The sequence below is a fragment of the Cupriavidus sp. MPR-AND1C genome (assembly GCF_058809705.1).
The window spans coordinates 54691-109746 of the sequence record NZ_JBXASU010000011.1; the positions used below are offsets into that span (position 1 = coordinate 54691).

A 55056-nucleotide genomic window follows, 5' to 3' on the forward strand; every position below is an offset into this window, starting at 1 on the left:
CATCTTGAGGAAATTGCGTCTGCTGTGAAGGCTCATCTTGGTTTTTTTGCTGGACTGTTCGGTTCGTGCGGTGCGCAGGGCTGGCGCCCCGCGGTGCGCTGCAGTTAGGGACGGGTCGTCGCTATTCGCGGCTGCTCGTTAAGGCGCGCAGCGCAGCTGCGGCGTGGCTGCGGGCGGCTGCCCGGGCTGCCCGGGCTGCGCCGGATCGGCGGGCTTGTCATTGGAGTCGCCGCCGCAAGCCGTCAGCGTGGCGCACAGCACCAGTGCCGCCAGCCAGCCCGGCTGCGCGAAGAAAGAGATTGAAGGCTTCATGATCACGTTTGCTCTCGGGGAATAGGTATCAGGGGTTGAGCGTGGACAGCGGCTGGCGCGAGCCGGTGATGGTCTGCAGCTCGGCCAGGCTGAGCTGGCGCGTCCACATGGCCAGGTCGTTGAACTCCATCACGCCCTTGAGTGCGCCGCCGTTGTTCGGCACATAGGCATGCGTGGCATCGTCATTGAGGCCCCAGGCCTTGGTGGCCAGGCCGTTGAGCTTGGTCACGTCGGTGTTGGCGATGGCCCTGTTTTCAGCCTTTTGCAGCCCGAGCACCGGGTCGATGACGTAGGCGCTGAAGGTCTTGGCCGTGGCGTTGATCGACAAGGCCAGATAGGTCCACTGGTTGGCGCTGAACGTCATGCCCGTGATGTCGTCGCGCTTGCCGCCGCTGCCGATGTTGAAGCTCACCGAGCAGCTGCCCCACAGGCCGATCGCGATGCCCGCGTTGCTGCCCGAGGTCCAGTTCTTGTTGGCCAGGATCGGCTCGCCGGTGCCGTTGCCCTGGGTGCAGTCGGACTTGAACCAGAAGCCGATGGTGAATTGCGGGGCGAGCGCGATATCGGCGCCGCTCTGCGTGAGCTGATAGGCGTCGATTCTCGAATCGACCTTCAGCGCCTTGCCGCCGAAGTTGTCGCTGCTCAGCGAGCCGCCATCGGTGCCGGGAACCCAGGGGCCGATGGCGGTAGTGCCCTTGCTGTCGGTTGCCGGCAGCGTCTCGAAACTGTAGTAAGCAGCCAGGTTGTTGCGCAGCGTGTCGGCCAGCACGACCGGCTTGACGTAGTTGATCTGCGCCAGCAGCGCGGTGGGCATACCGTTGCGCACCAGCGTGTAGTTGAAACGGTACACGCCGCTGGCCGGCGCGGTGATGGCTTTGTCCTCATAGGTGGACGTGCCGGCCGGCAGCGTGGCGATCTGCACCCCGTCGCGCAGCAGCGTCATGTCGCCGGTGGCGGTGGTGGGGTTCTGCCATGACAGCACCAGCGAGGTGTTGGTGCTGCCCACCACGGACTGCAAGCCCCGCACGCCCGCAGTGCCGGCCAACGCCGAGCCGTCGATCTGGTACGAGGCGGCGGGCAGGGCCACGCCGACGTGCGCGAGCATGGTGGGCAGCAGGTCCGCCTCGGTTGGCAGTGCCGCCAGCGCGTCCGCATTGGCGGGCGCAGCCGGCAGGTTGCTGGCCACCGCCGTGTTGAAGGGCTTGTTGAGCGCGATGAAGGTGGTGCGGTTTTGCACCGTCGGCAGGGTGGTGGTGGAACCCGTCGCGTCCAGGCCGTGACTGGTGGTCACGGCGACCAGCCAGTCTTCGTTGGCATTGGCCGCGCGGCGAGCCTGCACGGCGGCCAGCAGCTTGCCCAGCGCCTGGTCAAAGCTGGACAGCGCGGTGGCGTAGCCGCCGTTCTGGAAGCCCTGGGCGGCCGCGGCCAGGTCGGGCGCGCTGAACTGGGTGAAGACTACGTCGTAGCCAGACTGCACCAGCTTCACACCCTCTTGCGCCACGCAGTTGTCGTCGGCGGTGCAGTCGCGCATGGAGTCGAGATTGCCTGCGGCCACGTCGGCCTTGAGCAACGCCGGCAACACGGGCGCGCTGGTAGCGGCGCCGCGGCGCAGTGCGCTCGAGCCGGCGTTGGCACGCAAGTACTGGAACAGGCTCGGCGTGCGCAGGCCGGTGGCCACGGCAACGTCGTCGCCCACGCCGTGGCGGTTCGCCCAGTTGCCGGCGAGGACCGTGGCCCAGCTCGGGCCGGCAAGCGGAACCTGCTCGGTGGTGGTGCCGAGCCGGCCGCCGGTCGATGCTGGCGTGACCGACAGCGTGGCCAGGTTGGGCAATGTGCGCTGGGCGATGCCGTTTTGCAGCTGGCTATAGGTGGCGCCGTCCACGCCGACCAGCAGCACTTTCTTGCTGGCAACGCCACTGCCGCCCGTGTTGTTCTGATCGGGGGCCACCACTGCCGGCGAGTCGCTGCCGCCGCCGCCGCATGCCGCTACCGTGCCCGCCAGGGCCAGGCCACATGCCATGCGTGCCCGCTGTTTCCATGCCATATCCGGTTCCTCTTTTCTGTTATCCAACGCGGCGCGCCGCTCCGGCGGCGCGTCCGATCACGCTCCCCGTGACGCGTTGGCAGAGTAAGAAAAGGGGTTGTCATGCGGGTGACAGGGAGGCAAAGAATGCTGATGCGCTCATTTGCATTCTTGATGGGACAGGCACGCAGAGGCACAGGCCCTGCCTGGATGGCGGGCTGGGGGACGAAAAAAAACGAGGAAAGCGCGGCGTCAGGAATGACCGCGGAGCACGACGATGGGAGAGAAAGCGAGGGGTACGGCGGGGGAGTATTGCGAGGATCAAAGGTGCCGCGTTGCCCTCGTTGCCCTTGTCATGGCGACCAAGGGCAACGCAGCGGCGGCGAGCGCCGCGAATGTCAGGCCTTGGCTGCTTGCGGGGCCGCGCCGCTAGCCTGCGTGCCGGGGCGGCGGACCATCAACGCCAGCAGCGCGGCCACCATGCACGCCGCGCCCGCGGCGTACAGCGCTGGTGTGTAGGTCAGCAGCAAGGTACGGGTAAGGCCCGCGCCAAACGCAGCCGTGGCGGCGCCGACCTGGTGGGCGGCAAAGATCCAGCCGAACACCATCGGCGCGCGCTCCTTGCCGAACACCGAGCCTGCCAGCCTGACCGTGGGCGGCACCGTGGCGATCCAGTCCAGGCCGTAGAACATGGCAAAGATGGACAAGCCGTATAGCGTGAACGTGGAGTGGGGCAGCCAGAACAGCGACAGGCCGCGCAGGCCGTAGTACCAGAACAGGAGCTTGCGGCAGTCATAGCGATCCGACAGCCATCCCGAGACAATGGTGCCGACAAAGTCGAACGCGCCCATCATCGCCAGCGCGCCGGCGGCCGGCACGGCGGCCATGCCGAAGTCCGCGCACAGCGAGATGAAGTGCGTCTGGATCAGGCCGTTGGTGCTCAGCCCGCAGATGAAGAAGGTGCCGGCCAGGATCCAGAAGGTCTGGCTGCGGGCGGCGTCGCGCAGCACCACGAAGGGCCCGCGCAAGGTCAGCGGCGCGGGCGCGCTGGGCGGCGCCGGCGCGGCTTGGGCGTGCATGGGCACTTCACCGAACGCAGCCAGGCCCACGTCGGCCGGACGATTGCGCATGAAGCAGAACACCAGCACGGCCAGCACCGCGCAGGCGCCCAGCACCGGCAGCACCGCGATGCGCCAGCCCATATGCTCGATCAGCCAGGCGGCCACGGGCAGGAACGCCAGCTGGCCGGTGGCCGAACTGGCGGTCAGGATGCCGATCACCAGCCCGCGGCGCGCGCTGAACCAGCGGCTGGCGATCACGGCCGCGAGCACCAGCGCGGTCAGGCCGGAGCCAACGCCGAGCATCAGGCCCCAGGCAATGAACAACTGCCACAGCTCGGTGGCCACGGTGGCCAGCGCCATGCCGCCGGCAATCAGCGCCAGCGCGGCCCACACCACGTTGCGCACGCCGAAACGCTCCATCAGGATCGCCGAGAACGGGGCCATCAGGCCGAACAGCGCAAAGCGAAACGCGAGGATGGATGAGATCTGATCCGTGTCCCAGCCCATTTCGCGCGTCAGCGGCTTGAGAAAGGCGCCGGGCAGGCCGAGCGCGGCCGAGGTGGTCAGCATCACGCAGAAGGTGATGGCGGCGATCAGCCACGCGTAGTGGATGCCGCGCCGGTCGAGCCGGCTGGAAAGTGCTTGAGCGAACATGGGTCGGGTTCCGGGGGCGGGGCGTTGGTTTGTCGTGGGGTGTTGGCCGTTGCTGCTACTGGGAATTCGGACCCAGCAGCATGTCGCGCGCCGCGCCCAGGATGTCTTCGGAAATGGCATCGCCCTCGGTGGCACGTGCCAGCGTCATGGCGCCCACCAGCATGGCCAGCTGTCCCAGCGCCAGCTTGCGGCGCTCGGCCGGGTCGGCGTGCTCGACCGTCTTCATCCAGTCCTCGACCATGACCTTGAGGCCGTCGATATAGACCTGGCGCACTGGCTTGTCCGCCGGCTCGCGGGCAATGTCGCCAGCGAGTGCCACCGCCGCGCAGCCATCGCCGCGGCTTGTGCAATGCGCCGTGGTGAGGTAGGCCTCCACCAGGTTGGCGCGCATCGCTTGCTTGTCGCCTTTGGCGCGCTCGATGCGGCGCGACCAGCGCCGCGCGGATTCCTCGAAGGCGCGCTTGCTCGCCAGCGCGGCCAGCGCGTCCTTGGACGAGAAGTGCCCATAGAAGCCACCGTGCGTGAGGCCGGCCCCGGCCATCAGCTCGGCCACGCTCACGCCGTTCAGGCCGCGCTCGCGGAATAGCCTGGAGGAGGCCTGCTCGATGGCTTCCCTGTGCTTGTCGGCCTGCTCTCGTGATGCGCGCGCCATACCTGGCTCTCCTGTTGAAACTTTGCTTGATTTGCTTGACCGGATTTTATATGACACCCATAATTTATTCAATAAATGTTGGTCATCATTTAAACAGGCGTCGCCGCGCAGCATCGCAGATGCGGGCAGCGTCGCTTTTCTTTTCCTCTGTATCAGGAGAATCCGTCATGCAGAACCTGTTCGATCTCAGTGGCCGCGTTGCCGTCATCACCGGCTCCACCAAGGGCATGGGCCTGGAAATGGCCCGCGCGCTGGGCGCGTGCGGCGCCGCGCTCGTGGTGTCCGGCCGTGACCAGGCCACTTCCGAGGCGGTGGCGGCCGCACTGGACGGCGAGGGCTTCAAGGCCAAGGGCATCGCTTGCGATATCGGCAACGTTGAGAGCGTCCAGGCGTTTGCCAGGCAAGCGCTGGACGCCTACGGCCGCGTGGATGCGCTGGTGCTGAACGCGGCCGGCAGCGGCGCGGCGGGCGCGCTGCTGAGCCAGGGCCCGGACGTGCTCGAGCAGGCCATGGCGGGCAATGTGCGAGGCAACCTGGTGCTGGTCAATGCGTTGGCGCCGCAGATGATCGAGCGTGGTGACGGTGCCGTCATCTTCATGTCGAGCATCGCGGCCAAGCGCGGCTCGGCCATGCTCGGCATGTACAGCATCACCAAGGCCGCAACGGACGGTGCGGTGCGCAGCCTGGCGCTGGAACTCGGGCCGAAGGGGATCAACGTGAATGCGATCAACCCCGGGCCGGTGCGCACCGAGTTCTCGCGCGAGGCGCTATGGGGCAACCCGGAACAGGAGGCGCGCCTGGCCGCCGCGATCCCGATGCGGCGGATCGGCGAGGCGAAGGATGTAGCGGGGCTGGCGGTGCTGCTGGCATCGCCCGCGGGGCGCTTTATCCACGGCCAGAGCATCGGCGTGGATGGTGGACTTTCAGCGTGAGCCGCTGAGGGTCAAAGATCAAGGATCTAAGGTCAACGGATCGCGCCCCGCAGGTGCCGGGGCGCCGGGCCACGGACGCCCCTCAGCTATGCATGCCTGCCAGCCGCATCAGCAGGCGCAGCAGCAAAGCCGCCACGCCCAGCGCGGCCACGCTGGCCACCCAGATCAGCACCATCCAGCCGACCCGCTTGAGCCACGGCCTGGGCGCATCGTCCGGCGATCGCCGGCGGTGCTGCGTCGCTGGCATCAGTGATACCCCTCGCCGTGTTTCACCTTGCCTCGGAACACGTAATAGGCCCACACCGTGTACATCAGGATGAAAGGAATGATGAACAGCGCGCCCACCAGCGCAAAGCCCTGGCTTTGCGGTGGCGAGGAGGCGGCCCAGATCGAGATATCCGGCGGCACGATATTCGGCCATACGCTGATCGCCAGCCCGCTATAGCCCAGGAAGACCAGCGCCAGCGTGTACATGAACGGCGCCAGGTGCGCATGCTGCTGCAACGAGCGGATCAGCCGGTACATGGCAAACGCCACCAGCAGCGGCACCGGCGAGAACCAGAACAGGTTGGGCAGGCTGAACCAGCGCTCGGCAATGCGCGGCTGCGACAGCGGCGTCCAGATACTGATGACGGCGATGACGGCCAGCAACACCCAGGCCAGCTTGCCGGTGAGTTCCAGCATGCGCTCGTGCAGCTTGCCTTCGGTTTTCATGATCAGCCAGGTGCTGCCCAGCACGGTGTACGCCACCACCACGCCAACGCCGCAGAACAGCGGGAAGGGCTGCAGCCAGTCCAGCGGGCCGCCCGAGAAGGTGCGCCCGGTTACCTTGATGCCGTCGATATACGCGCCCAGCGAAACGCCCTGGAAAAACGCCGCCACCAGCGAGCCGCAGATAAACGCCTTGTCCCAGACGTGGCGCTCGCGGTCATTGGCCTTGAAGCGAAACTCGAACGCCACGCCGCGAAAGATCAGCCCCAGCAGCATGAAGATCAGCGGCAGGTAGAGCGCGCTGAGCACCACGGAGTAGGCCAGCGGAAACGCGGCCAGCAGGCCCGCGCCGCCCAGCACCAGCCAGGTCTCGTTGCCGTCCCACACAGGTGCCACCGTGTTCATCATGACGTCGCGGTCATGGCGGTCCGGCACGAAGGGATACAGCATGCCGATGCCCAGGTCGAAACCGTCCATCACCACATACATCATCACGCCAAAGAAGATGATGACGGCCCAGATCAAAGAGAGGTCGATGCCCATGATGATCAGCTCCTGCTATCGGCCAGGCGGTTGGTAGAAGTGGCCGCGCCAGGGACATCGCCTGGATCGTCCACCGCGGAGAGCGGTCGCGCCGGCGTGCCTTCCACGGCGTGTCCGCCGCCGGGTTCCGGATCGCCCTCATGCTCGACCGGGCCCTTGCGCACGAGCCGCATCATGTAGGCGATGCCCACGCCGAAGACGAAGAAATAAGCCACCACGAACAGCGCGAGCGACAACGCCAGTTCCGGCACGCCGTGCGGCGAGACCGCGTCGGCGGTGCGCATCACGCCGTAGACGATCCACGGCTGGCGCCCGATCTCGGTGGTGAACCAGCCGGCCAGGAGCGCGATCAACCCGGCCGGGCCCATCCATAGCGCCATGCGCAGGAACGCGCGCGTCTGGAACAGCTTGCCGCCCCGGCGCAGCAGCAGGCTCCAGAGGCCGAGCAGGATCATCAGCATGCCCAGCCCCACCATCACGCGGAAGCTCCAGAAGATGATGGTGGAGTTAGGCCGGTCTTGCGGCGCGAATTCTTTCAGGCCCTGGATCTGGCCGTCCAGGCTATGGGTGAGGATAAGGCTGCCCAGGCGCGGGATTTCCACCGCGAAGCGGGTTTCCTCGCGTGCCATGTCGGGCCAGCCGAACACGATCAGCGGCAGCGGCTCGTTGCCGTGGTTTTCCCAGTGGCCTTCGAGCGCGGCGATCTTGGCCGGCTGGTGCTTGAGCGTGTTGATGCCGTGCATGTCGCCAATGACGGCCTGGATTGGCGCCACGATCAGCAGCATCCACATGGCCATCGACAGCATCTTGCGGATGGCCGGGTTATCGCGCCGGCGCAGCAGGTGCCAGGCGGCGGAGGCGCCCACGAACAGCGCGGTGGCGAGGAAGGCCGCCACGCTCATATGCAAGAGGCGGTACGGGAACGACGGGTTGAAGATCACCGCCAGCCAGTCCACCGGCACCACGCGGCCATCGACGATCTCGTAGCCCTGCGGGGTCTGCATCCAGCTATTGGAGGCCAGGATCCACGTCGCCGAGATCAGGGTGCCGAGCGCCACCATCAGCGTGGCGAAGAAATGCAGGCCGGGGCCGACCCGGCTCCAGCCGAACAGCATCACGCCCAGGAAGCCGGCCTCCAGGAAGAACGCGGTCAGCACCTCGTAGGCCAGCAAGGGGCCGGTCACGCTGCCGGCGAAGTCCGAGAAGAAACTCCAGTTGGTGCCGAACTGGTACGCCATCACCAGCCCAGACACCACGCCCATGCCGAAGTTGACGGCAAAGATCTTGGACCAGAAGTGATAGAGGTCGCGGTAGACCGTGTCTTGCGTGCGCAGCCAGCAGCCTTCCAGCACGGCGAGGTAGCTCGCCATGCCGATGGTGATGGCGGGGAAGATGATATGGAAGGAAATCGTGAAGCCGAACTGGATCCGTGCCAGGTCGAGCGCGCTCAAGCCAAACATGTCGTGATCTCCGTGGGACATTGGGAACGGGCTTGGCCGGCCAGTTCGGGTGCGGTCCATTCACGTTGCGTTTCAGGCGCAAGCGTATATAGAGTAGACCACAGGCCGAGCGCATAGAGGTGCTCTTTTTCGTGGGCCGACTGGCGTGGCGCGAGGCCGGGGGATGTTGCTGGCAAAAGGAAACCCGCCGAGGCGGCCGGGTTTGATGCAGGGGTGTCCATGGATGGGGCAGCAGTGAAGCTGGGAGATTGGCGGCATGCCATGGACAACATGCTACCGGTAGCTTGCGGCGGATAACAGAAGCAACGGCTTAGAAAAAGACCGTATCAGATTTGGGGGGGTGTCCTGTTCGGAAGACGGCTCAGCGGCCGAGCCGTCGCCTTGCAGCCAGATGGCCCTTACGGAACTCGCTGACGAGGTCCCCATCCGATGATCGAGCATGGCGACTCGCGTTTCCGTGATCCTGTCGACTTCCGATGAACGGCTTTACTGGGCGTACTCAACGACCAGCAATGCCGTGGCCATGGTTTTTCCAGGGTTCGAAATGGCATGCTGAACATCCGCCGGATAGCGCGCGGACTCGCCGTGCCGGACTTTCTTCTCACTGGGGCCGGATTGAACGGTGACGCAGCCGCTCATGACGGACAGATGTTCTTTCGAGCCACTCTCATGCGGCTCGGATGCGAGTACGCCGCCAGGATGGATCGACAGCTCATACCATTCCACCCGGCTTGCAAGGTCCACCGGGCCGAGAATTTTCAACTCGCATTTGCCATCCGGGCTTCTGATCACCGGGATCGAGTGAGCGGGAATGACCGTCACGGTTGGCGTCGGCTTGTCGGCCTGCTCGCCGGAAAGGAACTCGGCCAGGCCGATGCCCAAAGCGTTCGCCAAGCGCCACAAGACCGCCACCGTGGGATTGGCAAGATTCCGCTCAACCTGCGAAAGCATCGATTTGGATACGCCAGCACGCCTGGAAAGCTCGTCGAGAGAGAGCTTGCGTGCCTGGCGAAGCAATTGCAGCCTGGCGCCAATGACGGGGGGGCCTTCTGCGAACGCCTCCGACGGGGGGACTTGTGTCATGAAATGAAGTCCTGTAAAGTGAACAAAACGTTCGATATACAGAACATGTTCGGTTTATCGATCATCATCAGTTTACAGGAGCACCGCTGTGCCGACAACAGACGCATTCTACGCAGCCATCCGCCAGGAGCTCGAGTCCATTGAACAAGCCGGTCTGTTCAAGACCGAGCGTGTCATCGCTTCTCCGCAGGGCAGCCTTATCAGGACTACCGATGGGAAGGAAGTCATCAACCTGTGCGCTAACAACTACCTGGGCCTCTCGTCCCATCCGGAGGTCGTGGAGGCTGCGCATCGCGCGCTCGGCGAGCGTGGTTTTGGCTTGAGCTCCGTTCGGTTTATTTGCGGTACGCAAGACCTGCACAAGTCGCTCGAGGCGCGTCTCGCGAGCTTTCTCGGCACCGAAGACACGATCCTCTACGGCTCGGCCTTCGATGCAAACGGGGGCCTGTTCGAGACGCTCCTTGGTTCGGACGACGCTGTCATCAGCGACGAACTGAACCACGCATCCATCATCGATGGCATCCGGCTGTGTAAAGCCAAGCGTTTCCGCTACAAGAACAATGATCTTGAGGATCTTCGCGAGCAGTTGAAGGCGGCCGATGCCGCAGGCGCGCGTTTCAAGCTCGTCTTTACCGATGGCGTATTCTCGATGGATGGCACGATTGCCCGGCTTGACGAGATCCGCGAGATCTGCGACGAGTTCGGGGCGCTCCTCGGGATCGACGAGTGCCATGCCACCGGCTTCCTTGGGCAGCGTGGCCGCGGCTCTCACGAACACCGTGGGATCTTCGGAAAGGTCGACATCATCACCGGAACGCTTGGCAAAGCGCTAGGCGGCGCCTCGGGCGGCTTTACGAGCGGGCGAAAGGAAGTCGTGGCATTGCTGCGCCAGCGCTCCCGGCCTTACCTTTTCTCGAACACGGTGGCGCCGTGCATCGTGGGCGCGACACTCAAGGTGCTCGACCTGCTCGAAGCCGATACCACGTTGCGGGACAAGCTCGAGCGCAATGCGCGCTACTTCCGCGGCAAGCTCGGCACGCTGGGTTTCGACGTGAAGCCCGGCGACCACCCCATCATTCCCGTCATGGTGTACGACGCGGAAAAGGCGCAGCGACTGTCCCGGCGTCTGCTGGAGCTGGGCGTCTATGTCATCGGTTTCTTCTATCCCGTGGTCCCCAGGGGGCAGGCACGCATCCGCGTGCAGATCAGCGCTTTGCACGACAGCGCCGAGCTGGACCAGGCGTTGGAGGCGTTCGAGATCGCTGGCAAGGAACTGGGGATCATTCAATGACAAAGCCAGCCAGGGTACTGATCATTGGCGCCAACGGCCAATTGGGAACGGAGTTGGCGTCGGCGCTGGCCGATCGCTATGGCAAGCAGAATGTCGTCACGAGCGACATGGTGCCGCACGGCCGCCATCTGCACCTCACGCATGAAATGCTCGACGTAACCGATCGGGCGCACCTTCGCGATGTCATCGAGCGGCATGGGATCACCCAGATCTATCACTTGGCGGCCGCTTTGTCGGCAACCGGTGAGAAGTCGCCCACATGGGCGTGGCAACTCAACATGAACGGCCTGCTGAACGTGCTGGAGGCTGCGCGTCATCAGAAGCTCGACAAGGTATTCTGGCCCAGTTCGATCGCGGCATTCGGCCCGACAACGCCGCCGGACGGCACGCCCCAAAGCACCATCATGGAGCCAAAGACCGTCTACGGCATCTCCAAGCTGGCGGGCGAAGGATGGTGCCGTTGGTACTTTGAGAACCATGGCGTGGATGTCCGGAGTCTGCGGTATCCGGGATTGATTTCCTACAAGACGCCTCCAGGCGGCGGAACCACGGACTACGCAATTGATATCTTCCATTCGGCGCTCAGGGCGCAACCCTATGCCTGCTTCCTGGAGAAAGATGAAGCCTTGCCAATGATGTACATGCCGGACGCCGTTCGCGCGACCATGGAGCTGATGGAGGCGCCTCGCGCCAGCATCTCCGAGCGGGGAAGTTACAACCTTGCGGGCTTGAGCTTCACGCCTGGCGAAATCGCGAACGAGATCCGGCGGCATTGCCCGGGGTTCGATGTCAGGTACGAGCCTGATTTCCGTCAGGAAATTGCCGCTGGATGGCCTGACTCCATCGACGACTCGGTAGCCAGGCGGGATTGGAACTGGAGACCTGAATTCGGCCTCAAGGAGATGGTGGCCGACATGCTGAAAAACCTGGCAACGCTGAACCAGGGTAGCGCCTTGGAATGCGTGAGCTGAGACCGGGTTGGCGCAGCAGGCAAAGCCAGGAACCCGGCCGCCGGCCCGCCTCGCAGCATGACAGCAGGCCGCGCGAAGGTCGTTGCACGGTAGCGCGGGAAACGCATGGACAGGGTCGAGCCCCTGTGATAGAAGATCGCCTCGATTTCGGACGCTGGGATGCGTTGTCGGGGAATGAGGGCGATCTGGACGATGCGCGATACCGCGCGAGCGATAGACGAGGCGCGAAGCGCCGGCCGCATCGATCCAAATAACGATTACCAGAGGAGACAACTCATGACCACAGCTGCAAATCCAGCAATCCGACTTTCCGGCCGCCAGGGCCGGGTTCGACATCGGAGGGTTCATGCTGGCGCACTATCGGCGCGAAGCCGGGCAACCCGTATCCGAAAGGGCATTGCGCCCCCGAACCAATTCACGGGTGAGAGCCGTGCGGGTGCTGACAAGCGTTCGCGGGTCTGAGTGGAGATCAATATGACTGACGTAAGGAAACTGCTCAACGAAGAGCGGGTCCGCGAGGAGAAGGATCTCCATCGCGGGCTCAAGGACCGGCACATCCAGATGATCGCCATCGGCGGCGCCATCGGTGTCGGATTGTTTCTGGGTGCGGGGCGCGCGATCGCCATCGCCGGCCCGGGGCTGATGCTGAGTTATGCCATCGGCGGCGTGGCGATCTTCTTCATCATGCGGGCGCTGGGCGAGTTGCTGCTGTACCGCCCGGTGAGCGGATCCTTTGCAACCTACGCCGAGGAGTTTGTAGGCCCCTTTGCCGGCTTCGCCACCGGCTGGTCGTACTGGTTCATGTGGGTGGTCACCGGGATGGCCGAGATCACCGCGGTCGCAGTCTACGTGCACTACTGGTTCCCGGACGTGCCGCAGTGGATACCGGCGCTGGCCACCCTGGCGGTGCTGTACCTGGTGAATTGCGTCGCAGTCGCGGTATTCGGCGAGCTGGAATTCTGGTTCGCGCTGATCAAGGTGGTGACCATCGTCGCCATGATCGTGATCGGGTTGGCGATCATCTTCTTCGGCGTGACACCGCTCGGCCCGACCGCCAGCTTCTCGAACCTGTGGACGCATGGCGGCTTCATGCCGTTCGGGACGCTCGGCGTGGTGCTGACCTTGCAGATCGTCATGTTCGCCTATCAGGGCGTGGAACTGATCGGTGTCACCGCGGGGGAAGCGCAGAATCCCGAGAAAGTGTTGCCGCATGCGACCAACGGCGTCGTCTGGCGCATCCTGATCTTCTACGTTGGCGCGCTGATCATCATGATGGCGCTGGTGCCCTGGAATGAACTGAAGCCCGGCGTCAGCCCGTTCGTCTACGTGTTCGAGAGGATCGGCGTCCCGGGGGCGGCCGCGATCGTCAATCTGGTCGTCATCACGGCGGCAGCCTCATCGTGCAACAGCGGCATCTTCAGCACCGGGCGCATGCTGTACACGCTGGCGCAGTTTGGCCAGGCGCCGCGCGCCTTCGGCAGGGTCAGCAGCAAGCATGTGCCCTCCATCGCCATCACGTTCTCTGCCGCGCTGATGGGCATCGGCGTGCTGCTCAACTACATCGTGCCGGAGCAGGTCTTCGTCTGGGTCACCAGCATTTCGCTGGTCGGTTCGCTGTGGACCTGGTCGATCATCATGATTGCCCACCTCGGCTATCGCAAGGCAATCGCCGCCGGCCGGGTCAAGGCGGTGGCGTTTCGCATGCCTGGCGCGCCTTATGCCAACTGGCTGGTGGTCGCTTTCATGATCGCGGTTGCGGTGCTGCTGTCGCTCGATCCGGGTACCCGGGTGGCGCTCTACGTGGCACCCGTGTGGTTCGCGCTGCTCGGCATCGGCTATCGCTTCACCAAATCGCGTGCGCTGCTTGAGGGGCATGTCCAGAAGTCTGCTTGATCACAGTCCCGCGCGCCGCCGGTGTTCCCACGCGGCGGGGCGCGCCGCTGCCGCGGCATCACGGAACCCCGGAATGGCGCGGGTCGATCGGCTTGGGCAGCGGCACGGCTTTATCCGTGGATCAACTTCGGATCCTGGGCAAACACGGTCTGTTTCTGCTCGCCAAGCCGCTCGATGCCCAGGGTGATGACGTCGTCCGGCTTCAGGAACTGGGGCCGCGGCGTCTTGCCCATGCCCACGCCGGGTGGTGTGCCGGTGGTGATCAGGTCACCCGGCTACAGTGTCATGAAACGGCTTAGGTAACTGACCAGCTGGGCCACCGTGAAGATCATGGTGCGGGTGTTGCCGGCCTGCTGGCGCTCACCGTTCACGTCGAGCCACATCGAGAGGTCTTGCGGGTCACCGACCTCGTCGGCGCTCACGAGCCACGGGCCGATGGGACCGAAGGTGTCGCATCCCTTGCCCTTGCCCCAGGTGCCGCCGCGCTCGAGCTGGTACTCGCGCTCCGACACATCGTCGATGGTGCAGTAGCCCGCTACGTGCCTCAGGGCATCGGCCTCGCTGACATAGCGGGCGCGGGTGCCGATCACCACCCCGAGTTCCACCTCCCAGTCGCTCTTGACCGAGCCCTGCGGCAACACGATCGGGTGATTGCATAGCCTCCGCGCGCTCCATCTTGGTACCGTTCATTCAACTTGTCGAGTTGCCGGTACCCTCCGCTGCTCCTGGCGAGTCGCTCGTTGGTATAGCGTACGCGGTAGAACGTGATGTACGGGCGCTCACCGCGCCGGGATTGCCGTGGACGAGCGCATGTGGCGCCTTGTTTCGTTCATAGGGCTGTACGTGGACCTGCGGCACCCATGCCCGATACCCCCATGGGCGGCCATCGGGGGTGTGAGCTCAGTGCTCGACGGACCAAACGCTTTAGTCTGGGGCGATGGGCGACATCCACATATTGACGATTGGAATGCCAACGGTAACATTTGGTATACTTACATGGTGGTACGATCTCTCGAACGCATGAGCCGTGCCGGGCGCCTTGTCTGGTTCGTGCAGTATGAGATCCCTGCAGTTTTCGCTGACCAATATTCTCTATGACGCTACAACCAAAACAGAGCATGGCCGCCGAGATCAAGGCTGCCATTGAGGCCGAGATCGAGAGTGGTACGCTACCGCCGGGGGCGCTGCTGGACGAGCGCACGCTGGCTGAGCGCTTTGGCGTATCCCGTACGCCGGTGCGCGAGGCCTTGCAGCAGCTTGCGGCGCAGAATCTCGTGCGCATCGCGCCCCGTGTCGGCGTCTTCGTGTCGCGGCTGTCCATCACGCAGCTACGTGAAACGCTGGAACTGCTCGGCGAGCTCGAGGCCGTCGCTGCCAAGCTCGCGGCGCGGCGGATGGATGACGAGCAGCGCGCGTCTCTCGAGGCGAGCATGGCGCAGTGCGTCGAGGCGTCCAACGAAAACAATGGGAAGCAATTTGCCGAGGCCAATGCTACATTCCATGACCTGATCTATGCCGGTAGCCACAACGAATACCTTGCCCAGCAGATTCACAGTATCAGGCGCCTGATGCAGCGTTATCGGCCAAAGATCTTCTTGACGCCGGCGCAACGGCAGAAAGCCTTGCAAGACCATCGGAAACTGGCTGACGCGATTCTCCATGGCGATGAGGTGGCTGCGCATGACGCCATGCTCCAGCATGCGCCGGTGGGGACCACCGGATTTTCCGAGTTTCTCTCGACACTGCCTGCGAGTTACCTCGAAGGCGAGTCGGGGCTGGGTAGTTCACCTCCCGCTGCAGCAACCGGTGCCAAGCGGTCAAGGGGCGGCGTTACGGGGGAGGAGGGCGACGCCAAGCCGCGAGCCAGGGGCGGCCTGAGCCGCGCCTCTGCCGGTTGATTCGCTGATTCCGGGCAGCGGCGCCGCCCGGGCGCCGCTGCCGCACTCAGAACTTATGCCGCATGCCGACGGCAACCCCGATCTGATTGTGCTCATTGGCGGCGATCTGATAGGCAGCAATGGCACCGTTGAGGTTCTCGAAGTTCAGCGCGGCGTTTTTCGTGTATGCGGTGCTCAGGTAAACGTCCGTGCGCTTGGACAGCGAATAGTCCGCGACGAGCGTGAGTTGCCACGGATTGCTCGGATTGGTGCTGCCGGTCGCAGTGCGCAAGGCACGCAGGTTGTCGTAGTAGACCACCCCTGTCAATGCCAGCGCCTGAGTTGCCTGGTAGTTCAAGCCCAGCCAAAAGATGTCGTCGCGCGCGACCGTCCCGGAAGCCGGCGCGTCGTTCTTCCCATAGCGGTAGGCGGCCTGGGCGAGCAAACTCGGTGTGATCTGGTAACGCACGCCGAGCGCCGCCTTCTGGGCCCGCGTGTAGTTGCCGCCGGTCGCAGGACCATTCACATTGTCGTACGCGATGGCGATGCCGCCTGATCCGAACGAATAATCAACGCCCGCGCCATAGCCGGCCGAGCCTTGCGTCGAACCGGGTTGCTCGCCGAAGCTCCAGTGCGCTTCTGTCGTCAGGGGGCCGAAACTGCCGTGGTACTTCACCATATTGTTTTCCCGCAGCGACGCGCCGGCAATCTGCGTCACGGGTTCATACAGCGTGGCATATGCGGTGGGCGAGTAGTTCGCCATGATCAGGAAGAGCGACGTGTATTGTCGCCCGAGCGTTAGCTGATGGTTGCCGGATGCAAGCCCCACCCATGCCTGGCGCCCGAACAACAACCCGCCCTGCCCGGATGTGCCGGTGTCGATGTTGAAGCCACTTTCCAGGGCAAAGATCGCCTTGTTCCCTCCGCCGAGATCTTCGGTGCCGCGCATGCCCCAGCGGCTCGGCGACAATCCACCGGAATTCAGCGCGACCTTGGATTGTCCGTTAGGACCGCTCCCCAGGTTGTGGTTGCTGTACTCGATATTGGCATCGACCACCCCATACAGGGTGACCGATGACTGGGCAAACGCCGCGATGCTTGCGATGGCGCATCCAACGCCGACGATACATTTCTTCATGAACAATCTCCTCCGTGTTGATCCACGTTGCGCTTAGGTCGGTTTCCGTATTGGCCTTCCGGATTCCATAATCGCATAGTGGTATGTATATATATGTTAGTGGTATACGTTAATGTTGCTTGGTGAATACACGATGCCGGGCTCATAAGCGCAATGCCAGGCAGAGGCGGTAGGCGCAGCAGTTGGGCCATCGGCACCAAGCCCACGGCCTGCCCGCTTGTTTTCAGGTGCGCACTTGTAGATCGGCAAAGCGCCCGTTATCTCGAGCCAGGCGTTCAAGCAGGGGGGCGGGCTGCCACCAGAAGCCATGCTGTTCGTGGAAGCGCTTGATGTCCGCATAGACCTTGGCAAGCCCGATGCGGTCGGCGTAGTACATCGGCCCGCCGTGGCGAGCCGGGAATCCATAGCCGGTGACGTAGACGATGTCGATATCGCTTGGGCGCAGCGCGATGCCTTGCTCGAGGAGTCTCGCGCCCTCGTTGATCATGCCGTAGAGGCAGCGTTTGATGATCTCCTCCTCGGAAATTGATTGGCGCGCGATCCCGAGCCGGGCCGACTCGCGAACGATGAAGTCTTCGACCGCCGGATCCCGCAGCGGCGTGCGGTTGCCTGTCTCATACCGGTACCAGCCGGCTCCACTCTTTTGCCCTAGCCGTCCCATCTCTGTCAGCTTCATGATCAGGTCGTTCCAGCGCCGATCGTCAGGCCGTGTCGCCATCTGCGCCTTGCGGGTCTGGTAGCCAACATCGTTGCCAGCCATGTCGTGAACGGCGAAGATGCCCATGGCATAGCCAAAGCGCGTCAACGCCTGGTCCACCTGGTGGGGTAATGCGCCTTCTTCGAGCAGGAAGTGGGCTTCGCGCGTGTAATTGCGGAACAGCGCATTGCCGATAAAACCGGGATAGATCCGCGCGAGAACGGAGATCTTGCCCATGCGCCGGCCGAGATCCATCAGCGTGGCGACGACGTCCGGCGCGGTTTGCCGCGCGCGCACGACTTCCAGCAGGCGCATGACGTGCGCCGGGCTGAAGAAATGGGCACCTACCACATCCTGAGGCCTTTGCGTGACTGCTGCGATAGCGTCGACGTCCAGCCCGGAGGTGTTGGTGGCGAGGATTGCCCCCGGCCTGGCGATGGTATCGAGCTGGTGGAATATCTGCTGTTTGAGCGCCAGATCCTCGAAGACGGCCTCGATCACGAGGTCTGCGTGCCTTGCATGTGCCATATCGACCGAGCCGCGGATCAGGGCAATGCGCCGTTCCATTTCAGCCTGTTCCAGCCGTCCGCGCGACACGCTGCCGGCATAGTTGTCGCGCACCCGGCGCAGGCCGCCATCCAGGGCTTCCTGGCCGCTGTCGATCAGGGTCACCGGTATGCCGATATTGGCGAGCGCCATGGCGATGCCGCCGCCCATGGTTCCTGCGCCGATCACGGCCACATTGCCGATCGGGCGCAGCGGCAGGCTGGCCGGGATGTCGGGAATCTTTGCCGCCTCGGCCTCGGCGAAGCGGATATGGGCCGCCGCGGCATCACGCTGCGCCTGTGCGTCGGGCTGTGTGCGGGCGTCGTTGTCGGCAGACGTAGTCGTCATGGTCATTCTCAGTCCAGTTGGGTTCCGGGGGCGACGAGCGGCTTGGCTCGCCCTTCGACGAATTCGCGCAGGCGCTCGGCGGTTTCCGGGGCGCGCGCCACGTTGGAGTTCAGGTACTCCATGAACAGGCCGTCGTCGTGTGACAGGTCGTTGATGCGCGGCAACAGGTTGGTGATCCGCCAGTTGGTGTCAGGCGTGTTTCGCGCGATCTTTGCCGCCAGCTCACGCGCCTTATCGAGTGCATCGCCGGTCGGCACGACGTAGCGCACGATATGCTCGCGCTCCCCTTCGGTTGCCGTAAGCAGCCGGCCGGTCAGCATCATGTCGGCCATGACGGTGTAGCCGACCACCCGCTGCACGCGGACCGTGCCGCCTCCGCCGACGAAGATGCCGCGCTGGCCTTCGGGCAGACCGAAGAACGCCGATTCGTCCGCCACGCGGATGTGCGCCGCGGTGGCCAGTTCGAGGCCGCCGCCCACCACGGCGCCATGCAGCGCAGCAACGAACGGGATGGGGCCGCGGGCGATGATGTCGAACACCTCGTGCCATGAATGGCGCCGGCGTTTGCGCGGGCGCGGGGCCTCGCCGGCCGCACGCGCCAGCGCTTCCTTCAGGTCCAGGCCTGCGCAGAAGTTGCTGCCATGCCCGAACAGCACGCCGACGTCGGCTTCCTCGCCAGCGCGTATCACGGCATCGCGCAGGGCGCACACCACGTCTTCATTGATGGCGTTGCGCTTGTCGGGGCGGTTCAGGCCGATCAGTGCGACCGGGCCATCGAGTTCGTAAGTAACGAGTTCGTCGCTCATATTTGCAATTCCATTGCGTAGGGAAATCGGGGTTTTCGTGGGTTCTGCAGGACTAGAGATCCAGCACAAGCTTGCTGCCCTTTGCGCCTGAACAGCAGATCATCATGCGTTGATTCGACGCCTTTTCCGCTTCGCTGAGCACCAGGTCGCGGTGGTCCGGCAACCCTGCGAGCACGCGTACCTCGCAGGTGCCGCAAATGCCTTCCTGGCACGAGTAGGGCGGCTCGATGCCGGCATTGAGCAGACAGTCGAGAATGGTCTGTCCGCTGGCTACCTCGATGCTGCGGCCACTGCGCACCAGTTCGACGGTGAAGCCGCCTGCGGTGGCGGCACTCTCGCGTGCAGCGAAGTATTCCCTGTGCACTCGCTCGGGCGGCAGGCCAGCGGTGGCTTGCTCGAAGGCGTCCAGCATGGGCAGCGGGCCGCAGCAGTAGACATGGGCGCCGGCCGGCAGCGCGTTGGTGATGGCGGGGATGTCGAGCATGCTGGCACCGGGCTCGCGGTCGAAGCTGAGTTGGAGCGTGGCCCCGGCATCGTCCCGCAGTGCCTGCAGGGTCTCGACGAAGGCGGCATTCTTGCGTGTGCGTGCCGCGTAGAAGAGCTGCCACGGCCGGCCCAGCGCCTGCAGGCGGCGGATCATGCCGAGGACCGGCGTGATGCCGATGCCGCCGGCAATGAAGACGCTCGACGCGGCCGCTTCATCGAGCGGGAAGTTATTGCGCGGTGCACTGACGGTCAGGGTGTCGCCCGGGCGTAGCACTTCGTGCAGATAGCGCGAGCCGCCGCGGCTCTGCGGGTCCTTGTTGACGCCGATCAGGTAGCGGTGCCGTTCTTGCGGCGAGTTGAACAGGGAATAGTTGCGGATCAAGCCGTTGGGCAGATGCACGTCGATGTGCGCCCCGGCTTCGAACGGAGGTAGCTCCTTGTGCGGGGCTACCGGCCAGAGTTCGTAGCTAAGGATGCCTTCCGCTTCCCAGGTAATGGATTTGACCCTGACTTGCAGTGTCTCGGTAATGCTCATGGGTGTCTCCCGGGGTGGGCCTGTGTGGGTTCGTGGCGGATGGCCCTGGCTAGATCTCGACCACGTCAATGTCCTTGAGCTTCACGCCCGTGGCTGCCTCGTAGGCGCGCTTGACCTCGTCTGGCTGGCCGGCGTGAAAAATGAAGTGGAACAACAGCTTGTTCCACTTCGGATGGCTGGCGTACTGCTCCAGCGCCAGGCCCTCCAGGAAGAAGGCGCGCGAGTCGCAGGGCAGCATCACGCGATGGTTGGCCTGCGGATCGCGGATCAGCCCCTTGGGATCCCGGCCCTGCGCCACGGCGTCGATATCGTCGAGCAGGCGGCGGCGGATCATGGCGATGCCGCGGTCGCTGGCCCCGAGGTTCTCCTGGCTGCGGTCGGTGACACGGCCCTGGCCGACCCAGGCGATGATGTCCTGGTTGATGACATGGCTTGAGATCCATCGGCCGGTGCGCGCGTCGCGGATCGGACTGGTCCACGAAGGGATCACGGCTTGCTCGTAGGGCTCGGCCTCGCGCGGCACGCGGATGAAGGACCAGGTCACACTCAGCGTGTTCTCGTCGTCGACGGGAACACGCCATTCGATGTGGTCGCCAAGAAAGAACCCGTTGGGCCACAGGCAGACGCGGCCGATGGTCCAAAGCGGGTGGTGCTCGTCCGTGTCTTCGCTGATGCGTTTGTAGAGAAAGCCGTGCTCGAATTCCTCGAAATCGAGCCGCTGGTGCCGTGGCGCGTAGCCTGCGGAATCGCCGCGCAGCCGCCGTCCCCAGTTGGCGTGCATCCACTCGAAGTGCACGGGATCGATGGAGTTTTCCTGTGCTTGCAGCCAGTTGCAGGGCACCTCGGCAAAAACCACCTGTACGAAGCCGTTGCGCCAGCTGAACGGCTCCCAGTCCGGTAGCAGGGGCGCTGGCTGTGGGCCCATATATGCCCATAGCATGCCAGCCTTGGCCTGGACCTGGTAGGCCTTGAGGCGCACGCGCGCTTTCAGCCTGCAATGCGGGTCGACCATCTGCTCGAAGGGCTGATCTACGCAGCGGCCCTGCTGGTCGTATTGCCAGCCGTGGTAGTTACAGCGCAGTCCGCATTGCTCGACGTAGCCGTAGGCCAGGTCGGCGCGGCGGTGCGCGCAATGCCGGTCAACCAGACCGTAGGTGCCGCTCAGGTCCTTGTAGAGCACCAGGTCCTCACCCATCAGGCGCACCGGTTTGATGGGGTTGCGATCCAGCTCGTCGATGCCGGCGATCGGGTGCCAGTGTCGCCTCAACACTTCGCCCATTGGCGTGTCTGGCCCCACTTGGGTCAGCTGACGATTCTTTTCCTCGCTAAGCATTGGCGTATTCCTGCAAATAAACCAGCTATTCCGGCTTGAAGCCGGAGGCCTTGATGATGGGTTCCCAGGTCGCGAGCTCCGCGCGCTGCCGGCGGGCCATGTCCTGTGCGTCGAGAAAGTCCGGCACTACCGCCAGGCGCTTCATCAGGAACTCGGTGGTTTGCGGCATGGACAGAATCTTGCGCAACGCCTGCTGCATCCGTTCCAGCTCGGTGCCCGGGGTTCCGGCGGGCGCCCACATGGCGGTCCAGCCGTCGCCGGAAGTCACGTTGATGCCTTGCTCGACCATGGTCGGGATATCCGGAGCCAGAGGCGAGCGCTTCGCGCTGAAAATTCCGATCATCCGCACCTTGCCGGCGCGGTGGTACTTGAGCATGTCGTCGAGCAACGTCACGGCCGCGGGCACGTGGCCGCCGACCAGGTCGTTGATCAGCGGCGGCGTGCCCTTGTAGGGCGCCACCGACAGCGCGATGCCGGCCGCCCTGGCGAACTGCATCCCGAGGAAGTGGTTCATGCCACCCAGTCCCGGCGTGCCAAAGACGGCGTTCTCGGGATGCTTCCTGACCCACTGTACGAATTCGCGCGCATTGCTGATGCCTGTATCCGTCCGTACCGCCATCCCCAATGGATAGGAGACCAGGCCGGCCACTGGCGCAAAGTCGCGCCAGAGGTTCCACTTGAGTTGCGGCCCGAAGACCAGTGTCTGGAAGGTCGGCGTTGCATTGGGGGCAATCATGTAGGTGAGGCCATCCGGCTTCGCCGCCATCAGCGCGTCCGCGGCGAGACGGCCGCCGACGCCGACATGGCTTTCGATGATGACCGGCTGCTCCAGGACCTGCGGCAGCCAGTCGGCGAAGTAACGGGCGATCGCGTCGGTGCCGCCACCCGGCGGAAGCCCCAGCAGGATGCGGATCACGGGCTTTCCCTGCATGCCGGCGTACGTCGCGGCAGGCGCGGCGAGGCCCGCGCACGCCGCCAGCAGCAGCCGGCGTCGGCGGTAGCTTGTCATGCTTGTCTCCGTATTTTTCTTGTAACGGGGCGGATGGCTCAGGGCGTTAGCGTCAGCGTGCGCCAGTCGCTGCCTGCCGGCAGCACGCCACCGACGGAGGTCGCCTTGGCGTAGTCGAGATCGGGGTTGTCAGCCAGCGTCGGCGTCTTGCCCGCCGTGAACTCGCGCACGGACTTGAGCAGAGCCTGCCGCACGCGCAGCACCGCACCATCGGCCGAGCAGAGCTGTTCGGTGGTGCGATCCACGATGGGCCCCTGGCCGATAAACATGGCAAAGTCTTCGGTGCCCAGGTGCTGCGGGAAACCGGTGGCATGGCCGCGTTTCATCAGGTCACGGTTCTGGCCCCAATTGTTCTCCGGCCCGCCCGGCGGGAGCGGCGGGAAGCCCCACACGTCGGGGGTGGCCGACATCACCGTCATACCCAATGGCCGGTGTGGGTTGAAATGCACGAACCACGCGCGGTGCGTGACGTCGTCCACCGGCGTCGAGAAGAACACCGTGCCAGGACCCTTGGCATCGGGGGCGCAGATGATGCCGTACCACGGCATGACGAAGTTGTTGACGCGGGCATACACCTTGTCGTCAGGCAGGGCACGAACGGCTGCGTAACGGTAGCCGTAAGGCATGTCCTCGAACTCCAGCCGCGGCGCTAGCGCCTGCGTCATGTGCAGGCGTTCGTTACCCGCGCCGGCGGTAATCTGCGTGGTGGATTCGTGCAGTACGCCGACGTGCGAAGAATCCATCGAGGCTTCCACGCCCTGCACCCAGTTGGTGGGCACTTCCTGGCTGGTGACCGAGCGCTGGTCTTCCGGCAGGCGGGTGAACGGCAGGTCGGGAAATCTGGGCGGGTGCTCGCCTTTGCCCAGCCAGACCCAGACAATGCCGCCGCGTTCTTCCACGCGATAGCGGTTGACGCGCACATGCTTGCAGAACTGCGACTGATCGCCCATGTGGTTCGGCGCTTCGATGACATCGCCGCTGGTATTGAGCTTCCAGCCGTGAAAGATGCAACGCAGGCCGTTGTCTTCGTTGCGGCCCATCAGCAGGGAAGCCTTGCGATGCGGGCACTGCTCGTCGAGCATGCCAACGTGGCCATCGGTGGCGCGAAACGCCACGTAGTTGGTGCCCAGCAGCCGCACGCGCACCGGTGCGCCGTCCGCCACCAGCTTGGCCGAGGGTACAGCCGGGATCCAGTAGTGCTGGCGAATCATCTCGCCCATCGGCGCGCCGTTTTCCACGCGGGTGAGCAGTTCGTTGTCTTCGTGGGTCATGGCCATGATCAGCACGCCTCGTCTTTGCGGAAAGCGCGCGAATAGACGCGGGTGCAATTGCACTCGAAGATGTTCCTGCGCTGTTGCTCGCTGAGCCAGTCAATGCTCTCGATCACCGGCTTCATGTCGTCGTAGTCGCGCCCGGAAACCGGGTCGCGCGCGCTGCCGGTGCCCGGTTTCTCGGTGCCAAACAGCACATTGTCGGTGCCGGCCACCTTGAGCAGCAGCTCAATGGCTTCCTTGGAATAGTTGCAGGTGTCGAAATACAAGCGCTTGAGCTGTTCGTCGAAGCTCACCGTTTCGCCCTTGCGGACCGACCATGAGCGAAAACGTCCCATCTGGTAGGGAATCGCGCCGCCGCCATGTGCCACGACGATCTTCAGGCCCGGGTATGTGTCGAAGACCTTGGAGCCCAGCAGCGAGACGATGGCAATGCTCTCTTCGTTGATGAACTTCAGGGTATAGGACTCGCGCGCGCTGCAGCTGCCGGCCGAGTGGATCAGGCCCGGTACGTCGAGCTGGGTCATGGCATCGTAGAGCGGATACCAGAACGGATCGCCCAGGCCGGGGGGCGTGGGGCCTTCGCCTTCGGTCGGATCGGGGTTGATCAGGCAGCCGACAAAACCGAGTTCCTTGACGCAGCGCTCCAGCTCGGGTACCGCGCGCAGCGCGGGCGATTCATTCATGTATTGAGGCAATCCCGCGACACCGCGGAAACGGTCCGGGAACAGCGCCACGAAGCGTGCGATCAGGTCGTTGCAATGGCGCGACCACAACTCGGTCACGCGGCCGGGCTTGACCGAGTGCATCTGCAGGTAGGGACGCGGCGAGATGAACTGCACGTCGGTGCCGACCTTGTCCATGCTCTGAACTAGTTCTTCGGCCACCTTGCGCACGGAAGCATCCGGAACCTTCGGCGTGGTTGACGGGTTGGCACGGCCTCCTACCAGCTCCGCCATGTAGCGGAAGCTTTCTGGAGGCATGACGATATGCGCGTGGGAATCGATGATCATGAGGTTCAGCCTTTGGTTTCGCTGGCCACAACGGCCATGCATTCAAGTTGTAGCAACATGCCGTGCTGGAGGTCGTGTACGACGATGTGCCGCGCGGGACGGTCGAGGGGGTCCGGGAAGTGGTGCAGCCATTCACCGTTGACGGCCTCGCGCACGCTGTTGTCCTTCACGTAGACGGTGAGTTTGACCAGGTCAGCGAAGGTCGCGCCCCCGGCTTCAAGCAGCCGCTGCATATTCGAAAAAGCCAGTTCCGCCTGCGCGGCGGCATCTGCCGGCAGTCTGCCGGTGGCGGGGTCCTTCCCGGCTATCGCCGAGGAGCAGATGATGTTGCCCACGCGAGCGCCGACCGGAATTGGCGCGTTGTGCGCCAGGCCGGGGACATCTAGCGAGCGGAGCGTACGTGTCATGGAGTACCTCTGTCAGGGAGTGTCGCTGCTGGTTTCGCCTGCGAAGAAGTTCATCGGCACAGTGGCCAGGAACTCGGAAAAGCCGGTGGTGCCGGCGGGCACATGCAACAGCATCGCGGCACCAGCCTGCGGTTCGTCACCGGCCTGGATGGCGCGCGCGATCTCCTGGTGGTCGCTCAAAGACTTGGCGATCTGGCTGCTGTTCAGGAAATCCTGGGTGCGGTAGCGCTGCAAGCGCCTGCGTGCCTGGCGGATATGCTCGGCCAGATACGTATTGCGGCAGCCTGTGTAAATCACCTCGTGGAACAGGGCATTGGCGGCCGCATAGGCTTGCTGGCTGCCTGTCTGCGCGGCTTGCCGGCAGTGGTGAATGCCCGCATCGAGCGCGGCGTGCAGGCTTTCGTCGCCACGCCGGGCGGCGAGCCTGGCGCACAGCGACTCAAGTTCTCCCACGTATTCGAGCATTGCCCGCACTTTGCTGATTGAAAGCCGCGCCACGATTGCGCACTGGCGCGGCGCGATGTTGACCAGTTCGCGTGCCGCAAGCTGCTGCAAAGCTTCGCGGACAGGCGTGCGCGACACGTTGAAGCGGACCGCCAGCGCTCGCTCATCCAGCGCACAGCCAGGCGCCAGGATGCCCTGTTCGATTTCTTCCCCCAGGGTGGCGAGAATGTCCTTGGCGAGGCCCGCGCGCGGCTCTGGATCGGCTGCCGCGGACAGGGTCATTCCCTCACTGGAGAGGGGGCGAGTGCGAACGGGGGGTGAAGTCATCAAACGGTTTGCATTGGGGGCCAAGGCCGGCCATCGCGCCGGGGTTGCTGAAAATATACAACAACAGAATTCTGGTATGCAAACAGAATATTTTTCGGAACGCGGAGAAACAAGCGATTGCTGTGGGGTTGCCGGTCGGAAACAGCACTGAAACGAGATGCTGACGGCACTTGCTAAGCCGTCTACAGTCATCCTGTCTCTTCCAGAAATGCCTTATAAATAAAGGAATTAGCGATGTTGCGGGATCTGTGCCAAGATCGATTGAGTTCAAGTGGCGGCTGCTGAGCCGCACGCCGCGACGAGCCAGATTCACTCAGGGAAATCACTGAGGCCTTGGTTTCAATACTTGCTTCTGGTGTATTGAAAACACCATTGTGGTATGCCACAATGATCAAACGCCGCGGTTGAGACCTTTCTGGTCACGGCGGGAATCCCATCTCAAAAGGCCCTGTTCCCATGCGCAGTCCAGCATCAGTCAGCGATCGTTCCGGTCTCGTCGCAATGACGGTAGACCGTATCCTCAAGCCGCAATCGATCGCCATCGTCGGCGCGTCCGCGGACCCGCGTTCCTTCGGCGGTTTCGTGTTAGCCAACCTGGAGCGCTTCGGCTATGCGGGCGCCATTCACCTGGTTAGCCGCGGCAGCAGCGAGATCAACGGCCGGGATTGCGTGAAGACGGTGGGGGAGTTGCCTGAGGGGATCGATCTGGCGGTGCTGGCGATTCCGGAGTCGGGTGTGCTCGAGGCCGTGCGTGGACTGGCTGCCCGGCACACGCATGCCGCAGTGTTGTTTGCCTCCGGCTATGCCGAAGCGGGTGAGGAAGGCCGGGCCAGGCAGGACGAGCTTGCCGCTGTGGCGCGTGATGCCGGGATGCTGCTGCTGGGACCCAACTGCATGGGTTTCACCAACTTCGAGGCGGGCGTACCCGTCACCTTCGAACCGGTACAGCCGTATCCGTGCGACGGCCGTCCGGGCATCGGCGTGGTTGCGCAAAGTGGTGCCATGGCGGCCAACCTGCGCGATGCTGTGATTGGCCGTGGCCTGCCGCTGACGGCGACGGTGTCGACCGGCAATGAGGCCTCGGTCGGCATCGAGGACGTGCTGGCGCATTACATTGCAGATCCACAGACGCGAGTGATTGCGGTCTACGCGGAGCAGGTGCGTCGGCCGCAGCTTTTTCTGCAACTGGCGCGCCAGGCACGCGCCGTCGGCAAGCCTATCGTGATGCTGATGCCCGGCAAGAGCGCAAGGGCGCGCGAGGCGGCCCAGTCGCACACCGGCGCGCTTGCCGGCGATCATGCCACCGCCTCGGTGGCGCTGGCGCGGGAGGCGGTGGTACTGGTGGATTCCCTGGATGAGCTCTTTGACGCAGCGGCAATCTTGCTGCGTTTCCCGGTTCCGCCTGGCGGCGGGCCGGCTTTTATGACCGGGTCCGGCGCAATGAAGAATATTGCGCTGGACTTCTGCGACGGGCTTGGCCTGGAACTGCCCGCCCTGAAAGAAGCAACGACGCAGCGCCTCACCGGGATGCTGCCGGGCTATGCGGTAGCCGAGAACCCGCTGGACTACACCACGATCGGCGTACGGCAGCCTGGGCTGATCGGCGAGATCCTGCTCGCCATGCTGGCCGACGAGCACATCGGCAGCCTTGTGTTGAGCATCCCGGCCGGCCCGGAGGTGGCGCAGCGTGATAAAGCCGAGCATATCCTGCCGGCCATTGCACAGGCGGCCAAGCCGGCGGTGCTGGTAATCACCGGCGACAATGGCCCGATCGAGCCGTTCTTCGTGGACGCGATCCGTGCCAGCGGTGTGCCTTTCTTCCGCTCGCCCGACCGGGCATTGCGCGCCCTGGCGCGCGTGGCGGCTTACGGCGAGGCCTTGCAGCGTGCCGTGCGAGCCAGCCAGGGCGCAGCGCGCGCGCTGCCGCTGCCGGCTCCCTTGCCGCCGTCGGGTGTGTTCGCCGAATACCAGGGCAAGGCCTGGCTGGCGGCCGCGGGCATCGCGGTGCCCGAGGGGGCGCTCGCTGGCAGCGCCGACGAGGCGGTGCGCATCGCCGCCCGGATCGGCTACCCGGTGGTCATCAAGGCGCAAGCCAGCGCGCTGCCGCACAAAAGCGATGTCGGCGGCGTGATCGTCGGCCTGGCTGACGAGGCGGCATTGCGGGCAGGCTGGCAGGAACTGCACGCGAACGTGTCATCGCACAGGCCCGATCTGCAGCTCGATGGCGTGCTGGTGGAGGCGATGGGCGCGCGCGGACTGGAACTCGTGGTGGGCGCCAAGCGCGACGCCGACTGGGGGCCTGTGGTGCTGGTCGGACTGGGCGGCGTGTGGATCGAAGCCTTGAAGGATGTGCGCCTCATTCCCGCCGACATGGCCGAAGCCGACATCGTGGAGGAACTCGGGCGCCTGAAAGCCGCGTCCTTGCTAAAGGGTATCCGTGGCGCGGCTGCGGTGGACGTGCCGGCAGTGGCGCGCGTGGTGGCGCTGGTCGGCGAGCAGATGCGGGCCAATCCCCAGATTACCGAGATCGACATTAATCCGCTGGTTGCCTATCCCGACCGCGTGCTGGCGCTCGATGCGCTGGTGGTCTGCAACCCAGCCGCCTGAGGAATCCCATGCAACTAGAATTTTCCGCCGCCGACGACGCCTTTCGGCAGGAAGTGCGCGCCTTCGTCAAGGCCCGGCTCCCGTCCGACATCAAGCGCAAGGTGGAACTCGGGCTGCGGCTCGAGCATGCCGACTATGTGACCTGGTTCCGCATTCTCGAGGCGCGCGGCTGGATCACGCCTGGCTGGCCTGTCGAGCACGGCGGCCCTGGCTGGAGTCACCTGCAGCGCTATATCTTCGATGAGGAGACGCTGCTCGGCGGCGCGCCGCGCATCATCGCCAGCGGCATCCAGATGCTGGGACCGGTGCTGATTGCATTCGGCACGCCGGAACAGAAAGCCAGATACCTGCCGGACATTCGCCATAGCAATACCTGGTGGGCCCAGGGCTTCTCGGAGCCGGGTGCGGGCTCGGACCTCGCGGCGGTGCGTACCACGGCGGTGCTGGAGCCCGACGGCAGGCATTTTGTCGTCAACGGCCACAAGGTCTGGACCTCATACGCGCACTGGTGCTCGATGATGTTCGCGCTGGTGCGCACCGACCCGGATGCAGCCAAGCCGCAAGAGGGCATCTCATTCATCCTGATCGACATGGCTTCGCCCGGCGTGGAAGTGAGGCCGATCCGCATGCTGGAAGGCGGCACCGACCTCAACGAGTGCTATCTCGACAATGTGCGGGTGCCGGTCGAGAACCTGGTGGGAGAAATCAACAAAGGCTGGTCCTACGGCAAATACCTGCTTGGCCACGAGCGCACCGGCATCGCCGGCATCGGGTCGTGCAAGCAGCAGCTCGCGCGCGCTCGCACACTCGCCGATGAGCAGGGGCTGGGCGACGACGCGGTGCTGCAGTGCCGTCTCGCGCAGTTCGAGATCGAGCTGATGGCGCTGGAATATACCGCGCTGCGCCTGCTCGGGGACAACCAGCGCAGCCGGGTGCCAAGCGTGGAGGCATCGATGTTGAAGGTGCGCGGCACCGAACTGCGCCAGGCGATCTATGAGCTGCTGGTTGAAGTGGCGGGGCCGCATGCGGTGCCCTTTGACGAAGCGGCGATGCTGGGTGCGGCCGGCTACGAGCAGAGCACGGCGGCCGATGCGGCCAGTCCGCCCACGCTGGCGGCGCTGGCGGCGAATTATCTCGATTCGCGCAAGCTGTCCATCTATGGCGGCGTCAACGAAGTGCAGCGCAACCTTATCAGCAAGGCCTTTCTCGCGGCCTGAACCAGAACCGGACCATGGACTTCTCCTATACCGATGAACATATCGCCTTGCAAGACGCGGTGCGCCGTTTTTGCGATGGCGAATACCCCGCGCACCAGCGCGGCAATCCGGAAGCGCCGGCGCTTTGCGCCCAGCGCTGGGCCAGCATGGCCGAACTCGGCCTGCTGGGCCTGCCTTTCGACAGCGAAGTCGGCGGCAGTGGCCAGGGCACGGTTGAACTGATGCTGGTGGCGCAGGAACTGGGGCGATGCCTCGGCGGCGGTGCCTGGCTGTCGAGCGTGGTGCTTGCCGGGCAGTTGCTGGACCAGGTGGGGACGGCGCGGCAGCGCGGCCGATGGCTGCCGGAGGTGGCATCGGGCAAGTGCCGGCTGGCGCTCGCCGCCAGCGAGTCCGACTCGCGCTATAGCCTGTCCCGGGTACGCACCCGAGCCCAGGCAAGCGCCGATGGCTGGCGCATCGAGGGGCGCAAGACGCTGGTGCTCGAAGGCGGCGACGCCAATGCATTCATTGTGGTTGCGCGTACTGCAGGCGACGTGGCCGATGACGATGGGCTGACGTTATTCCTGGTCGACGCGAAGACGCCCGGCGTAGCGGTGCATGGCTTTGCCACGCTGGATGGGCGCCAGGCCGCCCATGTCGTGCTGGATGGCGTGCAGGTCGGCAGCGATGCCATGCTTGGCGAGGCTGGCCGCGCGTTGCCGCTGATCGAAGCCGCCACCGACCGCGCCAGCGCCGTGTTGTGCGCCGAAGCGGCCGGCGCGCTGGAAGCGCTGATCGATCTCACTGCCGAGCACCTGAAGACGCGCAAGCAGTTCGGCACGACGCTGGCCAGGTTCCAGGTGCTCCAGCACCGCGTGGCCGACATGCTGATCGCGCTCGAACAGAGCAAATCGATGGCCTGTGCCGCCGCCATGGCAGTGGATGCCGGCGAGCCCGTGCAGCGGCGCCGGCTGGTGTCGGCCGCCAAGGTGGTGGTCGGCCAGGCCGGGCGCCAGGTGAGCCAATGGGCGATCCAGTTGCACGGTGCGATGGGCATGACCGACGAATGCCGCGTTGGCCACTACGCCAAGCGGCTGCTGGTCATCAATCAGCTCTTCGGCGACGCGTCGCATCATCTGCAAAGGTTTGCGCAACGGCCATAGAGCCGAGCGTTTCATAAGACAGCGACAGATAGGAGACAAGACATGGCATTCATCCGATCCATCAAGACTACGTTCTGCGTGGCGGCCCTGGGACTGGCGTTTGGTGCCCAGGCCCAGAGCAAGCTTCCCATTCGCCTGTTGGTGGGCTTCGCTCCCGGCGGCTCGACCGACACCGTGGCACGGGTGCTCGCCGACAAACTGCACAGTGTGCTGGGCCAGACGGTGATCGTCGAGAACAGGCCAGGCGCCGGTGGCCGGATGGCCACGGAGGCGCTGAAAAACAGTGCGCCGGACGGGCTCACGTATATGGTCGCACCCAACGCGACCAGTATCTTCCCGAGCCTGCTCTATCCACCGTCGGTGCTCCGGTACGACCTGCTCAAAGACCTGGCGCCGGTGGCAGTGGTGGTGTCCTATCCGTTAGCGCTGGCTGTCAGCACCCGAACCGGCGCCACCAATGTCAAGGAGTACGTGGATTGGGTCAAGAGCCATCCGAAGGAGGGCGTGTTCGGCACCGCGGGGCTCGGTGGCCAGACCCACTTCACCGGATTGCAGTTCGGCAAGGCGGCCGGCGTGCAACTCAACGTCGTGCCGTATCGCGGCAACGGGCCCTTGGCCACGGACCTGCTTGGTGGCCAACTGCCGGCTGCGGTGATGACCGCGGGCGATATCGCACAGCACCAGAGCAGCGGCCAGGTCAGGGTGATCGGCGTGTTCGGCGACAAGCGCTCACCCGTGATGCCGGATGTGCCGACTGTCATGGAGCAGGGCGTCAAAGTTGCGTCAGGCGACGCCTGGGCCGGCGTGTGGGCACCAGGCAAAACGCCCAAGGCCGAGATCGAGCGCATGCAGGACGCCCTTAAACAGGTGCTGGCCATGCCCGAGGTCCGCGGCATCCTGCACAAAACCTCCTTGAACGCGGATTTCCGCCCGGCCGCCGAGCTCGACCGGCTCCAGCGCAAGGAACTGGCCTACTGGGGGCCCGTGATCAAGGCCAGCGGCTTCACCCCCGAGCAGTGAACGCATCCCGCGGCTGCCATCTCACCGAAACTAGAAGAACGCCATGAGTCTGAACGGAAGCGCTTATATCGTGGGGGCCTACGAGCATCCCACCCGCAAGGCGGATGACCTGTCGGTTGTACGGCTGCATGCGGACGTCGCCAAGGGTGCGCTGGAAGACGCCGGCCTGAGCAAGGGCGACATCGATGGCTATTTCTGCGCTGGCGACGCGCCGGGCCTTGGCACCACGACCATGGTCGAGTACCTGGGGCTCAAGGTGCGGCACGTTGATTCGACGGAGTGTGGCGGCTCGGCGCCCATCCTGCATGTTGCGCACGCGGCGCAAGCCATCGCCGCTGGCCGCTGCAATGTGGCGCTGATTACGCTGGCCGGCCGGCCGCGCGCCGCCGGTGCCGCGTTGTCGTTGAAAGCGCCCGATCCCGACGCGCCGGAGCTTGCCTTCGAGCTGCCCTTCGGCCCGGCCACGCAGAACCTCTATGGCATGGTCGCCAAGCGCCATATGTACGAGTTCGGTACCACCAGCGAGCAATTGGCGTGGATCAAGGTGGCGGCGTCCCACCATGCCCAGCACAACCCGCACGCCATGTTGCGCAACGTGGTGACGGTGGAAGACGTCGTGAACTCGCCGATGGTCTCGGACCCGCTGCACCGGCTCGATTGCTGTGTGATGAGCGATGGCGGCGGTGCCTTGATCGTGGCGCGGCCCGAGATCGCAAAGCAGCTCAAGCGCCCGCTGGTCAAGGTGCGCGGCACTGGCGAGGCGCCCAAGCATGCGATGGGCGGCAAGATCGACCTGACATGGTCGGCCGCAGCCTGGTCGGGCCCCGCTGCCTTTGCCGAAGCCGGCGTCACACCCGCCGATATCAAGTACGCCTCTCTTTACGACAGTTTCACCATCACGGTGCTGATGCAGCTTGAAGATCTGGGCTTTTGCAAGAAGGGCGAGGGCGGCAAGTTTGTCGCGGATGGCGGACTGATTTCCGGCGTGGGGCGGCTTCCCTTCAATACGGACGGCGGCGGACTGTGTAACAACCACCCGGCCAACCGGGGCGGCGTCACCAAGGTAATCGAAGCGGTGCGGCAATTGCGCGGCGAGGCGCATCCCGCCGTGCAGGTGAAGCACTGCGACCTGGCGCTTGCCAGTGGCATTGGCGGTGCGCTTGCCTCGCGCCATACCGCTGCGACGCTCATTCTGGAAAGGGTATGAAGACGATGAACACATCCCAGGCCACGCCGGCTCCCAAGTCCGCTGCCGCGCCCGTCGCACCATCCGGCCCGCGCAAGATTCCGGCGCCGCGCGCGCTGCCCGAGAGCCTGCCGTTCTGGCACGCGGCCGACGAAGGCCGTTTGCTGGTCAAGACTTGCGCTGACTGTGGCGAGACGCATTTCTACCCGCGGGACATCTGCCCCCACTGCCTGAGCGACCGGACCGAATGGTCCGGCGCGGCCGGCACCGGCACGGTGTATTCGTTCAGCACCATGGGCCGCGGCGAAGCAGCCTATACGCTGGCCTTCGTGACCCTGGATGAAGGCGTCACGCTGATGAGCAACCTGGTCGATTGCGATCCCGCGCTTGTCACCATCGGCCAGCGCGTCAAGGTGGTGTTCAAGCCAAGCGAAGGCGGACACGCCGTTCCCATGTTCACCCCTGCCTGAGAGGAGCGTCCATGACAGAGAAATCCACGCAGGACAAGTCCGAGCGCAAAGGTGCGTTGTCCCGCTTCACCGTTATCGACGCCTCGCGTGTGCGTGCCGGCCCGACCGCCGTGCGGCTGTTCGCGGACATGGGCGCGCGCGTGATCAAGCTCGAGATCCCGCCCGGCGCGCCAGGTGGCGACGACATGATCGGCGGGCGCGATCACAACCGTGCCGACTACGAAAACTTGCACCGCAACAAGGAAAGCCTGACCCTCAACATGAAGTCGCCAGAGGGGCTCAAGATCCTGCACGAACTGGTCCGGCGCGCGGATGTGTTCATCGAAAACTTCCGTCCCGACGTCAAGGACCGCCTGGGAATCGGCCCCGAGGCGTTGCGCGTGATCAACCCGCGCCTGGTCTATGCCAGCATCTCCGGCTTTGGGCAGGATGGTCCCTATGCAGGCTGGCCGGGCTTCGATTCGATTGCCCAGGGCATGGGTGGCCTGATGAGCGTGACCGGCAAGCCAGGGGAGGGACCGATGCGGGTTGGCATACCGATTGCCGATCTGTGCGCGGGGCACTTCTGTGCAATGGGGATCCTCGCGGCACTGCTGGAGCGCGAAGCATCCGGAGAGGGCCAGTGGGTGCAGACCTCGTTGCTGGAAGCGCAGATTGCGATGCTCGACTTCCAGGCCGCGCAATGGCTGATCGACAAGAAGGTCCCGGTGCAAAGCGGCAACGAACATCCCCTGACCGTGCCGACCGGCGTGTTCGCCACCAAGGACGGCTACCTCAATATCGCAGCGATCGGGCAGACGATGTGGACGCGGTTGTGCGAGGCACTGGAGGTGCCGCACCTGATCGAGGAACCCGGCATGGGTTCCGATCCGGAGCGCGTGCAGAACCGCGACAAAGTCAACGCGGCGATCCAACCCGCGCTGAGCGCGCGCACCACGGCGGAGTGGACCGAACGGCTGCTCAAGGCCGGGGTGCCGTGCGGCCCCATCCACCGTGTCGACCAGGTGTTCGCCGACCCGCAAGTGCAGCACCTTGGCGTGGCCTGGCCGATGCGCCACGCCGAACTGGGTGAGGTGGCGCTGGTGGGCCAGCCAATGCGATTGTCTCGCTATCCCCGCGAGCAGCCGCCGCGGGCCGCCCCGGAGCAGGGTGCCGACACCAGCGACATCCTGAGCGAGTTGGGTTACAGCGCAGCCCAAGTCGCCGAGCTGCGCGCCGCATACGTCGTTTGACAAGGACATACCCATGGCAAGACTCGTCGCCGCTTTCGGCTCTTCCCACAGCATCATGCTGGTTTGCCAGCGTGAAGACTGGCAACACGGCTTTCGCCAGGTCGACCCGAAGAATCCGCACTATTTCGACCGGGCCGGCAACCCGACCACCTACGAGGCGCTGCTGGCCGTAGCTCCGCCAGATGCCGAGGCAATGGTGACCGCCGAGCGCATGGGCGAGCGCTACGACCAGGCCGAAGCGGCCATGGACGAGCTGCGCGAGCGCATCCGTGCCGCCCGGCTCGATGTGCTGCTGGTGGTGGGAGATGACCAGACCGAGCTGTTCCGCACCACCAACAACCCCGCCTTCGCCATTTACTACGGCGAGACCATCCGCAATGCAAAGCGCGACGTGAGTCCGTCCGACGGCTGGTACAAGAAGGCCCGCATGGCCCGCCAGGAGCCCGATGCCGACCGCGACTACCCGGTCAACGCCGCCATGGGCCGCTGGCTGATCCGCGAGCTGTGCGACCGCGATTTCGACATCGCCGCCATGGACGGGCTGGAGCGCGGCCAGTTCGAAGGCCATGCGTTCTCGTTTATCCACAGGCGCTACCTGCAGGGCTTGGACCTGCCTGTGGTGCCAGTCATCGTCAACACCTTCGATCCGCCCAACCAGCCCACGCCGCGCCGCTGCATCCAGCTGGGCGCTGCGCTGCGCCAGCTGATTGCGGCCTATCCCGAAGATCTGCGCGTGGGTGTTCTGGCCTCCGGGGGGCTGAGCCACTTCGTGGTGGACGCCGAGCTGGATACCGCCATCATCGAGGCCATCCGCAGGAAGGACACCACGTTCCTGGCGTCGCTGGATCCGCGTCAGCTGCAGGCGGGCAGCTCGGAAATCCGCAACTGGCTGATCGCCGTGGAGGCGGTGCGCGACCTCGATCTCGAATGGGTTTCCTATGTGCCGGGTTATCGCACACCTGCACTGACCGGCACCGGGCTGTGCTTTGCGGCCTGGCGGACCCTGGACTGCAGTGCCAAACCTGACCATACCAACGACCATGAGTGAATCCGAATCCTACGTACAACGCCTGCGCCGGCTCGACTGCTGCGCGGTGTCAGACGCGCTCGACAAGCTACAACTGCCGGGCACCGTGACCGGCCTGCAGCAGCGCTCCGGCGCCGGACGCATTGCCGGACGGGCCATCACCGTCAAGCTGGGCACTGGCGCGCCGCCGCCCGGGCCGGCCCGCCATCTCGGCTGCACGGCCATCGAGCAGGCAGGCCCAGAGAACATCATCGTCGTCGAGCAGCGCACCGGCGTGGAGGCCGGCAGCTGGGGCGGGCTGCTGTCGCTGGGGGCCAAAGTGCGCGGCGTTGCCGGCATCGTGGCGGATGGCCCCGTGCGCGATATCGACGAAGCCATCGATTTCGAATTTCCCGTCTTTAGCCGCGCGCTGACCGCCTTTACCGCGCGCAGCCGCGTGGTGGAGCAGGGCACCAATGTCGCGGTGCAGGTCGGCAACGCGACGGTGCAAGGCGGCGACTACGTGGTGGCGGACCGCAGTGCCGTGATCTTCATTGCCGCGCGCGACATTGTGCGCGTGCTGGAGACGGCCGAAGCCATCGTGCGCAAGGAGGCTGTGATGGCGAAAGCCATCCTGGCCGGCACGCCCATCGGGGAAGTCATGGGTGGCAACTACGAACACATGCTGAAAGGTTAGAAGACATGAGCGACCAACAGGACATCAATGTCGCACGCGCCGGCAAGCTGGACACGGCCACGCTGAGCGACGCGCTGGACAAGCACGGCATCGCCGGCCAGTGCTACCGCATCAAGGCACGCGGCGATGGTTTCGCCACGGCGGGCCGTGCCTACACGCTGCTGTACGGCCCGGCATCCAATCCGCCCGGCACCGTGGGCGATTACATCGACGACGTGCCGCCGGGCAGCGTCCTGGTGCTTGATAACGGTGGGCGCGACAACGCCACGGTCTGGGGCGACATCCTCACGGAAATCGCACACCGCCGCGGCATTGCCGGCACCGTCATCGACGGCGTGTGCCGAGATGTCGCCCTGTGCCGCCAGCTAGGCTACCCAGTGTTCAGCAAGGACCACTGGATGCGCACGGGCAAGGACCGGGTCCAGGTGGAGGCCACCAACGTAGTGGTCAATATTGGCGATGCGCGCGTGCAGCCGGGCGACATCCTGCGTGGCGATGCCGATGGCGTGGTGGTCATCCCGCGTGAACACGAGGCGGCGGTGCTAGACACCGCCGAGCAGATCGAGCACGCGGAAATCGCTATCCGCGAAGCCGTGCGCGGCGGCATGCGCCTGGACGAGGCGCGTCACCAGTTTCGTTACCACCAGTTGCAGACCAAGGGAGCCTGATCATGGCGGAACACGACGCAGCCAGCACCACGATTCGTGAATTCGTGCGGGTCAGCCCCAAAGTTGTCGAAGCCGCGCGGGCGCTGCCCACTGCGACGCTGCACGAGGCCGGTGGCAAGATCGGGGTGATCCCGCCGGCCATCAAACCCGTGGCGCCGGGTTTCCGTATCTGCGGCCCGGCACTGACCGTCCATTCGCCCGGCGGCGACAACCTATGGCTGCACCGCGCCCTCGATATCGCCCAACCCGGCGACGTGCTGGTGGTGCACGTGAGCGGCGCCTACGAGCACGGCTACTGGGGCGAGATCATGACCACCGCAGCGAAGGTGAAGCAGCTTGGTGGGCTGGTCATCGACGGATGTGTGCGTGATGGCGTGTTGCTGGAGGAAATCGGCTTCCCGGTGTTCGCACGCGGCCTGTGTATCCGCGGCACGGGCAAGGACTATGGCGCGATCGGCTGGCTTAATGCGCCGGTGCTGATCGGCGGCGCCCGCGTGGAAGCCGGCGACCTGGTCGTGGGGGACCGGGACGGTGTAGTTGTGGTGTCGCGCGCCCGCGCCGGGGAGGTCGTAGACAAGGCCCAGGACCGCGAGGCCACTGAAGCCGCCATTCTCAAGCGGGTGGGGGCGGGCGAGGCCACCATGCGGATTTACGGCTTTCACTGAGCGGAGCCGGATTCCATGACCGAGACCCCGCAAGGACAGCCGCCCGAACTGGTAGTCGACGGGCATGTCGCCGTGATTACGCTGCGCCGGCCCGACGTCGCCAACCGCCTCGAACCCGAAGACCTCGACTTGCTGCGCGAGTACCTGGAGGCGGTGAACGCTGACACCCGGGCCCGGGTGCTGCGTATCGAAGGGCAGGGCCGGCACTTCTGCAGCGGCTTCAATGTCGGCCGCCTCGGCGGGGCCGATGTCGGTGCCCGCTTCGAAGCACTTGCCAACGCGCTGGAGCAGGTGCGGCCAGTCACCATTGCCGTGCTGCACGGCGGCGTGTACGGCGGCGCCACTGACCTGGCGCTGGCGTGCGACTTCCGGTTCGGCGCCGCCGGCGCCGAGATGTCCGTCCCGGCCGCGCGGCTGGGCCTGCTGTTCTACCGCGGCGGCCTGGAGCGCTATGTCACGCGGCTGGGCCTGGCCACGGCCAAGCGCATCCTGCTGATGGCCGACAAGTTCGATGCGGCGGCGATGCTGGCTTGCGGGTACCTGGACCGGCTGGAGGACAGCCAGCAGGCGCTGCATGCGCTTGCGGCCCAGGCGAGCGAAAACCTGGTCGGTATGGCACCGCTGGCGCTGCTTGGCATGAAGAAACACCTGAACCGCATCGCGCGTGGCGAACTCGATACCGCTGAGCTGGCACAAGATATCGCTGTGGCCGATGCTTCCGACGACCTGCGCGAAGGCGCACTGGCATGGCGGGATAAGCGTGTTGCGCGCTTCGCCGGCCGTTGATTTGGAACGCACACGATGAGCGACAGCAACTATTTCACGCGCATGCAGCGCGGGCTAGCATCCGCGCCGGCTGTCGCCGGACTGCTTGGAGGCGTAGTCCGCGTCGCCGACCTGGAGGCGGGCACGCTGGAATCCGACTACATTGCCACCCGCGCATTCCTCAATCCGGCCGGTCAGGTGCAGGGCGGCATGCTGGGCGCCATGCTGGACGACGTGACCGCGATGCTGGTCACCGCGACGCTGGCCGACGGCGAGTTCTGCACCACGCTGAACCTGAATCTCTCCTTCCTGAGGCCGGCGCAGGCCGGCCCGCTGCTAGGGCGGGCGCGCCTGGAGCGGCGCGGTCGCAACGTCTGCAACGTGGTAGGGGAACTGCGGCAGGACGGCCAGGTGGTAGCAATCGCGACGGCTATCTGCATGTTGGTCCGGCCAGCGTGAGCGCGCATTGCACGAGCGATGCGTTCCTACATCGCCGGCTTAGCTTCGTCAGGCTGTCTCCCGGCGATGTCATCGTCACCGGCACGCCCGGCGGCGTCAGCCGCCGGAGTTGATGAACACGATATCCGTAACGTCTGGCGCCAGATCCCCGTTTACTCGGGGCCGAATTCAACAGCCTGCTAGACGGCCTGCTAGACGGCCGATACGGAAGCGGCACCGCCCGACGAGCCATCCAGCACCGGCGGCGCGGTGACGATCGACTTCAGCCCGGGCTGCGCCGCGCGCAACTGGTCCAGCCGCGGCAGCGGACGGCGCAGTGCCGCCGACCCTGCAAAGGCTTGCTCCATGGCATGCGCCACGCCCAGCGTATGGTGATCGGCGCGGAAGCGGCCCACCACCTGCAGCCCGAACGGCATGCCGGCATGGTCCAGGCCGCAGGGCAGGCTGATGGCGGGGTGGGTGGTGAGCGTGACCACATAGGTAGGGGCCAGCCAGCGGTAGTAGTTCTCCTGCTTTTCGCCGTTGATGGTCTCGGCGTAGAGGTTGGTCCACGGGAACGGCGACACCGGCGTGGTTGGCGACAGGATCACGTCGTAGTCTTCAAAGGCGGCCTGGAAGCGGCCCAGGATGCGCGTCTGCTCGGCTTGCGCCCAGGCGCTGTCGCTCAGCGACATCGCCGCGCCCATCTCATAGTTGGCGCGCGTGTTTGGGCCCAGGCTCTGCGGATCGCGCTGATAGGCCTCGCGCGTGCCGGCGACAAAGCTCTCGGCGCGCAGCACGTCGAAGCAGCGGTGCGCGTCGCCCAGGTCGAACTGGATCTCGTCGCAACTGCGGAACAGGTGCCGCATGGCGGCGATCTTGTCGCGAAAGACCTGCCGGATCTGGTTGTCGACCGCGCACACGCCGAAATCCTCGGTCCAGCCCACCCGCAGCGAGCCCAGGTCGACATTGGCGGGCAGCAGGAACGACATCGGGTCGAGCGCATAGGTGAGCGGGTCGCTGGCCGAAACGCCGGCCGAGGCCGCCAGCTGCAGGCAGGCATCGGCCACGGTGCGGCCCATCGGGCCGACTACGGAGATGGGCGTCCAGCCCAGCAGCTTGCGCGAGCTCGGCACCACGCCAGGCGACGGGCGGAAGCCCACCACGCCGCATTTGGCCGCGGGGATGCGCAGTGAGCCGCCGGTGTCCGAGCCGGTGCAGACCGGCAGCATGTCGGTCGCCAGCGCGGCAGCGGAGCCGCCCGAGGATCCCCCCGCATTCAGGTTGGGGTTGAAGGGGTTGCCGGTGGCGCCCCACACCGCGTTGCGCGAATTGGCGCCCGCGCCCATCTCCGGGATGTTGGTCTTGCCGGTGACGATGGCGCCGGCCGCGCGCAGCCGGGCCACCAGCACGTTGTCGGCGCTGGGCACGTTGTCGCGGTACAGCGGCGAGCCATAGGTGGTGAGCAGTCCGGCCGTGGCCTCCAGGTCCTTCACGCCCAGCGGCAGGCCGTGCAGCAGGCCCAGCGGCGCGCCGTCGAGCACGGCGCGCTCGGCCGCGCGGGCTTCTTCGCGGGCGCGCTCGTAGCAGGTGGCGGTGATGGCGTTGATAAAGGGGTTGACCGCCTCAATGCGGGCGATGCACGCCTCAAGCAGTTCAACCGGCGAGATTTCCTTGCTGCCGATCAGGCGGCGCAGCGCCACGGCGGATTGAGCAAGCAGGCTATCGGTCTGGGTCATGGTGAATTCTCTGGCAGGTAGGGGGAAAGCGCCGCGCCGGCATGGCAGGTGCGGCGGCGTTGCATCCGGATCGCGCTAGCGGCTCAGCCCGCGCGCCGACACCGGCCACAACGAGTCCACGGCTTGCCCGCGCACGCCAACGATCTCATCGTACAGGTTGAGGGTGGGGTCGCAATGGCCTGGCACCAGCAGCACCTGGCTGCCGAGGCCCGGCAGGCCCGCCGCGCTGGTGCCGGGCACGGGCTCGACGATGCCGTGCTCGTCGTTGGCTGCCACATAGGCCAGCGCGTGGTCCTGGCCATTGGCGCCCCACACCAGCGGCAGGCCAGAATCCACCGCCATCGATTTCAGGCCCGCGTCCAGCACGACGCGCGGCGAGGGCCGCGTTGCCGCCGCCACGCTCATCACGGTGGTGGCGATAAACAGGCTGTGCTCGAAACGCAGCGCGCCGCCGTAGTCGTTGCGGCCGTAGTCGGCGTCCATGAAGACATAGGAGCCGGGCTGGATTTCGGTATAGACGCCGCTCTTCAGGTCGAACTCCACGCTGCCGGTGCCGCCGCCCGTCACCGTGGCGCAAGCCACGCCGGCCTCGGCCAGTTCGGCGACGATGGTGGCGGTACGCGCCGCGGCATCGGCTGCAGCCTGCCGGCGCGCAGCGTAATCGCGCACATGCTGGATGCCGCCGTGATACGCCTGCAAGCCGCGGAACGCTAGTTGCGGGTGCGCGCCGATGGCTTGAACGAGGCGCAGCGCGGCAGGCGCATCGGCCACGCCGCAGCGTCCCTGGCCCACGTCGATCTCGACGAACACCCCGATGTGGCTGCCGGCCTGCGCGGCGGCTTGCGCCAGCGCGGCGACCTGGCGCGCGTCATCCACGCAAACGCTCATCCGCGCATGCCGCGCCAGGCGGGCCAGCAGCGCGGCCTTGGCCGCCCCGGCAATCTCGTTGCTGATATGGATGTCCCTGACGCCCGCCTGCACGAACGGCAGCGCCTCGCTGACCTTCTGGCAGCAGATGCCGGCCGCGCCGCGCGCGATCTGCGCCAGCGCTATCTCCGGGCATTTGTGCGCCTTGGCATGCGGGCGCAGTTGCACGCCCGCGCGGTCGGCGGCCTGCTGCATCTGCGCCAGGTTGCGCTCAAAGGCATCGAGGTCGAGCATCAGCGCCGGCGTGTCGATGGTGGCCGCGGGCTGGCCGACGATGGCGCAGGCGCCAAGCTGCAGGGTGGCGGAAGTGGAGTCGGGGAGCGTCATATGGCGGGCTGTCTTGGGCTGTCTCGGATCGTTCTGGATGGCATGGCGCCGCTTCGGGGGCGGCGGTGCTTGCGATGATGTGGGCTGGAGGCGGGCGCTGTCAAACCGAGCCCGCCACGGGCCATTTGCGTGCGCTCAGTCCGCCGTGATGTTGGCACGTTGCGCAATGGCGCGCATGCGCGGCAGTTCCTTGGTGATCAGCGCGGTCACCTCCGCGCCCGTGCCGTATGACGGCTCGAAGCCATTGTCCAGCAGCTTCTTGCGCGTGTCCGGGTCGGCCATGGTCGCGGCCAGCGCCTTTTCCAGCTTCGCCTTCACCTCGGGCGCCAGGCCGCGCGGCGCCACCACCGCCAGCCAGGTATCCATATCGGTACCCGGGTATCCGCTTTCCGCCACGGTGGGCACGTCGGGCAGCAGGGATGAGCGCTTGGCAGTGGTGACCGCAATGGCCTTGACCTTGCCGGCGCGGATCTGCGGCACGGCGGCCGAGACGGTATCCACCGAGAATGGGATCTGGCCGCCGATCAGGTCGGTCATGGCCGGCGAGCTGCCGCGGTAGGGCACGTGCAGCATCTTGATGCCAAGATCGTTCAGCAGCATTTCGCCGGCGAACTGCGCGGTGGTACCCGTGCCGAACGAGCCGTAGGAGAATTTTCCGGGGGATGCCTTCACCGCCGCGGCGAGCTGCTTGAGGTTGTTGACCGGCACATCGCGGTTGGCCAGCAGGATCAGGCCGGTGCGCCCGGTCAGCCCGATCGGCTCGAAGCTCTTGAGCGGGTCATAAGGCAGCTTGGGATGGATGGCCGGATTGACCGTGAATGTGGTGCCCGAGCTGACCAGCAGCGTGTAGCCATCCGGCGCGGCCTTGGCCACCAGGCCGGCGCCCACGATGGTGCCGGCGCCCGGCCGGTTGTCGATCACCACGGTCTGGCCCAGGTGGTCGCCGAGCTTCTTGGCCAGCAGCCGGCCGATCACATCGGTCGCGCCGCCGGGCGGGAAGGGGATCACCATCTGGATCGGGTGCGTGGGGTAGGCCTGGGCCAGCGCGCTGCCGGCGGGCACCGCCAGGCAACAGGCGGCCAGGCATGCAAGCTTGAAGGTATGGACGGGTTTCATGCTGACTCTCCTGCGTGCGACGTTTGGGGGATGGATGATGGCGGTGAGCGGCTCAGGCCGCTAGCGCGGCCGCCTTGTCCAGAAAGCCTTGGTACTCCGCTGGCGGCACGAACAGCCCGCCGGTGGTCCACACCAGATGCGTGGCTTGCGGCATCATGGTTTCGAGCTGGTGCCGGGCCAGGTAGTCGCGCCCCGCCGGGCTCTCGCACAGCATGCGCGGCCCGCTGAAGCCGGCCGCGGCCGAGGGCTCGATGCGCAGCCCTTGCGTGCGCCATGCCAGGGCCAGGTGCTCGAACAGGGTATCGTCCGCCACCGTGAACACGCCGGACAGCAGGGGGCGCATGACGCCTGCGGCCAGCTCCGAAGCGCGCGGCACGGCTAGCCCGTCGGCCTGCGTGCTGTTGCTCAGGCCAAAGTCATAGACGGACGGATTGCCCGCGCCAGCCATCATCTGCACCAGGAAGCAGGGCGACTGGACCGGCTCGGCAAACACGCAGTGCACGTGCGGCCCAAACAATTGCCGCATGCCGAAGGTGATGCCGGCCGGCGCGCCGCCCACGCCGCAAGGCAGGTAGACGAAGAGCGGGTGCTCGGCATCGACGCGGATCGCGTGCGCGGCCAGTTGCTGGCGCAGGTGCAGCGCCGCCGCGCTGTAGCCGAGCAGCAGCGACAGAGAGCGCTCGTCGTCCACGAAGTAGGTGAACTCGTCCTGCTGCGCCTGGCGGCGGCCGGCGGCGACGGCGTCCTCGTAGTCGCCGGCATGCTCCACGACTTCCACGCCACGGTTGCGCAGCCGCGCCTTCTTCCATGCCTTTGCATCCGACGACATATGCACGGCCGCGCGAAAACCCAACGCCGAGGCCATCACGCCAATGCTCAGACCAAGGTTGCCGGTGGAACCCACCGCCACCTGGTAGCGCCCGAACAAGGCGCGCGCCGCGGGCTCCCTCAGTGCCAGGTAATGCTCGGGCTCGTTGCGGCCAGGGCCAAGCAGGCCATGGCGCAGCGCCAGGTTCTCGGCAAACTCCAGCACCTCGTGGATGCCGCCGCGCGCCTTGATGGAACCTGCGACCGGCAGGCTGTGGTCTGCCTTGACCCACAGCCTGCCCTGGCTGTGTGGCAGCCCGAGGGCCGTCTGCATCGATGGCACGGCCACCAGGGGCGACTCGATGACGCCATGGGTTCTGGCCAGCTCGGGAAACAGCGCCGATAGCAGCGGGGCAAAGCGGGCAAAGCGCGCCTGTGCGGCCTCGACATCAGCTAGACTAATGCTGTGTTCGCCTGCGGCCTGGACGGGCGGCGGCGTCACGGCGCGCGCCGGATTGCACCAGAGCAACGGCGTGGCGGCGGCCAGGCTGGCGCGCAGCGCTGCGGCAGCGTGCGGGCCGGCTGCGGTTGATGGGTTCATGGCTAAAGGCTGGTTCATCGGAAAGGGATAGGCTGCTGCGGGTTCCTGGGTGACTTCATTGTTGGCCTGCGCGGATTCGCTGGCAATCCATTTATATTTAGCGAGGCATTAGTTTTATTAATGGCTGGCTGTGGGCCGACATGCGTATCGACGGACACTTATGAGCACCTTGTTATGAGCACCTTGTCATGAGCACCTTGTTATGAGCACCTTGTTATCGTCCTCCTTGCTGAGCTGGCTGCGCTGCTTCGAGGCGTCGGCGCGCCATTGCAACTTCACCCACGCGGCCACGGAACTGTGCGTGACGCAGGGCGCGGTCAGCCAGCAGGTGAAGCAGCTGGAGCAGTGGCTGGACCGGCCCTTGTTCCTGCGCACGCCGCGCGCGCTGGTGCTGACGCCCGAAGGCGAGCGGCTGCGCTTTGTGCTGCGCGAGTCCTTCCAGGCCATCGAAGGCACGCTTACCCAGCTGCGCAAGCCGCGCGAGGCCGGCCCCATTGCGCTGAGCTGCGCACCGTCGTTTGCCATGCGCTGGCTGACGCCGCGGCTGGGCGATTTTTTCCGTGATCACCCCGAGGTGGGCCTGCGCGTCTACGGCGAGTTCCACGCGCTGGACCGCACCCGGATGGTGCGCGATGGCATTGACGCTGCCGTGCGCTTCGACCTGGGTGGCTACGAGGACCTCAAGGCCCGGCTGTTTCTCGACGAATGGCTGCTGCCGGTGGCAAGCCCGGCCTTCCTGGCCGCGCATCCCGAGCTGCGCAGGCCGCAGGATCTGAGGGGTGCCTGGCTGCTGCACGACGTGAGCCCGTGGGACGGTGCGCAAGCATTCGAGGAATGGCGCCACTGGCTGCAGGTGGCGGGGGTGGAGGCGCAGGTGGGCGAACTTGACGCGGGCCAGCGCTTTAACCTGTCGCAGCTGGCCGTGGGTGCGGCGCTGGCCGGGCAGGGCATCGCAATGGGACGCTCGGCGCTGGTGCTGGAAGATATCGAGGCCGGCAGGCTGGTCGACCTGTTCGGCATCCATGCGCGCTCGCAGGCGTCTTACTTCTTCGTCTGCGCGCACGGGCAGACGCCGCCTGTCGCCATGGTGGAGGATTGGCTGGCTGCCGAGGGCGCGCGCTTCGAGGCGGCGCGGGCCAAGGTGCTCGACGTGCAGGCACGCGGCGCGAAGGCCACCGCAAGGTGACAAAGCGCTCAATGCCCGGCATAGTTTGCGGCTTTCGTGCCGCATAGGGCGGCTTTCCGACTTTCCTGCTTTCCGGCGTTCGAGTTACTGATGGAATTTCCTGTCCTGATCCTGGCGCTGGGCGCCGTCGTGGCCGGCTTCGTGCAAGGCTTGTCCGGGTTTGCCTTCGGCATGGTGGCCATGTCCTTCTGGGTCTGGATCGTGGAGCCGCGCCTGGCCGCGACGATGGCGGTGTTCGGTTCGCTGACCGGGCAGGTGGTGGCGGCGGTGACGGTGCGGCGCAGCTTTTCACCTCGGCAGTTGCTGCCCTTCGTGGCCGGCGGCATCCTGGGCATTCCCATCGGCGTGGCGATCCTGCCAGCGCTCAATCCCAGCGTGTTCAAGGCTTGCCTGGGTGGGCTGCTGGTCATCTGGTGTCCGCTGATGCTGATGTCCAGGCAACTACCCCGCATCCGGGCCGGCGGGCGGGTGGCTGATGGCGTGATCGGCGCGGCCGGGGGCATCATGGGCGGAATCGGCGGCTTTACCGGCGTCATCCCCACGCTGTGGTGCACCCTGCGCGGGCTGGCCAAGGACGAGCAGCGCGCCATCATCCAGAGCTTCAACCTGGCCACGCTGGCGGTGACCATGGCGACCTATGTCGGCACCGGCATCGTCACGCGCGACATGCTGCCCATGTTCCTGGTGGTGGGGCCGGCCATGCTGGTGCCCAGCATCCTGGGCGCGCGGCTGTACATCGGCATCAGCGAGATCGCATTTCGCAGGATCGTGCTGAGCCTGTTGACCGCATCCGGCGTGGCGCTGCTGTCTGCCTCGCTGCCGAAGCTGCTGGGGACGTTGCACTGATTGGCCATTGAGACCTGGGCCCGCGTGCGCAGCGGATCAGGTGTGAAAGGTCTCGGTCTCGGTCTCGGTTTCGGTTTCGGTTTCCGCCTGCCGTTGCGCATCGAGGCTGCCGCGCTCGAACTCCGCGATCACCTGCGCTCCGAACAGCAGCAAGGTGGCGGCAATCTCCAGGCTCCGCAACATCCGTATTCTCTCAATGTGGTGCATCGAGCGCCACACGGCAAGCCGTGGTTGTCCTACACAGACTTGCGGCATTCTCCGACAGAAACGCCGGCAGGCAAGACTATGCTTGGATGAAACATGGCGCGCGCCACGCGCACATGCCTGTTGCCTCGCCGGCATTCACGCGACACGCACGCGACCATCACGACAGGAACCGCAACCCCATGGCTGATCTGAAAGCCGGCCCCGCTGCACAAAGCCAGTCGTCTGCCTGCGCGGATGCCGTTGCCGGCGCCGACGAAGGCCGGCAGGCTGCCGCTGCCAGCCAGCCGCCGGCGTCTGACGCCGCAACTGCGGGCGCATCGGCGACCCAGCCTGCCGTGGCCGCAACCCTTCCTGTCGTCCCGTCCAGGCGCGGCGACCTGGCTCTGACCATCCTCGCGGTGCTCGCGTCGCTCTACACGCTGCACCTTGCCAGCGCTTTCGTGATCCCCGTGGTGCTGGCGGTGGTCGTCGCCTACATGCTCGATCCGCTGGTCACCGTGCTGTGCGCACGGCGCATCCCGCGCGTGCTCGGTGCCTCGCTGGTGCTGCTGGCGCTGCTGGCTGGCGTGGTCTGCTGCGCATACTTGTTGCAGGATCAGGTTGCCGGCCTGATCGACCGCTTGCCGGAAGTGGCCACCAAGCTGTCGCGCTCCGTGGGCGCCTTGCTCAGCGGCGACGACTCGATGGTGCAAAAGATCCGGCGGGCGGCCACGGTGCTGGGTGGCACCGGGCAAGGGCCGCCCGTGCGTGGCTCCCGGATCGTGGTGGAGCGCGCCGGGGATTCGCTCAACAATATCCTGCTGGCCGGTTCGGTCGGCGCCTTTGCCGTCGCCGGGCAGGCCGCGGTGGTGTTGTTCCTCGCCTTTTTCATGCTGGTGTCCGGAGACATGTTCAAGCGCAAGTTCATCAAGATGGCGGGTACCACGCTGTCGCAGAAGAAGATCAGCGTGCACATGCTCGACGAGATCAACCGGCAGATCCAGCGTTATATGGTGATGCTGCTGGTCACCAACGCCATGGTGGGCGCGCTGACCTGGTTCCTGCTGAAATGGCTGCAAGTGGATAACGCCGGCACGTGGTCGCTGGCCGCCGCGGCGTTGCACCTGGTGCCTTACTTCGGTGCGGTGCTCATTGCGGTTTGCATCGGGCTTGCCGCCTTCATGCAGTCAGGTGACTTCGCGCTGGCGGCAATGTCGGCAGGCGGCTCGCTGCTGGTCGCCACGCTGATCGGCGCGCTGGTGACCACCTGGATGACGGGGCGCATGGCCAAGATGAACGCCGTCGCGGTGTTCGTCGTGCTGCTGCTCTTCACCTGGCTATGGGGCACCTGGGGCGTGCTGCTGGCGATTCCCATCGCCGTGATCGCCAAGGTGGTGGCGGATCATGTGCAGGGTCTGGAAGTGCTGGCGGAGTTTCTGGGCGAGTGAGGCTGGCTTAATCCGCAGCCACATAGCGCGCCACCAGGGCCGCCACATCGGGCGGGACCGCATCCGCCGCACACGCCCGCAGATGCAGCATCTGTCCCGTCGACAGCGTCATTGCCGCATCCCGCTCGCCAAAACGCAGGGTGCCTTCGGCAAACACGCGCACCTGGCAATCTTCCTGGCTCATCGACACAAACTGCAACGGCAGCACTTTTTGTGGACCATTGCCCGCGGCTATCCATAACCACTGGTATTTGCGCGAGCGCGGCGCGTCGGCAGGCAAGCCGATGCGCTTGATTTCCAGCACTGCGCCCGCGGCCGCGGTGAAGGCAAAGAGAATCTGGTAGGGGGAAGAGGCTGCAGGGGGGGGCGTCATGGCTGGCTGGATATCAGCAGGAAACGGGAGCGTGATTCTACCCGCGGCCGAGCGCGCCAGCGTCGCGCAACCCGCGCATATCGATAGGCGAACACCTTCATTCCCTGCCCATGGGCGCGGCGCTAACATCGCTGCCAAGCGAGCCGGCATCACAAGTGCCGGTCGCGCCTTGATAACAGCGGCCAGCTTGCGCGCCGCCGCGCATCGGCGTGGCGCGCGAAGAGCCGCAACCCTGAGTGTGGAGCCTGCATGCAACGCCGTAGCCTGTTCGAATCCATCGCCCTGGCTGCCGCCATGATCGTGTTGCCCGCCGCGCACGCCGCCGACCAGGTGGTGCGCCTTGGCACCATGAGCGGCCCCGACGCGCAGATCTGGGAGGTCGTGCGGACCGTGGCCAAGCGCAGCGGCCTGGACGTGAAGATCATCGAGTTCAACGACTATGCGCAGCCGAATGCGGCGCTGGATGCCGGGGACCTGGACGCCAACAGCTTCCAGCACCAGCCCTTTCTCGACAGCCAGATCGAGGCGCGGCACTACAAGATCGCCAACGTCGGCCTGACGTACGTGGCGCCAATGGGCTTTTACTCCAAGAAGCTCAAGTCGTTGAAGGCACTGCCGGACGGTGCCAAGGTGGGCATCCAGAACGATCCCTCCAATGGCAACCGCGCGCTGCTGCTGTTGCAGAAAGAAGGCCTGGTCACGCTGCGCGATGGCGCTGGCAAGAACGGCAAGAATGCTACGCCGCTCGATATCAAGGCCAATCCCCGCAAGCTGAAGATCGTGGAACTGGACTCGGCCATCCTGCCGCGCTCGCTCGATGACCTGGCCGTGGCTTCCATCAACACCGACTACGCGGTCAAGGCCGGCCTCAGCCCGGCCAAGGATGCGATTGCCACCGAAGACCTGCGCGGCCCCTATGCCAACCTGATCGCGGTGCGCACGCAAGACAAGGACAAGCCGTGGGTCAAGCCGCTGGTGGCGGCCTACCAGTCGCAGGAGGTGCGCGAGTTCCTGGCCACGCAGTTCAAGGGCGCGATCCTGCCGGCGTTCTGACGGCGCGCTTTCGAGGGATAGCGCCGGCTATGCGGCCAGCGCTTCCTCGACAAACAGCAGGCGGTCATTGCCCCAGAACAATTCGTCGCCGACGAAAAAGCTTGGGGCGCCGAACACGCCGCGCGCTACCGCGGCCTCGGTGGCCTGCTTCAGCGCATCCTTCACCGCCGGGTCATCGATCATCGCCAGCACCCGTCGCGCGTCGAACCCGGCGGCGGTGAGCGCGGCGCCAATCTCGGCTGGGTCGTTCAGGTTACGTTGCTGCTCCCACATGGCGGCGAAGATCGTCTCCACATAGCGGTGGAACGCGGCCTCGTCCTGCAACTGGAAGCCGACCGCGGCGCGCATCAACGCCAGCGTATTGACCGGAAAATGCGGATTCTGCTGGAGGTTGGCACCGTACCGGCGCGACCAGCGCGCGGTGTCGGTCTTTGACCAGCGGCCCTTGGCTGGGATCTCCGCGGGGCTGTGGTTGCCGGTGGCCTTGAACACGCCGCCCAGCAGGATAGGCCGCCATACGATCTGTGCGCCGGTGCGCTGCGCCACGCGCGGCAATTCCTTGTAGGCCAGGTAGGAATACGGGCTGCCGAAGTCGAAATAGAATTCCACTTGCTTGCTCATGCCGTCGTCTCCGCTGGTTGTGGTGTTTTGTTGTTGATGGCTTTCATGTGTTGATGGCTTTCATGGCTTTGGCCCGCAGGGCTTACCACGGCTCGATCCACGGACGGATATCCAGCTCGTGCGTCCACGCGTCGCGCGGCTGCTGGTGCAGCATCCAGTAAGTGTCGGCGATGTGCTCCGGATTGACGATGCCGTCGTCCTGCTTGGTGGCGTAGCGGTCGGGGAAGTTCGAGCGGATGAAATCGGTGTCGATGGCGGCGTCCACCACCAGGTGCGCCACGTGGATGTTCTTCGGCCCAAGCTCTCGTGCCATGCTCTGGGCCAGCGCGCGCAGGGCATGCTTGGCGCCCGCGAAGGCGCTCATGCCATCGCGCCCGCGCAGGCTGGCGGTAGCACCGGTGAAGAAAATCGAGCCGTGCCCGCGAGGCAGCATCACGCGGGCGGCCTCGCGCCCCATCAGGAAGCCGCCGAAGCAGGCCATCTCCCAGACCTTGAAGTACACGCGGGAGGTGGTTTCGAGTACGGAAAACCGCACATTGGCGCCGATATTGAAGATCGCCACCTCCAGCGGCGCGATCTCGCGCTCGATGCGCTCGATCAGCGCCACCGTCTCGTCCTCCTTGCGGGCGTCGCAGGCAAAGCCGTAGGCTTCGCCGCCCTCGGCGCGGATCTGCTCGACCAGCGGCGCGAGCTTGTCGGCACTGCGGCGCGTCACGCAGGCGATATAACCCTCGCGGGCAAAACGGCGCGCAATGGCGCCGCCAGTGGCGTCGCCGGCACCCACCACAAGGATCGCTTTCTTGTTGGACATGGCTTGTCTCTAGTCTTGGAATGATCCGCCGGCGATGGCCGGGCGGGTTTTCTGCGTTCGTGCCCACGCGGACCGCTTCCATCGGAAGTGGATCCGACACAAGATAAACGATCGTTTGGGAAACGAACGTTATGGTATGAATGCGGGGCGCGTCAATCGGCATCTGCCCCAGGACAATCTCAGGCACTGCAATGCGTTATTCCGCAACTCACAAAGCTGCCAACCGCGAGCGGGTGCTGGAGGCCAGCGGCGCGCTGGTCAAGCGCGAGGGCTTTGCATCGACCGGCGTTGACCAGTTGATGGGCGCCGCCGGCCTGACCGGCGGGGCCTTCTACAGCCATTTCGATTCCAAGCAGGCATTGCTGCGCGAAGGGGTTGAGCGCGAACTGCAACGCAGCCGGGAGCTGTTGCTGCCCGACGGGGAGGCAGCCTGGGGCGTCATGTCGCAGTGCGTCGGGGCGCTGATGCTGGCGCGCACGGTGGCCAACCAGGATGTGGCCAGGGAGATATTGAAGGGGGCGCGGACGATGTTGGAGCGTGCTGGCGGTGCTGCGGGTGACTTGCGGGTGTAGCGCAACGCGCTTTGTTTTAACATGCGGGCTGCACATACAGACAGGACCCCCACCGATGAGGAACGTCATCCTGATTCCCGTTGTTTCGGCCTTGCTTGCCTTTGGCAGCACAGCCTGCGCCCAGGTCGATGACAAGTCCAAGCCCCAGGCGCTGATTCAGACCGTGACGCAGCAGTTGCTGCGTGAGGTGCGCGCCCGCGCGGTCGCCCCGGGCGATATCCAGCGCATCACGACGATCGTGAACAAGGACATCCTTCCGTACACCGATCTGAACCGCACCACGCAGCTCGCCATGGGCCGTTACTGGCGCACCGCAACGCCGGCGCAGCAGCAACAAGTGGTGGAGCAGTTCAAGCTGCTGCTGATCCACACTTATGCCGGCGCTATCGCGCAACTCCGCCCGGACCAGCAGATCGAGTATCCGCCGTCGCGCATCGAGCCGGCCGAGACGGACGTGGTGGTGCGCACGGTCGCCACCAATATGAAAAGCGGCCAGCCTGTGCAGATCGACTACCGTCTGCACAAGACGCCGGAAGGCTGGCGCGTGTATGACCTGAACGTGCTGGGGGCCTGGCTGGTGCAGACCTACCGGCAGCAATTCAACGACAAGATTCAGCAAAGCGGGGTGGATGGGCTGATCCAGTCACTGACCGAGCGTAATGAGCGGCTTGTGTCTGGCAGGCAGTAGGGGCGTCCAAGGGGCCATGCGGGCTGTATGCCCTGGATCCGGACCGACTGTCCGGCTGCTTGCGGCAACCGTGCGCCCAGTCAGGGTAAATCGCCGCATGACCCCGGCGATTCGCCGGCCCGGCACCACCGGCCAGAATCCGGGCACACGGCAGCCCTTGCACCGTTGAGCCAGACTTGCTCTTCATGCAGTTGCGACGAGGTTGAAGGGGCGGTGTCGAAGGCAACCTGAAGTGCGTGCGCAACATGGGTATCTTCGATGGGAAGCTCCCAGGTCAGGAATAGCTGGATGCAATCCTGGCCGGGCGGGAAGTCGGCCACATGAAACCCGCTGCTGTGGCGTTGAATCACGCCATGAGGCTGGCAAGTATCGAATATCACAACCGTACCCCGGGACAGGGGGATTCGAAGACCCAACGAGGGGAAATGCAAGTCCTGCCCCCTGTCTTCGCTCAGGAATAGATTGCAAAAGGCCGCACCGCCATACTGCGCGCCGTCATGGTGGTACCTCGCGCCGCGGCAGGCCATGAGGGCTACGTCGCTGCCGGCAAGCACCCCGGGCAGTCCAAGCGCGCACGCCCAATCGGACACCGCCTGCACGCATCGCGCGTAGTCCGGCCAGCGCGCCCGCGCCCGCGCCAAAGGCATTGCCTCGACATCCCCGGGTTCCAGGACCAGGCGGGACGATATCTCCCTTGCCCAATCCGCAAGCAGACGCGCCGGGGGCATGGGAACGTCGACCCTGCCGCATGGCACGATGTCGCTGACGCATCGACTGCGAATGCCGTCGCCGCTCCAGAAGTAGGAAGTGAGAAGGTCTTGTGCTTGATGCTGTTGAGGGCGGTGATTCATCTGTACACGTGTCATGCGGCTGTCTCGATACTGTAGCGGATCGTAGCGCCAAGGTTCGCCCATGGTCCGTCTGTTATCTATTGCATCCACGGGTTGACTCCGCCGTCGGAAGCGGCTAACCAGCGTGCACCTGGCGGAGGTCGCCCGCCAGCCGGATAAATGGCCGGAAACCGCTGTCCAGGAATGCCAAGCTCACCGGCATGCACGCCTGCAGCCGGTCAACACCCGCCGTTCGACAACCTGTACTTTGCCAAAGCGTATTTCCAGCACAAACGCAACGCAGGCGACGGTACGCTGACCGTGGCGGGCAACCGCCAAAGTCAGCCAATTCCCGCTAGCCTTCGGGCGTCGATCATCATGTTCGCGCCCAGCACAAGCAGAACCGCGCCCATGGCCCAGCGCTGGGCCAGCAAGAGTCCCGGCCGGTGCGACAGGAGCTTTGCCATGCTGCCGGCGCAGATCGCCACGGCGCCGTTGACGGTGGCGAACGCGATAATCAATGAGGAACCGAGCACGAGTGATTGCTCTAGGACGTTGCCGTTCCGATAGTTGATGAATTGGGGCAAGACCGACAGGAAGGTCATCGCCAGCTTGGGATTCAACAGGCTGGTGGTCGCGCCCATCGCGAACAACCGCCGGCGGCGTTCGTGCGGCAGGTCGCGGACTTCGAGCGGGGAGCGGCCACCAGGCTTCACGGCCTGCCACGCCAGATAGGACAGATAGGCAGCGCCCACCGCGCCCAGGATGCTGCTGGCGTAGGGCACGCTCAGGAAAAATGCCGTGATGCCAAACGCCGCGCCAAACATATAGAAAAGGTATCCGAGCATGACGCCAGCCAGGGACACGAGCCCGGCCTTGCGTCCTTGCGCAATGGAGCGTGACATCACGTAGACCATGTTCGGGCCAGGCGTCACGGCTAGCATGCCCCCGACCGCTAAAAATCCGTAGATCGATTCCGTACCGTGCATTTTCGGGGTTCCCCAGTGGACATCGACTGCAGTATCCACTTGGTGAATGGCTAAGTAAAACGGGTTAAACTGAAGTTTTTGTTCAGATTTTCTGATTAATATGAAAAAGCTCGATCTGGACGTCATTGAGATGGTGGTGGCGGTGGCCGACACCGGCTCGTTTGCCCGGGGGGCGCAGGCCGTACACCGGTCCGCGTCGGCGGTGAGCATGCAGATCAAGGCGCTTGAGGAGTCGCTTGGCAAGCCGTTGTTTGTGCGGACCACGCGGCACGTGACGATTACCGCCGAGGGAAAGACGCTGCTGGACCATGGCCGTCGCATGCTCGCGATGCGCGAGGAGGCGTGGGCGTCGATCGTGCGCCCGGAAATGAAGGGGCGTGTCACCATCGGCGTGCCTGACGACTACGCCTCTTCGTTGCTGCCGTCGGTCCTCAGGCAGTTCGCGGTGGCGCACCCGCGAGTGGAAATCCGGGTGATCGGCATGCCTAGCAGTGCGCTCGTGCCATTGCTCAAGGACAACACGCTCGACCTGGCCTGCCTGACTAAAGCCAAGGGCATCGCCGGCGAATTCATCCGGTTCGAGCCGATGGTCTGGGTCGGGTCGGCCGTGAGGAAAGTGTGGAACGAGCGCCCGCTGCCCATCGCCGTTTTCGCCCATGGCAGCACGGCGCGCGCCAATGCCATCAGCGCGCTGCAGCGGGAGAACATCAAATACCGCATGTCCTACGAAAGCCCGAGCCTGCTGGGCCTTGTCAGCATGGTCGAAGCGGGGCTTGCGGTGGCCCCCCTGGCGAGATGCAGCGTACCCGGGCATCTTGTTCAGCTATCCCAGGGCGACGGCTTGCCGCCACTGGCTGAACTCGAAATCGTCCTCGCCCGCAGTTCGCGCTCAGCGCGGCCGCCCTGTGATTATCTGGCTGAACAGATTCTGGTTGAGTTGAGAACCTGAGGAGAACCCGAGGGAGCCGCATGGTGAGGCGTCCACCGATGAACGCAGAGG

General features: G+C 65.3%; 53 protein-coding genes and 2 pseudogenes (1 of these 55 only partly in view). 25 read left to right on the plus strand and 30 right to left on the minus strand.

Features of this window, described 5'->3' with window-relative positions:
• The 5 genes from AC1RWI_RS09180 to AC1RWI_RS09200 all read right to left on the minus strand — a co-directional run.
• Window positions 1–36: the start of a phosphocholine-specific phospholipase C gene (locus AC1RWI_RS09180; RefSeq protein WP_043354842.1), read on the minus strand. Its footprint begins 2118 nt before the window's first position; only the first 36 of its 2154 coding nucleotides appear in the window; it begins with the start codon at window positions 34–36; the stop codon falls past the left edge of the window.
• A gap of 102 nt (window positions 37–138) precedes the next feature.
• The gene (locus AC1RWI_RS09185; RefSeq protein ID WP_173430733.1) at window positions 139–312 is read right to left on the minus strand and encodes a hypothetical protein; all 174 of its coding nucleotides are present in this window, start codon (window positions 310–312) and stop codon (window positions 139–141) included.
• 28 nt (window positions 313–340) lie between these two features.
• Window positions 341–2356, minus strand: a complete 2016-nt coding sequence (locus AC1RWI_RS09190) for a hypothetical protein (protein ID WP_492865854.1) — start codon at window positions 2354–2356, stop codon at window positions 341–343.
• A gap of 377 nt (window positions 2357–2733) precedes the next feature.
• A complete protein-coding gene (locus AC1RWI_RS09195; RefSeq protein WP_043354846.1) occupies window positions 2734–4050 on the minus strand; it encodes an MFS transporter in 1317 nt (438 codons plus the stop codon).
• Between the two features lie 55 nt (window positions 4051–4105).
• Window positions 4106–4702: a TetR/AcrR family transcriptional regulator gene (locus AC1RWI_RS09200; protein WP_492865856.1), complete on the minus strand. Its 597-nt coding sequence runs from the start codon at window positions 4700–4702 to the stop codon at window positions 4106–4108.
• Between the two features lie 167 nt (window positions 4703–4869).
• Here AC1RWI_RS09200 and AC1RWI_RS09205 point away from each other — a divergent pair, with 167 nt between their 5' ends.
• Complete coding sequence (locus tag AC1RWI_RS09205; RefSeq protein ID WP_043354849.1) at window positions 4870–5634, plus strand: SDR family NAD(P)-dependent oxidoreductase; 765 nt, start codon at window positions 4870–4872, stop codon at window positions 5632–5634.
• Between the two features lie 82 nt (window positions 5635–5716).
• Here AC1RWI_RS09205 and AC1RWI_RS09210 read toward each other — a convergent pair whose 3' ends face one another.
• The 4 genes from AC1RWI_RS09210 to AC1RWI_RS09225 form a co-directional block, all read right to left on the minus strand.
• Window positions 5717–5881, minus strand: a complete 165-nt coding sequence (locus AC1RWI_RS09210; RefSeq protein WP_082055131.1) for a DUF2474 family protein — start codon at window positions 5879–5881, stop codon at window positions 5717–5719.
• A complete protein-coding gene (cydB, locus tag AC1RWI_RS09215; protein ID WP_043354850.1) occupies window positions 5881–6888 on the minus strand; it encodes a cytochrome d ubiquinol oxidase subunit II in 1008 nt (335 codons plus the stop codon). Before cydB ends, AC1RWI_RS09210 begins: the two co-directional genes overlap by 1 nt.
• A gap of 5 nt (window positions 6889–6893) precedes the next feature.
• Window positions 6894–8348: a cytochrome ubiquinol oxidase subunit I gene (locus AC1RWI_RS09220; protein ID WP_043354852.1), complete on the minus strand. Its 1455-nt coding sequence runs from the start codon at window positions 8346–8348 to the stop codon at window positions 6894–6896.
• A gap of 486 nt (window positions 8349–8834) precedes the next feature.
• Window positions 8835–9431, minus strand: a complete 597-nt coding sequence (locus tag AC1RWI_RS09225; protein WP_043354853.1) for a helix-turn-helix domain-containing protein — start codon at window positions 9429–9431, stop codon at window positions 8835–8837.
• 88 nt (window positions 9432–9519) lie between these two features.
• On the opposite strand from AC1RWI_RS09225, the gene kbl reads away from it, so the two are divergent.
• The 3 genes from kbl (at window position 9520) to AC1RWI_RS09240 (ending at window position 13586) form a co-directional block, all read left to right on the plus strand.
• The gene (kbl, locus tag AC1RWI_RS09230) at window positions 9520–10722 is read left to right on the plus strand and encodes a glycine C-acetyltransferase (RefSeq protein ID WP_043354855.1); all 1203 of its coding nucleotides are present in this window, start codon (window positions 9520–9522) and stop codon (window positions 10720–10722) included.
• Window positions 10719–11693, plus strand: a complete 975-nt coding sequence (locus AC1RWI_RS09235; protein ID WP_043354857.1) for an NAD-dependent epimerase/dehydratase family protein — start codon at window positions 10719–10721, stop codon at window positions 11691–11693. The genes kbl and AC1RWI_RS09235 overlap by 4 nt, the downstream gene beginning before the upstream one ends.
• A gap of 474 nt (window positions 11694–12167) precedes the next feature.
• Window positions 12168–13586: an amino acid permease gene (locus AC1RWI_RS09240; protein ID WP_492865860.1), complete on the plus strand. Its 1419-nt coding sequence runs from the start codon at window positions 12168–12170 to the stop codon at window positions 13584–13586.
• A 110-nt stretch (window positions 13587–13696) separates the two neighbouring features.
• Here AC1RWI_RS09240 and AC1RWI_RS09245 read toward each other — a convergent pair.
• Window positions 13697–14239, minus strand: a pseudogene (locus tag AC1RWI_RS09245) (fumarylacetoacetate hydrolase family protein); the annotation flags it as partial.
• A gap of 465 nt (window positions 14240–14704) precedes the next feature.
• Here AC1RWI_RS09245 and AC1RWI_RS09250 point away from each other — a divergent pair.
• A complete protein-coding gene (locus AC1RWI_RS09250) occupies window positions 14705–15484 on the plus strand; it encodes a GntR family transcriptional regulator (protein WP_492865862.1) in 780 nt (259 codons plus the stop codon).
• Window positions 15485–15530: 46 nt separating this feature from the next.
• On the opposite strand, the gene AC1RWI_RS09255 is transcribed toward AC1RWI_RS09250, so the two are convergent.
• The 10 genes from AC1RWI_RS09255 to AC1RWI_RS09300 all read right to left on the minus strand — a co-directional run bounded on the left by AC1RWI_RS09255 (window position 15531) and on the right by AC1RWI_RS09300 (window position 26015).
• Window positions 15531–16601: a porin gene (locus tag AC1RWI_RS09255; protein WP_492865864.1), complete on the minus strand. Its 1071-nt coding sequence runs from the start codon at window positions 16599–16601 to the stop codon at window positions 15531–15533.
• A 223-nt stretch (window positions 16602–16824) separates the two neighbouring features.
• Complete coding sequence (locus AC1RWI_RS09260; protein WP_492865866.1) at window positions 16825–18192, minus strand: 3-hydroxyacyl-CoA dehydrogenase; 1368 nt, start codon at window positions 18190–18192, stop codon at window positions 16825–16827.
• Window positions 18193–18200: 8 nt separating this feature from the next.
• On the minus strand, window positions 18201–18998 hold the full coding sequence (locus AC1RWI_RS09265; RefSeq protein WP_492865868.1) for a crotonase/enoyl-CoA hydratase family protein: 798 nt from the start codon (window positions 18996–18998) through the stop codon (window positions 18201–18203).
• A 52-nt stretch (window positions 18999–19050) separates the two neighbouring features.
• Window positions 19051–20019, minus strand: a complete 969-nt coding sequence (locus tag AC1RWI_RS09270) for a PDR/VanB family oxidoreductase (protein WP_043354864.1) — start codon at window positions 20017–20019, stop codon at window positions 19051–19053.
• Window positions 20020–20068: 49 nt separating this feature from the next.
• The gene (locus AC1RWI_RS09275; protein ID WP_043354865.1) at window positions 20069–21352 is read right to left on the minus strand and encodes an aromatic ring-hydroxylating oxygenase subunit alpha; all 1284 of its coding nucleotides are present in this window, start codon (window positions 21350–21352) and stop codon (window positions 20069–20071) included.
• Between the two features lie 25 nt (window positions 21353–21377).
• The gene (locus tag AC1RWI_RS09280; protein WP_043354866.1) at window positions 21378–22361 is read right to left on the minus strand and encodes a tripartite tricarboxylate transporter substrate-binding protein; all 984 of its coding nucleotides are present in this window, start codon (window positions 22359–22361) and stop codon (window positions 21378–21380) included.
• A 38-nt stretch (window positions 22362–22399) separates the two neighbouring features.
• A complete protein-coding gene (locus AC1RWI_RS09285; protein ID WP_043354868.1) occupies window positions 22400–23638 on the minus strand; it encodes an aromatic ring-hydroxylating dioxygenase subunit alpha in 1239 nt (412 codons plus the stop codon).
• Between the two features lie 2 nt (window positions 23639–23640).
• On the minus strand, window positions 23641–24645 hold the full coding sequence (locus AC1RWI_RS09290; RefSeq protein ID WP_043354869.1) for an amidohydrolase family protein: 1005 nt from the start codon (window positions 24643–24645) through the stop codon (window positions 23641–23643).
• Between the two features lie 5 nt (window positions 24646–24650).
• Entirely contained in the window at window positions 24651–24980 is a 330-nt protein-coding gene (locus AC1RWI_RS09295) for a RidA family protein (RefSeq protein WP_236702217.1), read from the minus strand.
• 84 nt (window positions 24981–25064) lie between these two features.
• Window positions 25065–26015, minus strand: a complete 951-nt coding sequence (locus tag AC1RWI_RS09300) for a GntR family transcriptional regulator (RefSeq protein WP_492865872.1) — start codon at window positions 26013–26015, stop codon at window positions 25065–25067.
• Between the two features lie 309 nt (window positions 26016–26324).
• Here AC1RWI_RS09300 and AC1RWI_RS09305 point away from each other — a divergent pair, with 309 nt between their 5' ends.
• From AC1RWI_RS09305 to AC1RWI_RS09365, 13 genes are read left to right on the plus strand one after another with little or no spacing between them, the layout of a single operon-like run.
• Window positions 26325–28430 (plus strand): acetate--CoA ligase family protein, encoded by a 2106-nt coding sequence (locus tag AC1RWI_RS09305; RefSeq protein ID WP_492865874.1) that lies wholly within the window; start codon window positions 26325–26327, stop codon window positions 28428–28430.
• Window positions 28431–28438: 8 nt separating this feature from the next.
• A complete protein-coding gene (locus AC1RWI_RS09310; RefSeq protein ID WP_043354876.1) occupies window positions 28439–29647 on the plus strand; it encodes an acyl-CoA dehydrogenase family protein in 1209 nt (402 codons plus the stop codon).
• 14 nt (window positions 29648–29661) lie between these two features.
• Entirely contained in the window at window positions 29662–30789 is a 1128-nt protein-coding gene (locus AC1RWI_RS09315; protein WP_043354878.1) for an acyl-CoA dehydrogenase family protein, read from the plus strand.
• Window positions 30790–30831: 42 nt separating this feature from the next.
• Entirely contained in the window at window positions 30832–31809 is a 978-nt protein-coding gene (locus AC1RWI_RS09320; RefSeq protein WP_043354880.1) for a Bug family tripartite tricarboxylate transporter substrate binding protein, read from the plus strand.
• A 43-nt stretch (window positions 31810–31852) separates the two neighbouring features.
• Window positions 31853–33016: a thiolase family protein gene (locus tag AC1RWI_RS09325; RefSeq protein ID WP_492865877.1), complete on the plus strand. Its 1164-nt coding sequence runs from the start codon at window positions 31853–31855 to the stop codon at window positions 33014–33016.
• A 5-nt stretch (window positions 33017–33021) separates the two neighbouring features.
• Window positions 33022–33465, plus strand: coding sequence for a Zn-ribbon domain-containing OB-fold protein (locus AC1RWI_RS09330; RefSeq protein ID WP_052495269.1), 444 nt, complete (start codon window positions 33022–33024; stop codon window positions 33463–33465).
• 11 nt (window positions 33466–33476) lie between these two features.
• A complete protein-coding gene (locus AC1RWI_RS09335; protein WP_492865879.1) occupies window positions 33477–34697 on the plus strand; it encodes a CaiB/BaiF CoA transferase family protein in 1221 nt (406 codons plus the stop codon).
• A gap of 13 nt (window positions 34698–34710) precedes the next feature.
• Window positions 34711–35745 carry a DODA-type extradiol aromatic ring-opening family dioxygenase gene (locus AC1RWI_RS09340; protein WP_052495035.1) on the plus strand — a complete coding sequence of 345 codons (1035 nt, stop codon included), beginning with the start codon at window positions 34711–34713 and terminating at the stop codon, window positions 35743–35745.
• The gene (locus AC1RWI_RS09345) at window positions 35738–36400 is read left to right on the plus strand and encodes an RraA family protein (RefSeq protein ID WP_043354885.1); all 663 of its coding nucleotides are present in this window, start codon (window positions 35738–35740) and stop codon (window positions 36398–36400) included. The genes AC1RWI_RS09340 and AC1RWI_RS09345 overlap by 8 nt, the downstream gene beginning before the upstream one ends.
• A 5-nt stretch (window positions 36401–36405) precedes the next feature.
• Window positions 36406–37068 carry an RraA family protein gene (locus AC1RWI_RS09350; protein ID WP_043354887.1) on the plus strand — a complete coding sequence of 221 codons (663 nt, stop codon included), beginning with the start codon at window positions 36406–36408 and terminating at the stop codon, window positions 37066–37068.
• Between the two features lie 2 nt (window positions 37069–37070).
• On the plus strand, window positions 37071–37733 hold the full coding sequence (locus AC1RWI_RS09355) for a 4-carboxy-4-hydroxy-2-oxoadipate aldolase/oxaloacetate decarboxylase (protein WP_043354890.1): 663 nt from the start codon (window positions 37071–37073) through the stop codon (window positions 37731–37733).
• Window positions 37734–37748: 15 nt separating this feature from the next.
• Window positions 37749–38519 carry an enoyl-CoA hydratase/isomerase family protein gene (locus tag AC1RWI_RS09360; RefSeq protein ID WP_043354892.1) on the plus strand — a complete coding sequence of 257 codons (771 nt, stop codon included), beginning with the start codon at window positions 37749–37751 and terminating at the stop codon, window positions 38517–38519.
• Window positions 38520–38534: 15 nt separating this feature from the next.
• Window positions 38535–38957: a PaaI family thioesterase gene (locus AC1RWI_RS09365; RefSeq protein WP_492865883.1), complete on the plus strand. Its 423-nt coding sequence runs from the start codon at window positions 38535–38537 to the stop codon at window positions 38955–38957.
• Between the two features lie 191 nt (window positions 38958–39148).
• Here the strand turns inward: AC1RWI_RS09365 and AC1RWI_RS09370 are convergent, their stop codons facing one another.
• The 4 genes from AC1RWI_RS09370 to dsdA form a co-directional block, all read right to left on the minus strand.
• On the minus strand, window positions 39149–40675 hold the full coding sequence (locus AC1RWI_RS09370) for an amidase (RefSeq protein WP_043354896.1): 1527 nt from the start codon (window positions 40673–40675) through the stop codon (window positions 39149–39151).
• Window positions 40676–40750: 75 nt separating this feature from the next.
• Entirely contained in the window at window positions 40751–41929 is a 1179-nt protein-coding gene (locus tag AC1RWI_RS09375; protein ID WP_043354898.1) for a DSD1 family PLP-dependent enzyme, read from the minus strand.
• A 135-nt stretch (window positions 41930–42064) separates the two neighbouring features.
• The gene (locus tag AC1RWI_RS09380) at window positions 42065–43045 is read right to left on the minus strand and encodes a Bug family tripartite tricarboxylate transporter substrate binding protein (RefSeq protein WP_043354899.1); all 981 of its coding nucleotides are present in this window, start codon (window positions 43043–43045) and stop codon (window positions 42065–42067) included.
• Between the two features lie 52 nt (window positions 43046–43097).
• The gene (gene dsdA, locus AC1RWI_RS09385) at window positions 43098–44453 is read right to left on the minus strand and encodes a D-serine ammonia-lyase (protein WP_492865886.1); all 1356 of its coding nucleotides are present in this window, start codon (window positions 44451–44453) and stop codon (window positions 43098–43100) included.
• 202 nt (window positions 44454–44655) lie between these two features.
• Between dsdA and AC1RWI_RS09390 the strand changes: the two genes are divergently transcribed.
• Window positions 44656–45639: a LysR substrate-binding domain-containing protein gene (locus AC1RWI_RS09390; protein WP_043354903.1), complete on the plus strand. Its 984-nt coding sequence runs from the start codon at window positions 44656–44658 to the stop codon at window positions 45637–45639.
• Between the two features lie 90 nt (window positions 45640–45729).
• Window positions 45730–46485 (plus strand): sulfite exporter TauE/SafE family protein, encoded by a 756-nt coding sequence (locus AC1RWI_RS09395; protein WP_492865889.1) that lies wholly within the window; start codon window positions 45730–45732, stop codon window positions 46483–46485.
• A 36-nt stretch (window positions 46486–46521) separates the two neighbouring features.
• Here AC1RWI_RS09395 and AC1RWI_RS09400 read toward each other — a convergent pair.
• Window positions 46522–46674, minus strand: a pseudogene (locus AC1RWI_RS09400) (ribonuclease R); the annotation flags it as partial.
• A gap of 197 nt (window positions 46675–46871) precedes the next feature.
• Between AC1RWI_RS09400 and AC1RWI_RS09405 the strand changes: the two are divergent.
• The gene (locus tag AC1RWI_RS09405) at window positions 46872–48119 is read left to right on the plus strand and encodes an AI-2E family transporter (protein ID WP_492865891.1); all 1248 of its coding nucleotides are present in this window, start codon (window positions 46872–46874) and stop codon (window positions 48117–48119) included.
• Window positions 48120–48126: 7 nt separating this feature from the next.
• Here the strand turns inward: AC1RWI_RS09405 and AC1RWI_RS09410 are convergent, their stop codons facing one another.
• Window positions 48127–48423 carry a hypothetical protein gene (locus AC1RWI_RS09410; protein ID WP_492355182.1) on the minus strand — a complete coding sequence of 99 codons (297 nt, stop codon included), beginning with the start codon at window positions 48421–48423 and terminating at the stop codon, window positions 48127–48129.
• Window positions 48424–48741: 318 nt separating this feature from the next.
• On the opposite strand from AC1RWI_RS09410, the gene AC1RWI_RS09415 reads away from it, so the two are divergent.
• Window positions 48742–49545, plus strand: a complete 804-nt coding sequence (locus AC1RWI_RS09415; RefSeq protein WP_492865893.1) for a MetQ/NlpA family ABC transporter substrate-binding protein — start codon at window positions 48742–48744, stop codon at window positions 49543–49545.
• Window positions 49546–49572: 27 nt separating this feature from the next.
• On the opposite strand, the gene AC1RWI_RS09420 is transcribed toward AC1RWI_RS09415, so the two are convergent.
• A complete protein-coding gene (locus tag AC1RWI_RS09420) occupies window positions 49573–50166 on the minus strand; it encodes a 2-hydroxychromene-2-carboxylate isomerase (RefSeq protein ID WP_492865895.1) in 594 nt (197 codons plus the stop codon).
• 82 nt (window positions 50167–50248) lie between these two features.
• Window positions 50249–50977, minus strand: a complete 729-nt coding sequence (locus AC1RWI_RS09425) for an SDR family oxidoreductase (RefSeq protein WP_318232695.1) — start codon at window positions 50975–50977, stop codon at window positions 50249–50251.
• Window positions 50978–51168: 191 nt separating this feature from the next.
• Here AC1RWI_RS09425 and AC1RWI_RS09430 point away from each other — a divergent pair, with 191 nt between their 5' ends.
• Together AC1RWI_RS09430 and AC1RWI_RS09435 are read left to right on the plus strand one after the other, a co-directional pair.
• Window positions 51169–51549 carry a TetR/AcrR family transcriptional regulator gene (locus tag AC1RWI_RS09430; RefSeq protein ID WP_043354918.1) on the plus strand — a complete coding sequence of 127 codons (381 nt, stop codon included), beginning with the start codon at window positions 51169–51171 and terminating at the stop codon, window positions 51547–51549.
• Window positions 51550–51604: 55 nt separating this feature from the next.
• Window positions 51605–52237 carry an MlaC/ttg2D family ABC transporter substrate-binding protein gene (locus AC1RWI_RS09435; protein ID WP_043354919.1) on the plus strand — a complete coding sequence of 211 codons (633 nt, stop codon included), beginning with the start codon at window positions 51605–51607 and terminating at the stop codon, window positions 52235–52237.
• A gap of 80 nt (window positions 52238–52317) precedes the next feature.
• Here AC1RWI_RS09435 and AC1RWI_RS09440 read toward each other — a convergent pair whose 3' ends face one another.
• Together AC1RWI_RS09440 and AC1RWI_RS09445 are read right to left on the minus strand one after the other, a co-directional pair.
• Window positions 52318–53103, minus strand: coding sequence for a hypothetical protein (locus tag AC1RWI_RS09440; protein ID WP_236702219.1), 786 nt, complete (start codon window positions 53101–53103; stop codon window positions 52318–52320).
• Window positions 53104–53408: 305 nt separating this feature from the next.
• Window positions 53409–54056, minus strand: a complete 648-nt coding sequence (locus AC1RWI_RS09445; RefSeq protein WP_492865917.1) for a LysE family translocator — start codon at window positions 54054–54056, stop codon at window positions 53409–53411.
• 100 nt (window positions 54057–54156) lie between these two features.
• On the opposite strand from AC1RWI_RS09445, the gene AC1RWI_RS09450 reads away from it, so the two are divergent.
• Window positions 54157–55005 (plus strand): LysR substrate-binding domain-containing protein, encoded by an 849-nt coding sequence (locus AC1RWI_RS09450; RefSeq protein ID WP_043354924.1) that lies wholly within the window; start codon window positions 54157–54159, stop codon window positions 55003–55005.
• Window positions 55006–55056 lie beyond the last annotated feature (51 nt).

What these genes read in the sequence shown, in the direction of transcription:
- AC1RWI_RS09255 (WP_492865864.1), bottom strand. Translation starts at nt 16,601, where the DNA reads ATGAAGAAATGTATCGTCGGCGTTGGATGCGCCATCGCAAGCATCGCG.
- AC1RWI_RS09365 (WP_492865883.1), top strand. Translation starts at nt 38,535, where the DNA reads ATGAGCGACAGCAACTATTTCACGCGCATGCAGCGCGGGCTAGCATCC.
- AC1RWI_RS09220 (WP_043354852.1), bottom strand. Translation starts at nt 8,348, where the DNA reads ATGTTTGGCTTGAGCGCGCTCGACCTGGCACGGATCCAGTTCGGCTTC.
- AC1RWI_RS09250 (WP_492865862.1), top strand. Translation starts at nt 14,705, where the DNA reads ATGGCCGCCGAGATCAAGGCTGCCATTGAGGCCGAGATCGAGAGTGGT.
- AC1RWI_RS09375 (WP_043354898.1), bottom strand. Translation starts at nt 41,929, where the DNA reads ATGACGCTCCCCGACTCCACTTCCGCCACCCTGCAGCTTGGCGCCTGC.
- AC1RWI_RS09235 (WP_043354857.1), top strand. Translation starts at nt 10,719, where the DNA reads ATGACAAAGCCAGCCAGGGTACTGATCATTGGCGCCAACGGCCAATTG.
- AC1RWI_RS09280 (WP_043354866.1), bottom strand. Translation starts at nt 22,361, where the DNA reads ATGACAAGCTACCGCCGACGCCGGCTGCTGCTGGCGGCGTGCGCGGGC.
- AC1RWI_RS09240 (WP_492865860.1), top strand. Translation starts at nt 12,168, where the DNA reads ATGACTGACGTAAGGAAACTGCTCAACGAAGAGCGGGTCCGCGAGGAG.
- dsdA (WP_492865886.1), bottom strand. Translation starts at nt 44,453, where the DNA reads ATGAACCCATCAACCGCAGCCGGCCCGCACGCTGCCGCAGCGCTGCGC.
- AC1RWI_RS09270 (WP_043354864.1), bottom strand. Translation starts at nt 20,019, where the DNA reads ATGAGCATTACCGAGACACTGCAAGTCAGGGTCAAATCCATTACCTGG.
- AC1RWI_RS09265 (WP_492865868.1), bottom strand. Translation starts at nt 18,998, where the DNA reads ATGAGCGACGAACTCGTTACTTACGAACTCGATGGCCCGGTCGCACTG.
- AC1RWI_RS09275 (WP_043354865.1), bottom strand. Translation starts at nt 21,352, where the DNA reads ATGCTTAGCGAGGAAAAGAATCGTCAGCTGACCCAAGTGGGGCCAGAC.
- AC1RWI_RS09440 (WP_236702219.1), bottom strand. Translation starts at nt 53,103, where the DNA reads ATGACACGTGTACAGATGAATCACCGCCCTCAACAGCATCAAGCACAA.
- AC1RWI_RS09425 (WP_318232695.1), bottom strand. Translation starts at nt 50,977, where the DNA reads ATGTCCAACAAGAAAGCGATCCTTGTGGTGGGTGCCGGCGACGCCACT.
- AC1RWI_RS09285 (WP_043354868.1), bottom strand. Translation starts at nt 23,638, where the DNA reads ATGGCCATGACCCACGAAGACAACGAACTGCTCACCCGCGTGGAAAAC.
- AC1RWI_RS09390 (WP_043354903.1), top strand. Translation starts at nt 44,656, where the DNA reads ATGAGCACCTTGTTATCGTCCTCCTTGCTGAGCTGGCTGCGCTGCTTC.
- AC1RWI_RS09395 (WP_492865889.1), top strand. Translation starts at nt 45,730, where the DNA reads ATGGAATTTCCTGTCCTGATCCTGGCGCTGGGCGCCGTCGTGGCCGGC.
- AC1RWI_RS09205 (WP_043354849.1), top strand. Translation starts at nt 4,870, where the DNA reads ATGCAGAACCTGTTCGATCTCAGTGGCCGCGTTGCCGTCATCACCGGC.
- AC1RWI_RS09315 (WP_043354878.1), top strand. Translation starts at nt 29,662, where the DNA reads ATGGACTTCTCCTATACCGATGAACATATCGCCTTGCAAGACGCGGTG.
- AC1RWI_RS09350 (WP_043354887.1), top strand. Translation starts at nt 36,406, where the DNA reads ATGAGCGACCAACAGGACATCAATGTCGCACGCGCCGGCAAGCTGGAC.
- AC1RWI_RS09290 (WP_043354869.1), bottom strand. Translation starts at nt 24,645, where the DNA reads ATGATCATCGATTCCCACGCGCATATCGTCATGCCTCCAGAAAGCTTC.
- AC1RWI_RS09420 (WP_492865895.1), bottom strand. Translation starts at nt 50,166, where the DNA reads ATGAGCAAGCAAGTGGAATTCTATTTCGACTTCGGCAGCCCGTATTCC.
- AC1RWI_RS09345 (WP_043354885.1), top strand. Translation starts at nt 35,738, where the DNA reads ATGAGTGAATCCGAATCCTACGTACAACGCCTGCGCCGGCTCGACTGC.
- AC1RWI_RS09405 (WP_492865891.1), top strand. Translation starts at nt 46,872, where the DNA reads ATGGCTGATCTGAAAGCCGGCCCCGCTGCACAAAGCCAGTCGTCTGCC.
- AC1RWI_RS09300 (WP_492865872.1), bottom strand. Translation starts at nt 26,015, where the DNA reads ATGACTGTAGACGGCTTAGCAAGTGCCGTCAGCATCTCGTTTCAGTGC.
- AC1RWI_RS09330 (WP_052495269.1), top strand. Translation starts at nt 33,022, where the DNA reads ATGAACACATCCCAGGCCACGCCGGCTCCCAAGTCCGCTGCCGCGCCC.
- AC1RWI_RS09360 (WP_043354892.1), top strand. Translation starts at nt 37,749, where the DNA reads ATGACCGAGACCCCGCAAGGACAGCCGCCCGAACTGGTAGTCGACGGG.
- AC1RWI_RS09340 (WP_052495035.1), top strand. Translation starts at nt 34,711, where the DNA reads ATGGCAAGACTCGTCGCCGCTTTCGGCTCTTCCCACAGCATCATGCTG.
- AC1RWI_RS09310 (WP_043354876.1), top strand. Translation starts at nt 28,439, where the DNA reads ATGCAACTAGAATTTTCCGCCGCCGACGACGCCTTTCGGCAGGAAGTG.
- AC1RWI_RS09415 (WP_492865893.1), top strand. Translation starts at nt 48,742, where the DNA reads ATGCAACGCCGTAGCCTGTTCGAATCCATCGCCCTGGCTGCCGCCATG.
- AC1RWI_RS09335 (WP_492865879.1), top strand. Translation starts at nt 33,477, where the DNA reads ATGACAGAGAAATCCACGCAGGACAAGTCCGAGCGCAAAGGTGCGTTG.
- AC1RWI_RS09225 (WP_043354853.1), bottom strand. Translation starts at nt 9,431, where the DNA reads ATGACACAAGTCCCCCCGTCGGAGGCGTTCGCAGAAGGCCCCCCCGTC.
- AC1RWI_RS09430 (WP_043354918.1), top strand. Translation starts at nt 51,169, where the DNA reads ATGCGTTATTCCGCAACTCACAAAGCTGCCAACCGCGAGCGGGTGCTG.
- AC1RWI_RS09445 (WP_492865917.1), bottom strand. Translation starts at nt 54,056, where the DNA reads ATGCACGGTACGGAATCGATCTACGGATTTTTAGCGGTCGGGGGCATG.
- AC1RWI_RS09305 (WP_492865874.1), top strand. Translation starts at nt 26,325, where the DNA reads ATGACGGTAGACCGTATCCTCAAGCCGCAATCGATCGCCATCGTCGGC.
- AC1RWI_RS09200 (WP_492865856.1), bottom strand. Translation starts at nt 4,702, where the DNA reads ATGGCGCGCGCATCACGAGAGCAGGCCGACAAGCACAGGGAAGCCATC.
- AC1RWI_RS09260 (WP_492865866.1), bottom strand. Translation starts at nt 18,192, where the DNA reads ATGACGACTACGTCTGCCGACAACGACGCCCGCACACAGCCCGACGCA.
- AC1RWI_RS09370 (WP_043354896.1), bottom strand. Translation starts at nt 40,675, where the DNA reads ATGACCCAGACCGATAGCCTGCTTGCTCAATCCGCCGTGGCGCTGCGC.
- cydB (WP_043354850.1), bottom strand. Translation starts at nt 6,888, where the DNA reads ATGGGCATCGACCTCTCTTTGATCTGGGCCGTCATCATCTTCTTTGGC.
- AC1RWI_RS09195 (WP_043354846.1), bottom strand. Translation starts at nt 4,050, where the DNA reads ATGTTCGCTCAAGCACTTTCCAGCCGGCTCGACCGGCGCGGCATCCAC.
- AC1RWI_RS09325 (WP_492865877.1), top strand. Translation starts at nt 31,853, where the DNA reads ATGAGTCTGAACGGAAGCGCTTATATCGTGGGGGCCTACGAGCATCCC.
- AC1RWI_RS09210 (WP_082055131.1), bottom strand. Translation starts at nt 5,881, where the DNA reads ATGCCAGCGACGCAGCACCGCCGGCGATCGCCGGACGATGCGCCCAGG.
- AC1RWI_RS09355 (WP_043354890.1), top strand. Translation starts at nt 37,071, where the DNA reads ATGGCGGAACACGACGCAGCCAGCACCACGATTCGTGAATTCGTGCGG.
- AC1RWI_RS09450 (WP_043354924.1), top strand. Translation starts at nt 54,157, where the DNA reads ATGAAAAAGCTCGATCTGGACGTCATTGAGATGGTGGTGGCGGTGGCC.
- AC1RWI_RS09435 (WP_043354919.1), top strand. Translation starts at nt 51,605, where the DNA reads ATGAGGAACGTCATCCTGATTCCCGTTGTTTCGGCCTTGCTTGCCTTT.
- AC1RWI_RS09320 (WP_043354880.1), top strand. Translation starts at nt 30,832, where the DNA reads ATGGCATTCATCCGATCCATCAAGACTACGTTCTGCGTGGCGGCCCTG.
- AC1RWI_RS09185 (WP_173430733.1), bottom strand. Translation starts at nt 312, where the DNA reads ATGAAGCCTTCAATCTCTTTCTTCGCGCAGCCGGGCTGGCTGGCGGCA.
- AC1RWI_RS09190 (WP_492865854.1), bottom strand. Translation starts at nt 2,356, where the DNA reads ATGGCATGGAAACAGCGGGCACGCATGGCATGTGGCCTGGCCCTGGCG.
- AC1RWI_RS09380 (WP_043354899.1), bottom strand. Translation starts at nt 43,045, where the DNA reads ATGAAACCCGTCCATACCTTCAAGCTTGCATGCCTGGCCGCCTGTTGC.